The sequence below is a fragment of the Vibrio sp. S234-5 genome, from assembly GCF_000960595.1.
Taxonomy (GTDB): Bacteria; Pseudomonadota; Gammaproteobacteria; order Enterobacterales; family Vibrionaceae; genus Vibrio.
Genome location: NZ_JZAM01000228.1, coordinates 115,344 through 167,439, shown reverse-complemented (window position 1 = coordinate 167,439; position 52,096 = coordinate 115,344). Strand labels below are relative to the sequence as shown.

At 47.0% G+C, this 52,096-nt stretch carries 53 protein-coding genes (1 of these 53 running past the window's edge); 27 read left to right on the top strand and 26 right to left on the bottom strand.

Going from position 1 to position 52,096, the window contains the following annotated elements; translation table 11 throughout:
* Positions 1-139 (top strand): flagellin (locus UF06_RS24530; RefSeq protein ID WP_264299427.1); only part of this gene is annotated, 139 nt, incomplete at its 5' end.
* 121 nt (positions 140-260) lie between these two features.
* Positions 261-1,388 carry a flagellin gene (locus tag UF06_RS14375; protein WP_045571050.1) on the top strand — a complete coding sequence of 376 codons (1,128 nt, stop codon included), beginning with the start codon at positions 261-263 and terminating at the stop codon, positions 1,386-1,388.
* Positions 1,389-1,444: 56 nt separating this feature from the next.
* On the opposite strand, the gene crr is transcribed toward UF06_RS14375, so the two are convergent.
* The 5 genes from crr to cysZ all read right to left on the bottom strand — a co-directional run bounded on the left by crr (position 1,445) and on the right by cysZ (position 6,331).
* Entirely contained in the window at positions 1,445-1,954 is a 510-nt protein-coding gene (gene crr, locus UF06_RS14370; protein WP_039424649.1) for a PTS glucose transporter subunit IIA, read from the bottom strand.
* A gap of 119 nt (positions 1,955-2,073) precedes the next feature.
* Positions 2,074-3,798, bottom strand: a complete 1,725-nt coding sequence (ptsI, locus tag UF06_RS14365) for a phosphoenolpyruvate-protein phosphotransferase PtsI (RefSeq protein ID WP_045571049.1) — start codon at positions 3,796-3,798, stop codon at positions 2,074-2,076.
* Between the two features lie 137 nt (positions 3,799-3,935).
* The gene (locus UF06_RS14360; protein WP_045571048.1) at positions 3,936-4,193 is read right to left on the bottom strand and encodes an HPr family phosphocarrier protein; all 258 of its coding nucleotides are present in this window, start codon (positions 4,191-4,193) and stop codon (positions 3,936-3,938) included.
* 276 nt (positions 4,194-4,469) lie between these two features.
* Positions 4,470-5,438 carry a cysteine synthase A gene (cysK, locus tag UF06_RS14355; protein WP_045571047.1) on the bottom strand — a complete coding sequence of 323 codons (969 nt, stop codon included), beginning with the start codon at positions 5,436-5,438 and terminating at the stop codon, positions 4,470-4,472.
* Positions 5,439-5,593: 155 nt separating this feature from the next.
* Entirely contained in the window at positions 5,594-6,331 is a 738-nt protein-coding gene (cysZ, locus tag UF06_RS14350) for a sulfate transporter CysZ (protein WP_045571046.1), read from the bottom strand.
* 221 nt (positions 6,332-6,552) lie between these two features.
* Between cysZ and zipA the strand changes: the two genes are divergently transcribed.
* The 4 genes from zipA (at position 6,553) to UF06_RS14330 (ending at position 11,777) form a co-directional block, all read left to right on the top strand.
* Positions 6,553-7,452, top strand: a complete 900-nt coding sequence (gene zipA, locus UF06_RS14345; RefSeq protein WP_045571045.1) for a cell division protein ZipA — start codon at positions 6,553-6,555, stop codon at positions 7,450-7,452.
* Positions 7,453-7,516: 64 nt separating this feature from the next.
* Positions 7,517-9,526: an NAD-dependent DNA ligase LigA gene (ligA, locus tag UF06_RS14340; RefSeq protein ID WP_045571044.1), complete on the top strand. Its 2,010-nt coding sequence runs from the start codon at positions 7,517-7,519 to the stop codon at positions 9,524-9,526.
* Between the two features lie 488 nt (positions 9,527-10,014).
* Positions 10,015-11,055 (top strand): porin, encoded by a 1,041-nt coding sequence (locus UF06_RS14335; RefSeq protein WP_045571043.1) that lies wholly within the window; start codon positions 10,015-10,017, stop codon positions 11,053-11,055.
* Between the two features lie 80 nt (positions 11,056-11,135).
* Complete coding sequence (locus UF06_RS14330; protein ID WP_052702564.1) at positions 11,136-11,777, top strand: DUF2057 domain-containing protein; 642 nt, start codon at positions 11,136-11,138, stop codon at positions 11,775-11,777.
* Between the two features lie 65 nt (positions 11,778-11,842).
* On the opposite strand, the gene UF06_RS14325 is transcribed toward UF06_RS14330, so the two are convergent.
* The 5 genes from UF06_RS14325 to UF06_RS14305 form a co-directional block, all read right to left on the bottom strand.
* On the bottom strand, positions 11,843-12,295 hold the full coding sequence (locus tag UF06_RS14325; RefSeq protein WP_045571042.1) for an NfeD family protein: 453 nt from the start codon (positions 12,293-12,295) through the stop codon (positions 11,843-11,845).
* Between the two features lie 9 nt (positions 12,296-12,304).
* The gene (locus tag UF06_RS14320) at positions 12,305-13,210 is read right to left on the bottom strand and encodes an SPFH domain-containing protein (protein ID WP_171816734.1); all 906 of its coding nucleotides are present in this window, start codon (positions 13,208-13,210) and stop codon (positions 12,305-12,307) included.
* Positions 13,211-13,391: 181 nt separating this feature from the next.
* Positions 13,392-14,246, bottom strand: a complete 855-nt coding sequence (locus tag UF06_RS14315) for a co-chaperone YbbN (RefSeq protein WP_045571040.1) — start codon at positions 14,244-14,246, stop codon at positions 13,392-13,394.
* Positions 14,247-14,540: 294 nt separating this feature from the next.
* Positions 14,541-15,368, bottom strand: coding sequence for an SDR family oxidoreductase (locus UF06_RS14310; RefSeq protein ID WP_045571039.1), 828 nt, complete (start codon positions 15,366-15,368; stop codon positions 14,541-14,543).
* 24 nt (positions 15,369-15,392) lie between these two features.
* Entirely contained in the window at positions 15,393-16,307 is a 915-nt protein-coding gene (locus tag UF06_RS14305; RefSeq protein WP_045571038.1) for a TIGR01777 family oxidoreductase, read from the bottom strand.
* Positions 16,308-16,521: 214 nt separating this feature from the next.
* Between UF06_RS14305 and UF06_RS14300 the strand changes: the two genes are divergently transcribed.
* Genes UF06_RS14300 through yfcE form a run of 5 tightly spaced genes read left to right on the top strand, consistent with a single transcriptional unit; the run spans position 16,522 to position 19,381 of the window.
* A complete protein-coding gene (locus tag UF06_RS14300; RefSeq protein WP_045571037.1) occupies positions 16,522-17,256 on the top strand; it encodes a DUF1538 domain-containing protein in 735 nt (244 codons plus the stop codon).
* Complete coding sequence (locus UF06_RS14295) at positions 17,253-18,047, top strand: DUF1538 domain-containing protein (RefSeq protein WP_045571036.1); 795 nt, start codon at positions 17,253-17,255, stop codon at positions 18,045-18,047. Before UF06_RS14300 ends, UF06_RS14295 begins: the two co-directional genes overlap by 4 nt.
* Entirely contained in the window at positions 18,037-18,387 is a 351-nt protein-coding gene (locus UF06_RS14290; RefSeq protein ID WP_045571035.1) for a P-II family nitrogen regulator, read from the top strand. The genes UF06_RS14295 and UF06_RS14290 overlap by 11 nt, the downstream gene beginning before the upstream one ends.
* The gene (locus UF06_RS14285) at positions 18,384-18,800 is read left to right on the top strand and encodes a CBS domain-containing protein (RefSeq protein ID WP_039433957.1); all 417 of its coding nucleotides are present in this window, start codon (positions 18,384-18,386) and stop codon (positions 18,798-18,800) included. The genes UF06_RS14290 and UF06_RS14285 overlap by 4 nt, the downstream gene beginning before the upstream one ends.
* A 35-nt stretch (positions 18,801-18,835) precedes the next feature.
* Positions 18,836-19,381 (top strand): phosphodiesterase, encoded by a 546-nt coding sequence (gene yfcE / locus UF06_RS14280; protein ID WP_045571034.1) that lies wholly within the window; start codon positions 18,836-18,838, stop codon positions 19,379-19,381.
* A gap of 28 nt (positions 19,382-19,409) precedes the next feature.
* Here yfcE and UF06_RS14275 read toward each other — a convergent pair whose 3' ends face one another.
* From UF06_RS14275 to UF06_RS14260, 4 genes are read right to left on the bottom strand one after another with little or no spacing between them, the layout of a single operon-like run.
* On the bottom strand, positions 19,410-19,688 hold the full coding sequence (locus UF06_RS14275) for a SelT/SelW/SelH family protein (RefSeq protein WP_045571033.1): 279 nt from the start codon (positions 19,686-19,688) through the stop codon (positions 19,410-19,412).
* A gap of 9 nt (positions 19,689-19,697) precedes the next feature.
* Positions 19,698-20,453, bottom strand: a complete 756-nt coding sequence (locus tag UF06_RS14270; RefSeq protein ID WP_045571032.1) for a sulfite exporter TauE/SafE family protein — start codon at positions 20,451-20,453, stop codon at positions 19,698-19,700.
* A gap of 39 nt (positions 20,454-20,492) precedes the next feature.
* Positions 20,493-21,011, bottom strand: coding sequence for a regulatory protein ToxS (locus UF06_RS14265; protein ID WP_045571031.1), 519 nt, complete (start codon positions 21,009-21,011; stop codon positions 20,493-20,495).
* 11 nt (positions 21,012-21,022) lie between these two features.
* Complete coding sequence (locus UF06_RS14260; protein WP_045571030.1) at positions 21,023-21,877, bottom strand: transcriptional regulator; 855 nt, start codon at positions 21,875-21,877, stop codon at positions 21,023-21,025.
* A gap of 254 nt (positions 21,878-22,131) precedes the next feature.
* Between UF06_RS14260 and htpG the strand changes: the two genes are divergently transcribed.
* From htpG to hemH, 3 genes are all read left to right on the top strand, one after another.
* Positions 22,132-24,039 (top strand): molecular chaperone HtpG, encoded by a 1,908-nt coding sequence (htpG, locus tag UF06_RS14255; RefSeq protein ID WP_045571029.1) that lies wholly within the window; start codon positions 22,132-22,134, stop codon positions 24,037-24,039.
* Between the two features lie 379 nt (positions 24,040-24,418).
* Entirely contained in the window at positions 24,419-25,063 is a 645-nt protein-coding gene (gene adk / locus UF06_RS14250) for an adenylate kinase (RefSeq protein ID WP_045571028.1), read from the top strand.
* Positions 25,064-25,262: 199 nt separating this feature from the next.
* Positions 25,263-26,234 (top strand): ferrochelatase, encoded by a 972-nt coding sequence (gene hemH, locus UF06_RS14245; protein WP_045571027.1) that lies wholly within the window; start codon positions 25,263-25,265, stop codon positions 26,232-26,234.
* Positions 26,235-26,288: 54 nt separating this feature from the next.
* Here hemH and UF06_RS14240 read toward each other — a convergent pair whose 3' ends face one another.
* Positions 26,289-27,677 (bottom strand): peptide MFS transporter, encoded by a 1,389-nt coding sequence (locus UF06_RS14240; RefSeq protein WP_045571026.1) that lies wholly within the window; start codon positions 27,675-27,677, stop codon positions 26,289-26,291.
* A gap of 304 nt (positions 27,678-27,981) precedes the next feature.
* Between UF06_RS14240 and rfaH the strand changes: the two genes are divergently transcribed.
* Entirely contained in the window at positions 27,982-28,485 is a 504-nt protein-coding gene (gene rfaH / locus UF06_RS14235) for a transcription/translation regulatory transformer protein RfaH (RefSeq protein ID WP_045571025.1), read from the top strand.
* 74 nt (positions 28,486-28,559) lie between these two features.
* On the opposite strand, the gene asnB is transcribed toward rfaH, so the two are convergent.
* The 4 genes from asnB to nagA form a co-directional block, all read right to left on the bottom strand.
* Complete coding sequence (gene asnB / locus UF06_RS14230) at positions 28,560-30,230, bottom strand: asparagine synthase B (RefSeq protein WP_045571024.1); 1,671 nt, start codon at positions 30,228-30,230, stop codon at positions 28,560-28,562.
* A 215-nt stretch (positions 30,231-30,445) separates the two neighbouring features.
* A complete protein-coding gene (locus UF06_RS14225) occupies positions 30,446-32,035 on the bottom strand; it encodes a cation:proton antiporter family protein (RefSeq protein WP_045571023.1) in 1,590 nt (529 codons plus the stop codon).
* Between the two features lie 89 nt (positions 32,036-32,124).
* Positions 32,125-33,339 carry an ROK family protein gene (locus tag UF06_RS14220; RefSeq protein ID WP_039464385.1) on the bottom strand — a complete coding sequence of 405 codons (1,215 nt, stop codon included), beginning with the start codon at positions 33,337-33,339 and terminating at the stop codon, positions 32,125-32,127.
* 2 nt (positions 33,340-33,341) lie between these two features.
* A complete protein-coding gene (gene nagA, locus UF06_RS14215; protein WP_045571022.1) occupies positions 33,342-34,478 on the bottom strand; it encodes an N-acetylglucosamine-6-phosphate deacetylase in 1,137 nt (378 codons plus the stop codon).
* Positions 34,479-34,970: 492 nt separating this feature from the next.
* Between nagA and nagE the strand changes: the two genes are divergently transcribed.
* Positions 34,971-36,467, top strand: coding sequence for an N-acetylglucosamine-specific PTS transporter subunit IIBC (gene nagE, locus UF06_RS14210; RefSeq protein WP_045571021.1), 1,497 nt, complete (start codon positions 34,971-34,973; stop codon positions 36,465-36,467).
* A 224-nt stretch (positions 36,468-36,691) separates the two neighbouring features.
* A complete protein-coding gene (glnS, locus tag UF06_RS14205) occupies positions 36,692-38,362 on the top strand; it encodes a glutamine--tRNA ligase (RefSeq protein WP_045571020.1) in 1,671 nt (556 codons plus the stop codon).
* Positions 38,363-38,469: 107 nt separating this feature from the next.
* Here the strand turns inward: glnS and fcrX are convergent, their stop codons facing one another.
* Entirely contained in the window at positions 38,470-38,919 is a 450-nt protein-coding gene (gene fcrX, locus UF06_RS14200) for a ferric iron uptake transcriptional regulator FcrX (protein WP_045571019.1), read from the bottom strand.
* Between the two features lie 194 nt (positions 38,920-39,113).
* On the opposite strand from fcrX, the gene UF06_RS14195 reads away from it, so the two are divergent.
* Positions 39,114-39,617: a DUF4442 domain-containing protein gene (locus tag UF06_RS14195; RefSeq protein ID WP_045571018.1), complete on the top strand. Its 504-nt coding sequence runs from the start codon at positions 39,114-39,116 to the stop codon at positions 39,615-39,617.
* Here the strand turns inward: UF06_RS14195 and UF06_RS14190 are convergent.
* Positions 39,614-40,504 (bottom strand): LysR family transcriptional regulator, encoded by an 891-nt coding sequence (locus UF06_RS14190; protein WP_045571017.1) that lies wholly within the window; start codon positions 40,502-40,504, stop codon positions 39,614-39,616. The two genes, UF06_RS14195 and UF06_RS14190, sit on opposite strands and share 4 nt — an antisense overlap.
* Before the next feature lie 121 nt (positions 40,505-40,625).
* Between UF06_RS14190 and UF06_RS14185 the strand changes: the two genes are divergently transcribed.
* Together UF06_RS14185 and UF06_RS14180 are read left to right on the top strand one after the other, a co-directional pair.
* The gene (locus UF06_RS14185) at positions 40,626-41,042 is read left to right on the top strand and encodes a CidA/LrgA family protein (protein WP_045571056.1); all 417 of its coding nucleotides are present in this window, start codon (positions 40,626-40,628) and stop codon (positions 41,040-41,042) included.
* A 13-nt stretch (positions 41,043-41,055) separates the two neighbouring features.
* Positions 41,056-41,745, top strand: coding sequence for an LrgB family protein (locus UF06_RS14180; protein WP_139046363.1), 690 nt, complete (start codon positions 41,056-41,058; stop codon positions 41,743-41,745).
* Positions 41,746-41,788: 43 nt separating this feature from the next.
* On the opposite strand, the gene fldA is transcribed toward UF06_RS14180, so the two are convergent.
* The 3 genes from fldA to UF06_RS14165 form a co-directional block, all read right to left on the bottom strand.
* Complete coding sequence (gene fldA, locus UF06_RS14175) at positions 41,789-42,322, bottom strand: flavodoxin FldA (protein WP_039424787.1); 534 nt, start codon at positions 42,320-42,322, stop codon at positions 41,789-41,791.
* A 48-nt stretch (positions 42,323-42,370) separates the two neighbouring features.
* The gene (locus tag UF06_RS14170; RefSeq protein WP_045571015.1) at positions 42,371-42,592 is read right to left on the bottom strand and encodes a DUF2788 domain-containing protein; all 222 of its coding nucleotides are present in this window, start codon (positions 42,590-42,592) and stop codon (positions 42,371-42,373) included.
* A gap of 112 nt (positions 42,593-42,704) precedes the next feature.
* Positions 42,705-43,472, bottom strand: coding sequence for an alpha/beta fold hydrolase (locus UF06_RS14165; protein ID WP_045571014.1), 768 nt, complete (start codon positions 43,470-43,472; stop codon positions 42,705-42,707).
* 92 nt (positions 43,473-43,564) lie between these two features.
* Between UF06_RS14165 and seqA the strand changes: the two genes are divergently transcribed.
* Positions 43,565-44,098: a replication initiation negative regulator SeqA gene (gene seqA, locus UF06_RS14160; RefSeq protein ID WP_045571013.1), complete on the top strand. Its 534-nt coding sequence runs from the start codon at positions 43,565-43,567 to the stop codon at positions 44,096-44,098.
* Between the two features lie 90 nt (positions 44,099-44,188).
* The gene (gene pgm, locus UF06_RS14155; RefSeq protein ID WP_045571012.1) at positions 44,189-45,835 is read left to right on the top strand and encodes a phosphoglucomutase (alpha-D-glucose-1,6-bisphosphate-dependent); all 1,647 of its coding nucleotides are present in this window, start codon (positions 44,189-44,191) and stop codon (positions 45,833-45,835) included.
* 107 nt (positions 45,836-45,942) lie between these two features.
* On the opposite strand, the gene UF06_RS14150 is transcribed toward pgm, so the two are convergent.
* Complete coding sequence (locus UF06_RS14150; RefSeq protein WP_045571011.1) at positions 45,943-46,701, bottom strand: DUF1853 family protein; 759 nt, start codon at positions 46,699-46,701, stop codon at positions 45,943-45,945.
* Positions 46,702-46,793: 92 nt separating this feature from the next.
* On the opposite strand from UF06_RS14150, the gene UF06_RS14145 reads away from it, so the two are divergent.
* Positions 46,794-47,549: a Nif3-like dinuclear metal center hexameric protein gene (locus UF06_RS14145; RefSeq protein WP_045571010.1), complete on the top strand. Its 756-nt coding sequence runs from the start codon at positions 46,794-46,796 to the stop codon at positions 47,547-47,549.
* Positions 47,550-47,618: 69 nt separating this feature from the next.
* On the opposite strand, the gene UF06_RS14140 is transcribed toward UF06_RS14145, so the two are convergent.
* On the bottom strand, positions 47,619-48,908 hold the full coding sequence (locus UF06_RS14140) for a citrate synthase (protein ID WP_039424809.1): 1,290 nt from the start codon (positions 48,906-48,908) through the stop codon (positions 47,619-47,621).
* A 395-nt stretch (positions 48,909-49,303) separates the two neighbouring features.
* Between UF06_RS14140 and sdhC the strand changes: the two genes are divergently transcribed.
* The 4 genes in view from sdhC to UF06_RS14120 are tightly spaced (at most 14 nt apart) and all read left to right on the top strand, a layout consistent with a single transcriptional unit that may run on beyond the window.
* Positions 49,304-49,696 carry a succinate dehydrogenase cytochrome b556 subunit gene (sdhC, locus tag UF06_RS14135; RefSeq protein WP_045571009.1) on the top strand — a complete coding sequence of 131 codons (393 nt, stop codon included), beginning with the start codon at positions 49,304-49,306 and terminating at the stop codon, positions 49,694-49,696.
* Positions 49,690-50,034: a succinate dehydrogenase, hydrophobic membrane anchor protein gene (gene sdhD, locus UF06_RS14130; RefSeq protein ID WP_039433926.1), complete on the top strand. Its 345-nt coding sequence runs from the start codon at positions 49,690-49,692 to the stop codon at positions 50,032-50,034. The genes sdhC and sdhD overlap by 7 nt, the downstream gene beginning before the upstream one ends.
* A complete protein-coding gene (sdhA, locus tag UF06_RS14125; RefSeq protein WP_045571008.1) occupies positions 50,035-51,801 on the top strand; it encodes a succinate dehydrogenase flavoprotein subunit in 1,767 nt (588 codons plus the stop codon).
* Between the two features lie 14 nt (positions 51,802-51,815).
* Positions 51,816-52,096: the 5' portion of a succinate dehydrogenase iron-sulfur subunit gene (locus tag UF06_RS14120; protein ID WP_045571007.1), read on the top strand. The gene runs 430 nt beyond the window's last position; the window shows 281 of its 711 coding nt (coding positions 1-281); it begins with the start codon at positions 51,816-51,818; its stop codon lies off the right edge, out of view.

Sequence of the window (52,096 nt, the reverse complement as noted above, 5' to 3'; positions counted from 1 at the left end):
GAAGAGCCGTATCAAAGATACTGACTTCGCCAAAGAGACGACTCAATTGACCAAAACACAAATTCTGTCGCAAGCATCCAGTTCGATTCTTGCTCAGGCGAAACAAGCGCCAAACTCAGCGCTTAGCTTACTGGGTTAGTAGAGATTGAGAAAAAGCTAAGTAAGTGGTTACTTAGCTTTTTCTCCTTAACTGGCAACGATTTCGACATCACGTATATGTCTGGTTTGGCACAAGATGAAAGGAGAGGAATATCGCATAAATGGTTTCAATAAATACCAACGTGTCTGCGATGGTCTCCCAGCGATATCTGGGTAACGCAGCAGGTCAGGTGGCTGAAACCCAAAAAAATCTGAGTTCCGGATCAAGAATCAATAGTGCAAGTGATGATGCTGCAGGCATGCAAATCGCCAATACCTTACATGTGCAAATACGAGGTTTGGATATGGCGCTGACCAATGCAAATAACGCCTATTCAGTGGCACAAACCGCTGAAGGGGCATTGCAGGAAAGCAGTGCGATACTGCAGAGATTACGGTCGCTCTCTTTGCAATCCGCTAACGGCTCGAATACCGACGATGATCGTCAGAGTATGCAGCAGGAAACGGTGATGCTAAAAGATGAAATGGATAGAATCGCTAGAACCACAACCTTTGCCGGTGCTGAATTGTTTAACGGCAAATTTGGTTCTAAAAGTTTTCATCTTGGCGCGAATGCAAACTCCATCACACTGACATTAAACAACATGCGTACCCAGACACCTGAAATGGGCGGGCGTCACTATCTAGCAGATGTGAGTCTCTCCCCTGATTGGCAGGTCGCAAAAGATTCTCGGCAACTCAATTTTACTTATCAGGATGCGGGTGGTGAGGAGCAGAAGATACAGCTTTCCTTAAAACCTGGAGATAATCTTGAAGAAGTTGCGACTTATATCAACGCACACCAAGATGTCGTGAACTCATCGGTAACCCAAGATGGCAGATTGCAGTTGTATGTCTCAAATCGTGACGCGCCAGATGGAGTAGAGATAAGCGGCAGTTTTAACAGTGAAGTAGATATTGAGGAGCATAACGAGATTACTCTCGATGATCTTGATATTAGTACAGTGGGTAACGCTCAACTGGCAGTCGCAGTGTTAGATAGTGCAATTAAATACGTTGATTCTCATCGGAGTGAAATTGGTGGTTTTCAAAACCGAGTATCGGGAACAATGGACAATTTGCAAAATATTCATCGCAATGTCACTGCATCAAAAGGAAGGATAGAGGACGTCGACTTTGCTAGAGAGTCAACTGCTTTAGTAAAATCGCAGTTCCGCCAGCAAGCCACCTCTGCTTTATTGGCTCAGGCCAAACAATCACCAAGCGGCGCGATAGGATTACTGGCATAAACAAAAAACGCTGCAATTTGCAGCGTTTTTTTGTGTTCAGCTCTAAGTAAAAATAATTACTTAGTCACGCGTAGAACTGGCGTTTCACCGACAACCACAGAACCAGAAAGTTTGTTCAACTCTTTGATTTCATCCATGTTAGAGATAACAACAGGAGTTAGGGTTGATTTTGCTTTCTCTTCAAGGAGCGCTAGGTCGAACTCAATCACAGTGTCGCCTGCTTTTACAGTTTGACCTTCTTCTGCGATACGCTTGAAGCCTTCACCTTTCAGCTCAACGGTATCGATCCCGAAGTGAACGAAAAGCTCAACACCATCGTCAGACTCGATAGAGAACGCGTGGTTGGTTTCGAAGATCTTACCGATAGTACCGTTTACAGGAGCAACCATCTTGTTGCCTGCTGGTTTGATAGCGATACCATCGCCGACGATTTTCTCAGCAAAAACAACATCTGGCACATCTTCAATGTTTACGATTTCACCAGACAAAGGTGCGATGATCTCGATTGCACCAGCATCAGCGCTGTCATCAGATACAAGCTTCTTAAGTTTATCAAACAGACCCATTGTGTCATGCTCCTAAGGTTTAGTTTTATTCTGTCGAATTATAGTATACCAATCCGAGTTGTTAGACGACTTTTTTTAGTCGCCTAACGTACTCTATAAACTCGAATTTTGGCTGCAGATTACTTCGCGTGCACTGCGATGAATTTTTCTACACACGCTTCAATTTCTGCAGCGGTTGGCAAGGTAAGAGCTTCTTCTGCCATTGCTTTTACTGCTGCAAAGTTTGCGTTGCGGATTACTTTTTTCACTTTTGGAATTGAGATACCGCTCATAGAGAACTCATCTAGCCCCATCCCTAATAGTAGTAGAGTTGCGCGCTCATCACCCGCTAATTCGCCACACATACCAGTCCATTTGCCTTCAGCATGAGATGCATCAATAACTTGTTTGATAACTGTCAGTACTGCTGGTGAAAGTGGGTTGTAAAGATGAGAAATCATCTCATTACCACGATCAACCGCGAGTGTATACTGGGTCAGATCGTTGGTACCGATTGAGAAGAATGACACTTCTTTGGCTAAGTGATGTGCAATCGCTGCTGCTGCTGGTGTCTCAACCATGACACCGATTTCGATGTTCTCGTCAAAAGCCAAACCTTCAGCACGCAGTTCTGCTTTGTACTCTTCGATAGCCTCTTTCAGTGCGCGAATTTCTTCAACAGAGATGATCATTGGGAACATGATACGCAGTTTACCGTGTGCTGATGCACGCAGAATACCACGTACCTGGTCACGTAGAATTTCACGACGATCCAAGCTAATACGTACAGCGCGCCAGCCAAGGAACGGGTTCATCTCTTTTGGTAGCTCCATGTATGGCAGATCTTTGTCGCCACCGATGTCCATAGTACGGATAATCACCGCTTGACCTTCCATTGCTTGTGCAACTTCTTTGTATGCTTGGTACTGCTCTTCTTCAGTCGGCAGAGCGTCGCGGTCCATGAACAAAAACTCGGTACGATACAGACCAACACCTTCACCGCCGTTGCGGATGATGCCGTCACAGTCTTTCACTGTACCGATATTGCCGCAAACTTCTACACGATGGCCGTCTAGAGTTTCTGCGTGTAGATCTTTCAGTTTCGCCAGCTCTTCTTTCTCAGCAAGGAAAGCTGCTTTGACCGCTTTGGCTTCTTCGAGCTGAGTTTCTGAAGGGTTAACGATAATTTTGTTATTCATCGCGTCAAGAATCAGCATGTCGCCATTTTTAACACGTTTGGTAATGTCGTTTGTACCAACAATGGCTGGCAACTCAAGTGAGCGTGCCATGATCGAAGTATGCGATGTACGACCGCCAATATCACAAGCAAAGCCTAACACGTAGTCTAGGTTGATTTGCGCCGTTTCAGACGGTGTCAGGTCGTAAGCGACCAAGATAACTTGTTCATTGATATCGCTGAGCGAAACAATGTTGATACCAAGGGCGTTTTTGACAAAACGAGAACCGATATCACGGATGTCCGTGGCGCGTTCCTTCAGGTACTCATCATCAAGAGACTCAAGAGCCGTTGCTTGCTCTTCGATAACGGTATGAATTGCGTTATCCGCTGTCATCTTGTCATTCTTGATGAGCGCTAGGATCTCTTCTTCTAGCTCTTCATCTTCAAGAAGCATGATGTGACCTTCGAAGATCGCTTCCTTCTCTTCACCAAACGTTTCTAATGCTTTCTGCTTGATGGTTTCTAGCTGAGCAGAAGATTTGGAACGGGCATCGTAGAAACGCTTAACTTCAGCGTCTACTTGCTCTGCGGTGATAGTGTTAGTGTTTAGGACAATTTCATCTTCTTGAAGTAGTAGTGCTTTACCAATTGCAATACCAGGAGATGCCAGGATGCCTGAAATCATAGCCTTACCTTAAGTTGGTCAAACGTAAACGGGAATGTGTGACTAAATCGCTAACGAAAACTGTAGCCGACTAATCGGATTTTATCTTCAAACAAAGCCATTTAGTTGGCTAAATGGCTTTGTTGAGGAGAACAGGATTAGTGAAGTTGAGCCATAAGAGCAACTAGGTGGTCAACTGCTTGTTTAGCCTGTGGGCCTTCAGCAGAAATTGTAACTACAGTGCCTTTCACTAGGCCAAGAGTTTGCAGTTTGAACAGACTTTTGGCGCTTGCGCTTTTGCCGTTAGAAGTCACAGTGATATCCGCATCAAAAGCTTTTGCTTCTTTTACGAACTGCGCAGCTGGACGAGTGTGAAGACCGTTTTCTGCTGTGATTTCTACTTGCTTCTCGTACATGTGATATACCCCAATTGATTGTATTTTTGTTGATAGTGACAAGTTTTAGCTTAACTGCTTTATTCGATGCCCGCTAGCGACGGGGTACGGTAAGCATGTTGAAGCTGACGCGAGTCAAAATTTTCTGCAACTCGTTACCTAAGAGGTTACATAGTTGTTATAAATTATTTTGAAGCTTAAAATAAAACATCCCGATATTACCAAAGGTGAGGCAGGGATCAACAAAAAAGCCCCTGAATGGGGCTTTTTTAAACGAAAAATTGATTTGGATTCGTATTACTGTTGGTTCTCTTTCTCGGTGAAAATCCCTGCAAAAAGTGCCGTGCTCAGATAACGTTCACCTGAGCTTGGTAGCACAGTTACAATGGTTTTTCCTTCAAATTCAGGCAGTTCAGCAAGGCGGTTTGCCGCAACGACAGCTGCGCCTGACGAAATTCCCGCCAGAATGCCTTCTTCTTCCATCAGGCGACGAGCCATCTCAATCGCTTCGTCTGATGTAACGGTTTCGACGCGGTCAATCATCTCTAAATCTAGGTTGCCAGGAATGAAACCTGCGCCGATACCTTGAATTTTGTGTGGCGCTGGTTTGATTTCCTCACCCGCAAGCGCTTGGCTAATGACAGGAGATTCCGCTGGTTCAACGGCAACAGAGATGATCGCTTTGCCTTTCTCGCCTTTGATGTAACGGCTAGTACCCGTTAATGTACCACCAGTACCCACACCAGCAACGAATACGTCTACCTGGCCATCGGTGGCTTCCCAAATTTCAGGGCCTGTCGTTTTTTCGTGGATCTGTGGGTTAGCTGGGTTATTAAACTGTTGTAGTAGCAGATATTTTTCTGGGTTGCTGGCTACGATCTCTTCGGCTTTGGCGATTGCCCCTTTCATGCCTTTCGCCGCTTCGGTCAGTTCGAGGTTTGCCCCCAGCGCTTTGAGAAGTTTACGACGCTCAAGGCTCATTGATTCTGGCATTGTCAGCGTTAATTTGTAGCCACGAGCAGCGGCGACGAATGCCAACGCAACACCGGTATTTCCGCTGGTTGGCTCGACGAGCTCGACACCAGATTTAAGCGTTCCTGCCTTCTCGGCTTCCCAAATCATATTTGCACCGATTCGGCATTTAACGCTGAAGCTTGGGTTGCGTGATTCAATCTTGGCTAGCACTTTACCCTTGCTAACTTTGTTTAGGCGTACCAAGGGCGTATTGCCAATGGTCAGAGAGTTGTCTTCGTAGATTTTGCTCATGGTGATGTTCCTTCATTACACGTTTAGTGAATATGGCAAAAGAATATGCTGGTTATAAACAACGGAAAAGGATTAAAAAGTTATATCTTATGAGGGTGGACGTTGTTGGAACGAAATGTTGCCAGACGAGACAAACTCGCTCATCTGGCACAAGTTCAACGTTTAAATTCATTTACCCACATGGCCGTTGCACCGCATACCGCAATGGGCATGACGAACAGATTCAAAATCGGGATGGAGGTGAATATCGAAACCACGGCACCAAAGGTGTAGGCTTTGGTTTGATTTTGTTTCAAAGTATTTCTCATGTGGTTAAAAGGCACTTTGTGGTTATCAAACGGATAGTCACAATATTGAATGGCAAGCATCCAAGCCGTGAAGATAAACCACAGCACGGGGCCGAGCGTTTGCCCGAGTGCAGGAATCAGCAGCAGTAGAAATAAGCCAATCACTTTCGGTAGAACATAAAGAAGCTTACGCCACTCACGGGCGAGCACGCGAGGAACGTCTTTGATCACCGCCGCAATGCCCTCGTCATTCAGCGATTGACCAGTGAGCGCCTCTTCCACCTTTTCGGCCAATAAACCGTTGAATGGCGCGGCGATAAAATTCGCTAAGGTGCTAAAGAAATAGGAAAACGTTGCAATGATGGTGAGAGCCAACAAAGGCCACAACACGTAACTTAGCCAAGACAAAAACTCGGGCAACTGACCAATCCAATTGTCAATCCAACCATTTAGGTGTGAGAAGAGGTAGTAAAGTGCACCGCCGACCAGCAGCAGATTCGCTAACAGTGGCAAAATAATGAAGCGTCGGATACGTGGCGCAAAGGCCAGTTCGAGGCCGTAGAAAAAGTAGCCAAACCCACTGCGTTGATTGTACTCAGTATTCATCTCGTTGTTCTGCAAAAGAAATAGAACGTTTATTGTACTCAACTTGCGAGAGAAAAAAAGCGTGGAAGAAATCACACCAATTACGGAACTTATGACATTAATTTGTTCTAACTCTCTTGTTATCTTTGGTAAAGTAACACGATAATGATGTTTTAACTGACCCGTAGAGACCTTTCAACGTTTTTGTCACTGGTGTGTCTTGGGGAATATGAGAGTAAAAAATGCAGGAATTGCGATTCGTACTCATTGTTGTCGGTGCTCTGGCAATTGCAGCGTTGCTGTGTCACGGATTATGGACGAGCAAAAAAGAGGGAAAAGCCAAGTTCGGTGATAAGCCACTGAGTAAACTGGATTTGAGTGAGAACGAAACGCAGGAAAATACACTTAGCGTCGCGCCTGAAGATGATTTTGAAATTATCCGCAAAGAGCGTAAAGAGCCTGCGTTTGAAGAGAACATGCCTTTCTCACCAGATCCTTTAATTGGTGATCCATTGATCGACGATCTCGATACCCAAGATAGAAAGTTCGCAGAGCCTGCACAAGCTGTACAAAATGATGAGGTTGAGGTTGAGGTTACGCCAAGTTTTTCTGCATCAGAGGTCAGTGAGTCTTATGGCGAAGAACCGATTTTTCCCTCCGAACAAGCTGGGCCAAAACAGAGTGTAGCTCAGGCAGAAGAAACTCAGTCAGACCCTGAACCTGAGATGGAAGTGATCGTTTTAAATGTTCACTGTGCAGGAGAGGATCCTTTTGTTGGTACTCGACTGTTTGACAGCATGCAGCAAAATGGCCTGATTTACGGCGAAATGGACATTTTCCATCGCCATGCAGATTTATCTGGGAACGGAAAGGTACTCTTTAGTGTTGCCAATATGATGCACCCAGGCACATTAAAACACGATGATCCGGCGACTTTTTCCACCAAAGGTATTTCGTTTTTCATGACGCTGCCTTGCTATGGTGATGCCGAGCAGAATTTCAAGCTGATGCTGAAAACTGCCCAGCAGATTGCTGACGACTTGGGGGGCAATGTGCTTGACGACCGTCGCAATCTCATGACTCCCGACAGATTGGCCGCATATAGACGCCAAATTGTTGAGTTCAAGACCACAAAGTCTTAAGCTTCCTTACTAACCGTCAGGGCTCCCAAGGGAGCCCTTTTTTACAGTGCTCAAGGACTGGAAGATGTCTGAATCGATATTGAATAGACTAGAAGAACTCAAACAACAACTCCATTACCATGCATTTCGCTATTATGTCGAAGATAACCCGGAAATTCCCGACGCAGAATATGACCGAATGATGCGCGAGTTGATCGACATTGAAACTGCCCATCCCGATTTAGTGACCCTAGATTCACCAAGCCGCCGAGTCGGTGGTATGCCGCTTGAGAGCTTTGATCAAGTTACACATGAAATCCCAATGTTGTCTCTAGACAACGCGTTTAGCGATGAAGAGCTGGCCGCTTTCCACAAACGCGCTCAGGACAGATTAGCGGGTTCGTCTATTGACGTGTTTTGCTGCGAGCCAAAACTGGACGGTTTAGCCGTGAGTCTACTCTATGAAAATGGCATCTTAGTTCAGGCTGCGACTCGCGGGGACGGAACAACAGGGGAGAACATCTCTGAAAATGTTCGTACCATCCCGTCTGTGCCATTAAAGCTGAATGGTCAAGGCTGGCCAGCTCGCCTTGAAGTTCGCGGAGAGGTCTTTATGCCGAAAGCCGGTTTTGAGCAGCTCAACGAAAAAGCGCGTAAAAAAGGCGAGAAGGTGTTCGTTAACCCGCGCAATGCAGCTGCGGGCAGTTTGCGTCAACTGGATTCACGTATCACCGCATCACGGCCGTTGGCATTTTACGCATACAGTGTTGGTTTAGTTGCGGGGACAGAACTCTCTTCTAGTCATTACCAGCGCTTTTTGCAGCTTAAGGAGTGGGGGCTGCCAATGTGCCCCCAGACCCAAAAGGTGTCAGGGCTGGATGAAGTGCGCGCCTACTATGCTGATATTCTTGCTCATCGCGACGCACTGCCTTACGAGATAGACGGTGTAGTGATCAAAATCGACGATATCGCCGTTCAAGAACAACTTGGGTTTGTGGCGCGTGCACCACGTTGGGCGATTGCCTACAAGTTTCCCGCGCAAGAAGAGATCACTATCTTAAATGATGTGGAGTTTCAGGTCGGTCGTACAGGCGCTATTACACCCGTTGCAAAGCTGGAGCCTATTTTTGTCGGCGGTGTTACGGTGAGTAACGCCACCTTGCACAATGCCGATGAGATAGCCCGTCTTGGTGTGATGATTGGTGATAGTGTGGTGATTCGCCGTGCTGGGGACGTGATCCCGCAGGTTGTTTCTGTCGTTCGTGATCGCCGCACGGGCAGAGAACAGCCAATAGAGTTTCCTAATAATTGCCCAGTCTGCCACTCTCATGTTGAGAGAGTAGAAGGGGAAGCTGTCTCCCGATGCACTGGGGGGCTGGTATGCCAGGCGCAGCGTAAAGAAGCGCTGAAACATTTTGTCTCCCGCAAGGCTCTTGATGTTGATGGTTTAGGCGAAAAAGTGATTGAACAATTGGTCGACCGAGAAATGGTCGAGACGCCAGCGGATCTCTTCCGATTGTCGGCTGGAGTACTGACGGTGTTGGATCGTATGGGGCCTAAATCGGCACAAAATGTGGTAAACGCTCTAAATAAAGCGAAACACACCACATTACCACGCTTTCTCTACTCACTCGGTATCCGAGAAGTCGGAGAGGCGACGGCTGCGAATCTCGCTCGACATTTTAAAACGTTGGACAAGTTGCAAGTCGCGACCCATGAAGAGCTGATTGAGGTGCAAGATATTGGTGATGTCGTGGCTAGCCATATCACGGCATTTTTCTCGGAAGAAAAGAACCAAGCGGTGGTGCAAGATCTGCTTGCTCAGGGAGTCCACTGGCCTGATATTGTCGAGCCAAGTACTCAAATACAGCAGCCTTTGGCAGGGAAAGTCGTTGTTTTAACCGGAACGCTGACTCAACTTAATCGTGATGAAGCTAAAGCGGCACTTGAATCTCTGGGAGCCAAAGTGACAGGGAGTGTCTCCAAAAAAACAGATATACTCTTTGCTGGCGAAGCGGCAGGATCCAAGTTAGTTAAAGCGCAAGAACTTGGGATTGAGATAAGAAGCGAACAAGATCTCCTCGCTTTACTATAAAGAACAAAACCCAGAGAAATCTAAAACCCTCTAAAGGAAACTTTAGAGGGTTATTTTTTTATCAAAAATAATCCCGTCCACAATAGGAGAACAACCCTTGCAGATTCTGCTGTGAGCAACCTCTCCACTTGATTTCATTTTGTTTTTCACTCTCAAAAATGCGACGCACTTCAACGTGTTTGTTTTATTTTGTTGTTTTAAAAGGGGTTTTCTGGTTTTTGCTGTGTCGGATGAAAATTAGATCTTGATCAATCTAGAGCAGAGAAATTTGGGGTTGCTCATATTTTTTTAGAAAAAAAATAAGTTCTGATTGGATGTTTTACGCCGCGAAGTTAGTCTATGGACATGGATACACACGGTGTATGCAGGAAATAACAAAAACCAAAATTAGCAATAATGCGGTTTTCACAGGAAATGATTTCTCCCCTTCGGCGGCCAACTAAAGGTGAGAAAGACAATACAGCTATATCCATTTTTAGGAGTTTTCCATGGACAAAATGTTTAAACGTACTCTTCTAGGCGCAGCCGTTGCAGCAGCTGCAATCTCTGGTTCTGCGAATGCTGCTGTTGAATTAAACGGTAAAGCAGTTCAGTTCTACGGCCAAGCAGCAGGCTTCGTTACAATCGCTTCTCCAGACAAAGGTGACAACTCAGTTACCGCAACAATTGAGTCACGCATTGGTTTCCGTGGCGTGGTTGAGTTTGAAGATTTCGGACCGAACCTACTATGGCAAATCGAAGGTGGTAACGCTAACCACGGCGGGTTTGATTCAGCTACACCATGGACACACAATGACAACGGCCAACTGGGTGCTCGTGACACTTATCTAGGTCTAGGTTTTGACGGTGTTGGTTCAATTAAGTACGGTCGTCAACTTGTTGCTGCGTACAACTACGTAGACTGGCCACACTCAAACCCTGGTTTAGGTAACGTGTTTGACTGGAACAACGATATCGGCGCAGGCTATCAAGATCGCGCGGACAATGTTATCCGCTTTGATTCAGAAACGTTTGGTGGCTTCAACTATCAAGTCACGCTCAGTGGCATGGAAAAAACTACAGATGCGCTTGTTGTGAGTATTGGTGCTTCTTATCAAGCAGGCCCAGTTAATATTCACGGTGGTTACTATACTCAAGCAGAATACACAGAGAAAGTGAATAATGTAGACACCAAAAAAGGTGACATCAACTACGCAATTATTGGTGCAAGCGCAGGCTTTGATTCATTGACTATTACGGGCGCTGTTAAACTCATGAACAACGAGTTGGCAGACAAAGAGCAGATGGCATACTCTGCGACTGCGCAGTACGTCAACAACTCTTGGGTTTACAAGCTGGGCCTAGCAGGTACAACCGATTCTGAAACGAAAGGCAAAGCAGACAAAGATACCGCAGACCTTGCAGTATCAGCACGTCTAGGTTACTTGCTACCAAGCACTTACCTGTTTATGGATCTACGTAACTACAAGATGAACAATGCTGACGGTTTCGACAGCAACCTACTTATCGGTGCGGAATACTACTTCTAAGAAGTAGATGAGTTCCTGTTAGCAATGTAGTACTGTTTTCGAGCACCTTTATCGGTGCTCGATTTTTTTGGAGAATTAACATGAATTTTCGAACTTCGGCCTTGTTGCTAGTGAGCACAGTGTGTTCTGGTGCCGCACTTGCTGGCGTGCAAGTGAATTTATCTAAAGACGTTGAACTACTGGCGGTGAATGGGGAAGAAATAGGTTTACGTCTATTTAGTAAAAGTGAACTGCAGTTAGAAGATGGTCTCAATCAAATTGTTGTGCGTGCTTCTAAGTTAGTGCATCAGGCAAACGGCGAATTTGAAAAGTTCAATTCAGACCCAGTTATCATTACATTTGACGGTAAAGATCAGAAAATTCAGCTATCTCCACAAGGCAATATTGCAACGACGACAGATGCAGACCATTTTAATCAACAGCCTTATTTTACCCTGAGTTCTTCTTCTCCTGATGTTCAAGTAGAGCAAGAACTGTTGCCACGCGGCCCGGGCATAACGCGTGATTATGAAAAAGAGATCGCTCGTTTCAACGCTCAGCGCAATATCCCAATTGATAAAGCATCGATGGAAAGCCAGTTTTCTGAAAAACAGAAGCAGGCTACTGAAGAAGTAATGCCTGCGAACGTAAAGTCTAACAGCTTAAAAATGGTTAAAGCTCAGTACCTTGCTTTGACGGAAGAGGAAAGAAAACAGTTTCTTTCCTGGGCGGTCGCGCAGTAATCGCGTGTTAGACGGATGTGATGGTTATAGAAACAGGCTGGGGGAGTATCGCCCCAGCCAGCAGATTATTGAGTTTTCTCAAGCACGAGAATAATTCCTTCCATCGCGACAATTTTCACTTTACTGCCGGATGGTATATGAGTTGTCGACTTCGCAGACCAAGTTGTATCGGCAATCCGAATTCGGTTCATTCCTACCTGAATATCTTCTTCGAGAATCAATTCTTGGCCAACGAGCTGCTTCTGCTTTTGGTTGAGATCTCGGCAGGCGTCGCTTTGCTTATCATGCTTTAATTGGCGTCGCCACCAAATCCACGTTGTCGCCAGTGAAAAGGCGGCGAAGGCGCTCCATTGCACTGGCCAACCTAATGGCATTAATGAAAGTAGCAGACCAACGGCGAGCGCAGAAATACCGAACCAGAGAAAATAACCTGCCGTACCGAGTAGTTCGACGGCCAATAAGGCCAGCCCGAAAGCCAGCCAATGCCAGTGATTCATGCCTTCGAGTAATTCGACCAAGTTGCCTCCTTAGTGGTTGTCTTTGCTGTGTTTAAACATTTCAGCAATGCCAGCGATTGACCCCATCAAACCCGTTGCTTCAAGTGGCAACATGATGACTTTGCCGTTTTCCGCTTGGCCAATCGCCTTTAACGCGTCGGTATACCCTTGGGCAATAAAGTAGTTAACGGCTTGCATATCCCCTTTGGCGATCGCTTCTGAAACCATAGTTGTTGCTTTGGCTTCTGCCTCGGCGGCACGTTCACGCGCTTCTGCTTTTAAAATGGCGGCTTGCTTTTCCCCTTCGGCTTTTAAAATTTCCGACTGTTTTTGACCTTCGGCGCGTAGAATCTGTGCTTGGCGAACCCCTTCTGCTTCAAGTACTTCTGCGCGTTTATTCCGTTCTGCTTTCATTTGTGCGTTCATCGCGGCCGTTAGGTCGGCTGGTGGTTGAACGTCCTTGATTTCGATACGAGTGACTTTGATCCCCCAAGGATTGGTTGCTTGGTCAACAATTGAGAGCAACTTGGTGTTAATCATGTCACGTTGGCTGAGCATTTCATCCAGCTCCATAGAGCCGAGTACGGTACGCATGTTGGTCAGGGTTAAGTTGCGGATTGCGTGTTCAAGATCGTTGACTTCATAGGCTGCGCGAGCAGCATCTATGACCTGAATAAAGCACACGGCATCGATGGTGACATTCGCGTTGTCTTTTGAGATGACTTCTTGAGCAGGAATATCGAGCACTCGCTCCATCATATTGATTTTATGGCCGACCGAATCAATAAAAGGAATAATTAAGTTAAGTCCTGGCTTGAGAGTTTGTGTGTAGCGGCCAAAACGCTCCACTGTCCAGTTATTCCCTTGTGGGACCGTTTTGACGCCAGCAGCAATAAAAACGATAACAACGAAAACAAGTATGGCTATGGTGATCATAGAGTCTATAGGCATGAGAAAGTCCTTGGTGATAAATAATTTATGCAATTGGTTTATTTTTGCTTATTTTGTAAACAAAAACAACGTGATAAATGCGAACTTACCCCCGTTTCAGATAAAATAAAAGCCGGTAAATTCCGGCTGTAAATTATTGATTTAATTTAAGTAAGTAGGAGCTAATTTAGTAGAGGATCGAGTAGAGCTGGCGACGATAGCGACTGGCGATCGCATTGCCTTGCCCAAGCGCTGAGAGGATGTCCATAAACGTCTTCTTCACCTCGCCATCACCGATATTGAGGTTAGTTTTCAACTGGCTCCATAGCATCTCCAACGCTTCTTCCTCACGTCCTACGTGTTGGTATTGCACCGCTAGCTCACAGGCAAGCGTGTGGTTTGTTGGATCATTTTGATAGTCAAGCTCGAGTTTTTGAATTTCAGGGCTATTGGCAGCTTGCTTTTGTAACTCCAATTTTGCTTGTAGGCCTTTGAAATAGTTGTCTTGGTACTCAAGCGGAATGGATGACAGCAGTCGTTCGGCTGCTTCTGCCTGATTCGCTTCCAGCAGGCAGTCTGCCATGGCCAGTTTAACGTCACCACGTTGTTGTAGTTCAACTGGCAAAGTACGCAAAGTACTTAGCGCTTGTGGATACAAACCGTTTTGCATCTCTTCGATAGCTTGCTGCAGTGCGAGTTCTTCGGTGGAGGGAAGATGCTTGCCAAGCATAGCTTGAATCGCCTCAATAGATTGAGCACCGCCAAGACCATCGACCGCTTGGCCATTAACAAACAGAGCGATAGTGGGGAGTACCTGCACACCGAATTGAGCTGCGATCGGACCTTGGGTTTGGCAGTCCAGCAGCGCTAAGGTAAAAGCACCTTGATATTGTTGGGCCAACTGGCGCAGAGCGGGCAGTATCTCGGTACTCTCTGGATAAGCATTCGCCCAGAAATGAATCAAAATCGGTGTCTGCGCTGAGCGCTCTAGGATTTCACGAAAATTTTGTTCGTTGATATCAACAATAAAAGGGGAGTGCATGTCAGGATCCTTGTTGAATGTATAACGGCTTTACAAGATATGGGGGAGCTAGTCCGCATTTTCAAGCATAAAAAAACGCTGCATAGAGCAGCGTTTAGTGGCGTGGCAAGCGAAAGTGCCTAAATAAGAAGAAATATTGTCAGCACCACACCTACACTCAACCAGTTGAGTTGATTTAGTGTCATATTGAAACATGTCTTGTATGCGTAGATTAGGTGAAAGTTGACTTTGGTTTTGTCACATTGAACAAGATATCACCACATTGTTACGGAAAGATTACAAATATTGCATGGATTATGCGGCGCGTCTCAAAATCTCATCCATCCAGCGAGCAGGAAGTAGTCGTTTAAGATAGGCAAATAGCACGGTTGGCGTGGTGACTCGGTAGCGAATTTTTGGCTTTGGGCTTGTGAGCGCGTGCAACACTGGCGCAACGCAGGATTGTGCTGGCAAGACAAATCGGTTGCTTGAGGTCTCATTTTCTAAGCGACTGCGCTGGGCAAGATAGTGTTCTTTGTGCGGACTGCTCTCAATATCAATCCATTTCATAAAAGCGGTGAGTGCATTTTGTCGAAAGCGAGTCTCGATCGGACCTGGTTCAAGCAAAGCAATGTGTATATTGCTGCCGTATAGCTCTAGGCGTAAGGTGTCTGTCCAACCTTCAATAGCAAACTTGGATGCGTTATAGGCTCCGCGGTATTTCATTGCGGCAAAGCCGAGCACGGAACTGTTTTGGATGATTCGCCCCTCATTTTGCTGTCTCATAATCGGCAAGACTTCTCGTACCAGTTGATGCCAGCCAAAAAAATTGCTCTCAAATTGTTCACGTAGTGCGTCGGTGGGGAGATCTTCCAGTGCGCCGGGTTGTCCATAGGCACCGTTGTTAAATAGCCCGTACAACTCGCCATTAGTGAGCGCTAAGGTTTGTTCTACCCCACGGGTAATGCTTTGGCTATCAGCAAGATCCAACTGAATACAGGTCAAACCTTCTTGGCGTAGCCTGATGACATCCTCTTCTTTTCGGCAGGAGGCTATCACCCTAAAGCCCTGTGCTTGCAGGGCGTGGGCACAAACATAGCCAATACCACTGGAGCAGCCAGTGATTAATACCGATTTGGTCATTTTGTTTCCTTGTTTTTGTCTTAGTTAGTTTTCGCTATGTAATAGACATTTTAGCGCCAGTTCAACGCGTGAATAATGGAAGGTAAATCCAAGTTCCGTCAGTTTTTTCGGTTTAGCGCGGATACTATCGAGTAGCAGACAGGCGGACTCTCCCATCAGGAGATTGATTGCCCATTTCGGTGTCATCAACAGATGGGGGCGACCTAGCGTTCTGGCGAGAGTTTCGCTGAAAACCTTGTTGGTCACCGGATGAGGTGCGCTGAGGTTATATGCGCCCTGCGCATGAGGGGTCTCAAGTAAATAGACCATCGCTCGGACCATGTCTTGCAGGTGAATCCATGGCAGATATTGCTGGCCATTGCCTATCGGCCCACCTAAACCTAGACGGTATGGTAGCAACATTTTAGCCAGTGCACCGCCGCCTAAGCCAAGCACCACGCCCGTGCGTAACAGACAAACGCGAGTTTGTTCCGATTGGGCTCGCTTGGCAATCTGTTCCCAACGCTCACATACAGTATGGGTGAAACTCTGGCTATGTACGTGCAAACTCTCGTCGAAAGGATGGGCTTGTTGGTCACCATAATAGCCCACGGCAGAACCACTGATGAACACGGCGGGCGGTTTGGTACTGGCGTGAATGAGCGCCACCAATTTTTCGGTTAGTTGCCAGCGGCTTTGACAAATGAGCTGCTTTTGTGACTTGGTCCAGCGTTTATCCGCGATCGGTTCTCCCGCTAGGTTAATCACGGCATCAACGTCGTTCAGATCGTGCAGCTCATCTAAATGAGGCAAGTAAGTGATGTTGCCTCGGTCAGCGAAATGCAGCCGCTGCTTGGCGGCCTTCGTGTCTCTGGTCAACAATACGATTTGATGCTCACTCAATATCTTGAGTAGCTCGCAGCCGATAAAACCCGTTCCACCAGTCAGTAATATCTTCATGTGCCCCTCCATGCTGTTGTTAGTATATGGCAGAGTTAAATACGCAGCCAACTCCAAGACAGGTCATTGATTCATTTCATTTTCGTTCATAGCTCAGTCACAGTTTTAATAAAAGGTAACAAAATGTGACATTGCTCGAAGGCCAAGTCACATCACCAAGCGAAATTATCTGCAATTATTACAAATAACTGCATACCCAAGGGAAGTCAGCTTAATGACAGCCATTCTTGCTCTTTTTCGAGCCTTTGCCGCCAGTGCCCGAGATCTGTTGCCGATTGTTGTGGTGATTGTCTTCTTTCAGTTGGTGGTGTTGCAGCAACCGTTACCAAACTTGATGTCCATCGTTTCTGGTTTAGTGTTGGTAATCCTCGGTTTAACCTTCTTTGTTTTTGGTTTAGAAATGGGGCTCTTTCCCATCGGCGAGTCGATGGCACAGGCTTTTGCACGTAAAGGCAGTCTGTTTTGGCTGTTCGTCTTCTCTTTTTGTTTGGGATTCGGCACGACTATCGCGGAGCCTGCGTTGACTGCGGTGGCGGACGAGGCCGCTCAAGTTGCGGCGGAAGGGGGAGTGATAGAGGAGAACCAATACGCTATGGATCGTTACGCTAATGGATTGAGAGTCACCGTGGCCTTATCGGTGGGGGTGGCGATTGTATTGGGCGTGCTGAGAATCCTTAAAGGTTGGCCGATCCACTATATGATTATCGGTGGTTACGTCATTGTGGTGATTCTGACGGGCTTTGCGCCAGAAAACATCGTTGGGATTGCCTATGACTCTGGCGGCGTAACGACTTCGACCATTACCGTGCCACTCGTAACGGCGCTGGGAGTGGGTTTAGCTTCGGCGATTAAAGGGCGCAATCCGATGTTAGACGGATTTGGCTTGATCGCTTTCGCCTCTTTGCTACCGATGATCTTCGTCATGATTTACGGCATGGTGGTGACATGATGGAGTTGAGCCATTTTTTCGATATCTTGCTAAGTACTTTGGTCGATGTGATGCCGATTGCGGCCATTTTGTTTGGTTTTCAGTTTGCTGTGTTGCGCAAGCCGATCCACAATCCGCTGAAAGTGTTGCTCGGCTTTCTCTACGTTATCTTGGGGTTAGCGCTTTTTCTTATGGGCCTTGAACTCGCGCTTTTTCCGCTGGGAGAAACCATGGCAAGTCAGCTCACTGCGCCGCACTTTTTGACTCAAGTGCGTATTAGCTTAGGCAGTCAGTTGGAATGGATCGACTATTACTGGGTTTATCTGTTCGCCTTTTTTATTGGTTTTAGTACCACGGTCGCTGAGCCCTCGTTGATTGCTGTGGCGATCAAAGCCAATCAAGTATCGGGTGGCAGTATCGGCGTCACTGGTCTGAGGGTGGCCGTAGCACTTGGGGTTGCTGTGGGCATTGCGCTTGGCAGTTACCGCATTGTCGTCGGCGATCCCATTCATTATTACATCATTGTCGGCTACATATTGGTCGTCATTCAAACTTACTTTGCTCCGCGATTAATTGTCCCTCTGGCTTATGATTCCGGAGGGGTCACTACCTCGACTGTCACGGTTCCGCTGGTGACGGCGCTGGGGCTTGGGCTTGCCTCCACCGTTCCTGGTCGCAATCCGCTCATCGACGGTTTTGGCTTGATTGCTTTTGCCAGCTTATTTCCCATTATCTCAGTGATGGGGTACGCGCAAATCACTCAATGGCTGAGTCGTCGGCAAGTATCAAAGGAGAATGAAAATGCGCTTTAAACTGATTGTGGCGTTTGTTGAAGACAGTAAAACAGACATTGTTTTAGATGCTGCGCGTGAGGCAGGCGCGACGGGCGCTACTGTGATTAATAATGCGCGCGGTCAAGGGTTAAATCAAAAACGGACCTTCTTTGGCTTGACGTTAGAAGTACAAAAGGACGTGTTACTTTTTGTGGTGGAAGAGCATCTGTCTCGCCATATTCTCGAAACCATTAACGACGTCGGCGAGTTTGATGTGGAGTCGGGGCAGGGCATAGCCATCCAAATTGACATTGAGGATGCGGTAGGCGTTGCGCATCAGGTGGCCAAGTTAACCAAAGTGGTAGAGGACGAACTATGAACAGTCATGACAGAATTCAAGTGCGGGATGTGATGGCCAACATGTATGTGATGGTCGACGGCCTGACCACAGTGCATGAAGGCATCACACTGGCAAGGAAACATCAGGTGAAAGCGTTAGTGGTCGACAAACGCCACGAAGATGATGAGTATGGGATTGTTTTGATGAACGACATTGCGAAAAAAGTGTTGGCAAAAAATCGCTCGCCACATCGAACCAATATCTATGAGATCATGACCAAACCTGCGTTGTGCGTCTCGCCTGATATGAACGTTAAATACTGCGCGCGATTGTTTGAGCGTTTTGGCATCAGCCGCGCCCCTGTGATTGAAAATGGCAAACTGATTGGCATGGTCAGTTATAACAACATCGTCATGAATGGCATGGCTCGGGATGACGAGCAAGAATCTTAAACGTACAATACCCTGGTAAAACAAGGGGAAATGTTGTGAAACTGTTTATTGCTTCTGATCTGCATGGCTGCCTTGAGGCCACCAAAGCGATGTTGACATGCTTTGAAAACTCCGGTGCCGAGCATTTGATATTGTTGGGCGATCTATTAAATCATGGGCCGAGAAATCCGATTCCGCGCGCCTACAATCCGCCAGAAGTGGCACGATTGCTCAATGAGTACGCCGATAAGATTATTGCCGTGCGTGGAAATTGCGATAGCGAAGTCGATCAAATGTTGCTGTCGTTTCCGATGATGATGGATTACGCCTGGGTTTTGCTTGAACCGGGGCGTAAGGTATTCCTCACTCACGGCCATAAATACCATGCCAAACAAAACCCAGGGTTGCGCGCCGGGGATGTATTGGTGCATGGCCACACGCATATTCCCGTAGCACAACGGGAAGACGGGAATCTTATATTTAATCCCGGCTCGGTGACTTTCCCAAGAGAGGGCAAACCGGCCAGTTATGGGGTGTACGACTCTGGCACTTGGTCAGTGATCGCACTGAGCGGTGAAACCCTGCTTGCAACCACGCTGTAAGAAAATGAAAAAGGCAGCTTGGCTGCCTTTAGTTTCTGTCTGAGTGGCCCAAATCTCTTTCTGGATCAATTCTATCTCGGACTTTTTGTTTCAGTACTTTGGCCTCAGGAAATCCACCATCGGCTTTGCGCTCCCAAATAAGCACTTCATTACAGAAAATTTCAAACCGGCCACCAGTATCTGGGTGAAGGCTGACTGTCTCAATTTCTTCACTGAAGGTGTGCAGCAGTTCTTGCGCCAACCAGGTGGAGCGGAGCATCCAATTGCACTGACGGCAGTAATAGATGGCGATTTTCGCTTTTGTCATACTTTTCCTTTAAAACAACAATTTTAAACCAACGGCGAACGTGAGCACTTCAAAGGCGATTTTGACCACGTTGTTGCTAAGTCTCTGGCTTATCCAAGCGCCCAAACCGCCCCCGAGGAAGGAGCTCAATAACAGCGCAGGCAGCCAAGGCCAGTGAACGGGAGCACCAGCTTCTACCACGGCCAAACCTCCGATACCGTTCCAGAATAAACCGACGCAAATCATTGTCAATGCGACGGCTTGTTTGTAGCTGTACCCAAACCAGCGCACCAAAAAGAGCGTCACCAATAATCCTGACCCTGCTGTTAAGGAGCCGTTAATGACGCCAATCAAAACCATCACTGTGCCGCCAATCAGCCATCCATGAATATCTCTATGATTGGCTTGTTCACTCTGGCCAAGTTGCTTTTTAGCACGCGAATAGATCCCTAAGGCCAATATCATCAAACCAAGCAGCATCTGGGCGGCTTTCTCTGGGATCAGCATGACCAAGTTCGCGCCCGTGACTACGCCAATACTGCCCGTTAAAACCAGATAAACGATAACCTTGCCATTGAGTGAACCTGAACGAAAGTGAGTAAAGGCTGCGCCTAAACCGAGCGCGACGCTGGCAAGTTTGTGGGTAGCGAGAGCCATCGCAAAGGGAAGCCCCATGAAAATAAGGAGGGGAAATTGCAGTAAGCCAGCGCCGCCTCCAGAAACAGAAGCGAGGGTGTTGGCCACTAGCGAACCCAAAAACAGCAAAGCGGTGTTAATCCAATCCATTGAATTCACTAAAAAGGGAGTGTTACCTCCCTTGGTTGATTAGTTCGAAAAAAGCACCGTTGAGCCGTGATTCAGGCTGGTTAAAAGCAGCGTTTTTTCGTTGACGATGTCAATACGACGGCTTTGCTGTGCGTCCATTTTGAACACTTTGGTGATCACTTTCAGTTGTGCATCTGAGAAGTCTTGGTTTTTGGACGAGGAGACATCTTTAAACTCCTTCGGCGTGACCAGCAAGTAATTATCGCTCACATCCCATTGGCCCGATTCGGAAATATTGATGGTGACTTCTTGAGATGATTCATGTGAAAACAGCTTGAGCATCGCAACGCGAATGTAGTTGCCGTTTGGCAAATATTTCACATTTGACGTTACGTTCACCTTACGTAAAGGGCCAACCGTGCCATCGGGGTTGAGCTCATCATTGATCACTGTAACCATATTGGACTGCCACTCATTCGCGGAGAGGATCTGTTCGACCTTCAGATCACTTCCCCAGTAAAGCCAAGCACTAAAGAGCGTTGAAGCCACCAAAAGTAAAGAGGCGATTTTAGTTTTCATGCATGTCCTAATCATTTACAAATGGAACCAAGGTCATTTTGTTCGGCCACGATTCTCAACGTAACGTTTTCACTAGAATGGTTGAGGCTATGAATGTAATTCAGTGTCAGTTGATTGTTTTGTCCACCTGTTGCAATGACTTTCACTGGCGTCGATTCGCCAAGGTGAACTTCTGCATATTTATTCACGCATTGTTCAATGGACGGTAGCCAAGCCTGCAAAGGAGGATGGTTAATCGGGGTCAGTACTTGAATGTCACCCACGTTTGCCAATACCCGAAATTTAGACTCAGCTGGATTGGTAAACAACATCACACTTATCGGCAGCAAGATGGAAAGCAACCACATAGCGATGATATACCAACGCGTTTTTGGCGCAATGATTGTCTCTTGGGTATTGAGTGTTTCGACTTCGATTAAATCACTTGCGTAGCCGTCTTGCGTAATTTCAACCTCTTCGAGGCTAAGGGAATCGGCATCCGGTGCTTCCTCAATGCTATTCGATTTATCTGACAGCAAAGGAGTGATTCTCTCTACCGAACAGATGAGCTGATAGCCGCGCTTTGGCACAGTTTTCACATATTCAGGCGATTTAGTGGAGTCTTTGAGCATTTTACGCAAGGTAGAAATAGCTTGGGTCAAGCTAGAATCATCCACTTCGAAACCCTGCTCGCGCCAGACAAACTCATGCAATTCGTTGCGACTTAAAACTTCATTTGGTCTTTCTGCCAATATCAGCAGAATACGGCTTTCATTACTGCCCAGCCGTACGATTTCGTTGCTGAAATCTTGATCAAGTAATGTATTGCTGTTCGGATCAAAAATGAACCGTTGTGCGATAACAAACTTAGTGCCGATATGACTCATGACATTCTTCTTATATTATGTTTTTTATTTTTCAATAGCTTATGCTTATTTTGTGCGCTAATGGTTGCATTGGCAATGTTAATGTTTCCGTATGCATGCGGATAGGATAATTAAATTTATGCAAAAAAACAGCGTTTTCCCCACAATTGACCTTGAATTTACATTTGTCAGCCACATCTTAAGAGCAGAACATCCAAGATGTACAATCAACCTATTTAGTCTTTAATACTGTTTAAAGTTACATTGGAGTGAAAATGAGCGAGACAAACGTAGCAAACAACAAAGAAACTCGTGGCTTTCAGTCAGAAGTAAAACAGCTTCTTCACCTAATGATCCACTCTCTGTATTCCAACAAAGAGATCTTTTTACGCGAGTTAATCTCAAACGCGTCAGATGCGGCTGATAAGTTGCGCTTTCAGGCGCTCTCTGCTCCCGATCTTTATCAAGGTGACGCTGACCTCGGTGTGAAGCTCTCTTTTAATGCTGAAAACAACACACTTACCATCTCTGACAACGGGATTGGTATGAGCCGTGATGAGGTGATCTCTCATCTCGGAACCATTGCGAAATCAGGTACAGCGGAATTTTTCTCTGAGCTCTCACAAGAGCAATCAAAAGAGTCGCAATTGATCGGCCAATTCGGCGTTGGTTTCTACTCGGCGTTTATCGTCGCTGACGCGGTGACGGTGCGTACCCGTGCGGTGGGGCTGTCTGCTGATCAAGCGGTAATGTGGCACTCTGCGGGAGAAGGTGAGTACACCATCGAAGACATCCACAAAGAATCGCGCGGCACGGACGTCGTTCTGCACATGCGCGAAGATGGCAAAGAGTTCTTGAACGAGTGGCGTCTACGTGATGTGGTGAGCAAATATTCCGATCATATTGGCATCCCGGTTTCGATTCAAACCAAGGTTCGCGATGACGAAGGGAACGAAACCGACCAAATTCAATGGGAACAGATCAACAAGGCACAAGCGCTTTGGACGCGTAACAAAGCCGACATTACTGATGAAGAGTACCAAGAGTTTTACAAACACGTCTCTCACGATTTTACCGATCCGATGCTTTGGAGCCATAACCGCGTCGAAGGTAAAAACGACTACACCAGCTTGCTTTATATTCCAGCCAAAGCTCCTTGGGATATGATGAACCGTGACCATAAGTCCGGTTTGAAATTGTATGTCCAGCGAGTGTTTATCATGGATGACGCAGAACAGTTCATGCCGTCATACCTACGTTTTGTGCGTGGCTTGATTGATTCAAACGATCTGCCGCTCAACGTGTCGCGCGAAATTTTGCAAGACAACAAAGTCACCCAATCACTGCGCAACGCTTGTACCAAGCGAGTGCTCACCATGCTAGAACGTATGGCGAAAAATGATGCCGATAAGTATCAGCGTTTTTGGAAAGAGTTTGGCTTGGTGATGAAAGAAGGCCCAGCAGAAGACTTTGCCAACAAAGAGAAAATTGCCGCGCTATTGCGTTTTGCCTCGACCGAAGTTGACTCTGCTGAGCAAAGCGTCTCGCTTGAATCTTACGTTGCCCGCATGAAAGAAGGCCAAGATAAGATTTACTACCTAACAGCGGATAGCTACGCGGCGGCGAAAAACAGCCCACACTTGGAGCAGTTTAAAGCCAAAGGTATTGAAGTCATTCTGATGTTTGATCGCATCGATGAGTGGTTGATGAACTATCTAACCGAGTTTGATGGCAAGCAGTTCCAATCAATCACCAAAGCGGGTCTTGATCTGAGCAAGTTCGAAGACGAACAAGAGAAGGAAAAGCAGAAAGAGACGGAAGAAGAGTTCAAGTCGGTGGTTGAGCGAACTAAAAACTACTTGGGTGATCGCGTCAAAGAGGTACGTACGACCTTCAAGTTAGCCAACACGCCTGCGGTCGTTGTTACCGACGACTACGAAATGGGTACGCAAATGGCGAAGTTACTCGCTGCTGCCGGTCAAGCGGTGCCTGAAGTGAAGTACATCTTTGAACTGAACCCAAATCATGCCCTAGTGCAGCGCATGGCCGATGAAGCGGATGAAGAGGCGTTTGGTCGCTGGGTTGAAGTCCTGCTGGGGCAGGCAATGCTTGCTGAGCGTGGCTCGATGGAAGATCCAAGCCAGTTCTTGGGGGCGATCAACACGCTTTTGACTAAGGGCTAATAACGTTTGCCGCGAAAAGTCGCTACTTATGCTCTTTTTGCGCGCATTTGCATTCATTTTGCAACAATTTGTTGAACGATAGTGTGAAGTGTGAGTGCTTGAGCATTCTTTAGTCTTAATTCGCGCTTGAGAACAATATTGTGTGGTAGAATGCAAACTTGAAACGAAACAAACAGGCGTGTAAGGTGCACGCCTGTTTTGTTGTTAACTATAAAAGCAATTATACCGAAACTTACCGTGAGCTTGTGGTATCGGGCTGTTTAGGGATTTCAACGAGTCAAGCTAGACTCGTTTTTACTCTTTATTGCTTCGCTCGTCGACCACGTCACTGACATAGTGAGCTTCGGTATAAATCATCATAATCGAAAGAGGATTCAACATGCGCATCATTCTTCTAGGTGCTCCAGGTGCAGGTAAAGGCACGCAGGCTCAATTCATCATGGAGAAGTATGGTATTCCACAAATCTCTACTGGTGACATGCTACGTGCCGCTATCAAAGCAGGTACTGAGCTTGGTAAACAAGCAAAAGCTGTGATCGACGCTGGTCAACTAGTTTCTGATGAAATCATTCTAGGCCTGATTAAAGAGCGCATTGCTGCGGAAGATTGTGCGAAAGGCTTTTTGCTAGATGGTTTCCCACGCACAATTCCTCAAGCTGATGGCTTAAAAGAGATGGGTATCGCGGTTGATTACGTGATCGAATTTGATGTTGCGGATGAAGTGATCGTGGAACGTATGGCGGGTCGTCGTGCTCACCTACCTTCTGGCCGCACCTACCATGCGGTTTACAACCCACCAAAAGTGGAAGGCAAAGACGACATCACAGGTGAAGATCTTGTGGTCCGTGATGACGACAAAGAAGAAACGGTCCGCGCACGTCTAGGCGTGTACCATTCGCAAACAGCACCACTGATTGCTTACTACGGCAAAGAAGCGGAAGCGGGCAACACCAAGTACCTCAAGTTTGACGGAACGAAGCAAGTTGCCGAAGTGAGTGCTGATATCGAGAAGGCATTGGCATAATAGGTCGTACCTATTACCAATAATCGCAAAATGTTTGTTATAGTGAAAGCGGCCCTAGGGTCGCTTTTTTATTATGTTTCATCAGCCAGTTAGCCGATTTTAACCGAGAGGTTTGCGAATGACCCTTATAGGGAGTTCGCTTTGATCGATGAATTCATATTGCCGTATAAAACTCCTCAGCCATTATCGTAGAGACGCTATGAACAACACAAAAAAACACGGAGTGCTTTTAGTTAACCTTGGAACTCCAGAGCACGCGACCGCACCCGCCGTGAAACGCTTTTTGAGTCAATTCTTGCATGATAAACGTGTCGTTGATATGAGCCGTTGGCTGTGGTGTCCGATTCTCCATGGCATCATTTTGCCCATCCGTTCACCTAAAGTGGCCAAGTTATATCAATCGGTCTGGATGGAAGAGGGCTCACCCTTAATGGTTTACTCGCAGCAGCAAAAACAAGTATTGCAAGCGCGCACTGGTTTGCCAGTTGAACTGGGCATGAGTTATGGCAACCCTAGTGTATCCACAGGTATAACCCGGCTGATGGAACAAGGTGTGGAGCTGATCACGGTGCTACCTCTGTACCCGCAATATTCTGCGACCACCACAGCAGCGGCTTTCGATGCGCTCAGTAAAGCGCTCGCTAAAATGGCGCTGCTACCCAGCATTCATTTTGTGCGGGACTATCACAATCACCCCAGTTACATCCGAGCTCTCGCTCAGTCGGTGCGCCAATCTTGGCAGGAAAATGGTCGCGGAGACTACTTGCTCTGCTCTTATCACGGCATTCCGAAACGCTACGCCGACAATGGCGATATTTACCCGCAGCACTGTGAAATGACGACAGAGCTTCTGCGCTTGGAGTTGGGGTTGACCAAAGAGCAGATAGGTTTGACGTATCAATCCCGTTTTGGTCGAGAAGAGTGGTTGCAACCCTATACGGATAAAACCTTAGAGGCGCTTCCAGGGAGAGGGGTTAAAACGTTGGATGTCTTGACTCCGGCTTTTTCCGTAGACTGCTTGGAAACTTTAGAAGAGATTTCAGAACAAGGAAAAGAGAGCTTCCTTCACGCGGGCGGTGAGCGCTTTACCTATATTCCTTGCCTAAATGCAGCAGATGAACATATTGAGATGATGGTAGAGCTGCTCCATCTACCCAATTCGCAAGCATAGCGGACAAACCAATAAGGCCACGGAATGTGGCCTTAGTTTTAGCAGGAGAAGCGATTACGCAACAGAAACTTGTTGCTCTTCAAGCTGTTCAGCGACACTGCTGGTGACTTCAGCACCATGCATCCAACGAACCAGCGTATTTGAAAACAGCAGCAGAATGGTACCAGAGATCGTCGCTGTCACAGCGATGCCGCTGAAAATCGCCATCGCTCCAAATTCTCCAACGTGTGAGCCTACGTAGCCTGCGACGTAGTTGGCAATCGCGTTACAACCAAACCATGCACCCATCATTAAAGAAGCGAGGCGCAGAGGTGCCAGTTTGGTGACCAAAGACAGACCAATCGGTGACAGACAAAGCTCGCCCAATGTATGGAAAAAGAAAGCACCCACCAGCCAGAGCATCGACGTTTTCACGCTGGTATCGCCCCCTTGTTCAATCACCGCGCCGACCATACATAAAAAGCCTAACGCGAGGAAGAACATTGCTAAGGCAAATTTCTTCGGTGAATTCGGCTCTCGTTTACCCATTTTTACCCACAATACAGCCAAGACTGGAGCCAAGGTAATGATGAAAAATGGGTTCAGTGACTGGAACCAAGCCGCGGGCACTTCAAAGCTGCCGATCATACGGTCAGTATATTGCTGGGTATAAATGTTCATCAGGCCACCGGCTTGTTCAAAGCCGACCCAAAAGACAATAGTAAAGAGGCTCATTACGAGGATCACTTTAATCCGATCCGCCTCTTCTTTGGTCAAAGGCTCTTTACGTGCCGACTGCTTGTTCTCAAGATCGCGCTTTGCAGCAGGTTCACGACCAATATCGCCTAACCAAGATTGGGCAAACGTCATTTGCATCGCTAAGCTAATCAGCATACCAATGCCCGCAGCGACAAATCCCGCTTTCCAGCCATAAGATTCGGTGACAGAACCAGACACCACGCCTGCAATCAAGGCACCAAGGTTGATGCCCATGTAGAAAATAGTGAACGCTCCATCACGGCGGTTATCCCCTTCACGATAAAGATAACCGACCATCGTTGAGATATTCGGTTTGAATAAACCGTTACCTGAAATCAGCAAACCCAAACCAAGGTAAAACGTATGCAGATCGCTAAAACCGAGCACATCTGCCGGAAGGGCCAAAGTAAATTGGCCAATCGCCATCAGCGCTCCACCGATTAAAATCGAGCGTCGTTGCCCCAAGAAATTGTCAGCCAAATAGCCACCAATCAGAGGTGTGATGTACACCAGTCCGGTGTAGATGCCGTACAGATCCAGCGCGTCTTTCGTGCTCCAACCCATACCGCCGTTGATGGTTGCATCAGTGAGATAAAGTACCAGAATGGCACGCATCGCGTAGTAAGAGAAGCGTTCCCACAGCTCGGTGCCGAAAAGTAAAAATAGACCACGAGGATGGCCGAAATATTGGTGTTGTGTTGACATAAACTAAGCTATTTCAAGTCATTAAAATTTTTATTGGGGATTACGTATACCTCCAGTTAACTTTTTATACAAATGCTAAAAAATGAACAAAAGCAAAAGATCTTTTGGCAATTGACTGTAAATAAAGAGGATTGTTGTTTTCTGCTGCGGCAATTTATGTGTTACAAACTAAAGTTTCATTTTTGAGAGGAAAATATTTACATTTGTTGGACGACGTACACGGATTGGGGAGTGATAAGCTGGCTCTTTCCGTTTATGAAAGCGATAATGGTAAGAGACGAAAAGATATAGATGGCTAGTTAGAATGAAACGTTGGTACTTACTCTACTGTAAGCGCGGAGAACAACTGCGCGCTAAGCAGCATTTGGAAAATCAGGGAGTGGAGTGTTTCTACCCTACAATAATGGTCGAGAAAATTTTGCGTGGCAAAAGGCAGAAAAGAAGTGAACCTCTTTTTCCGTCTTATATTTTTGTCCGATTTGATTTTGAGCTTGGTCCTACCTTCACGACGGTTCGTTCAACCCGCGGGGTGGTGGATTTTGTCCGATTTGGCGCACAGCCGAAAGAGTTGCAGGGTGACCTCATCTTTGAACTTAAAGAGCATCAGAAAGAGAATGACGTGTGCGTTGAAGCAAAATCGTTACCACGTCCTGGCGTGTCGATTCGCGTTAAGAAAGGTCAGTTTGCTGGTATTGATGCGATTTTCCAAGAACAAGACGGCGAAACGCGGTCAATCATGCTGGTGAAAATGATCTCCCAAGTGGTGCCAGTGAGCATCAGTAACAGTGATCTTGAGCTGGGCGGTTAACCCTAAATGACGACCTGCAAGCTAAAAATAGGCAAACTAAAAAAACAAGGCACCGCGAGGGTGCCTTGTTGGTATTAGCCTTTGTAGGCGTCGTTGTGTACGGTTTTCACGGCACGCCCCGATGGGTCAACGCAGTTTTTAAACGACTCATCCCACTCAATTGCTTTAGCTGAAGAACAAGCAACCGATGGGCCACCAGGAACACATTCTGCCGCTGAAGCCAGCGGGAACAGCTCCTCAAAGATTTCGCGATACACGTAACCTTCTTTGGTGGTCGGCGTGTTGTATGGGAAGCGGAACTTCGCCGTTTCCATCTGCTGATCAGTGATTTTGGCTTCCGCTGTCTCTTTCAGTGTGTCGATCCAGCTGTAGCCCACGCCGTCAGAGAACTGCTCTTTTTGACGCCATGCGATTGAATCGGGTAGATAGTGTTGGAAGCACTCACGCAAAATGTGCTTCTCCATCTTACCGTTGCCACACATTTTATCTGCTGGGTTGAGACGCATCGCCACATCAATGAACTCTTTGTCCAAGAATGGAACGCGGCCTTCGACACCCCATGCCGCCAGCGATTTGTTGGCGCGAGCACAGTCAAACATGTTAAGCGCTAACAGTTTACGGACGGTCTCTTCATGAAACTCTTTGGCGTTTGGTGCTTTATGGAAGTAGAGATAGCCACCAAAGATCTCGTCAGCCCCTTCGCCAGAAAGAACCATTTTGATCCCCATCGCTTTAATTTTTCTGCCCATCAAAAACATGGGCGTTGAAGCACGAATGGTGGTCACGTCGTAGGTTTCAATGTGGTAAATCACATCACGGATTGCGTCCAAACCCTCTTGGATGGTGTAAGTCATCTCATGGTGTACGGTACCAATCTTGTTGGCGACTTCTCGTGCGGCTTTAAGATCAGGTGCACCTTCTAAGCCAATAGCAAACGAGTGCAATTGCGGCCACCAAGCTTCGGATTGTTCGTCATCTTCAATTCGCATTGCCGCAAATCGCTTAGCGATTGCTGAGGTGACTGATGAGTCCAAGCCACCAGACAGAAGTACTCCATAAGGCACGTCGGTCATGAGTTGACGTTTAACAGCCGCTTCCAGTGCTTCTGTCAACTCTTCTTTGCTGCTCACATTGTTTTCAACCGCTGCGTATTCGTTCCAGTCACGAATGTAGTAGCGTTGTGGGCCAGAATCAGTTGAGCTGTAGTAGCTACCAGGAGGGAACTCGCTCAAAGTTTTACATACAGGGACCAGCGCTTTCATCTCTGAGGCGACGTAGTAGTTGCCATGTTCGTCATACCCTTGATACAAAGGGATGATGCCAATATGGTCACGGCCAATCATATATTGATCTTTCTCTTCGTCGTAAAGCACAAAGGCAAAGATGCCATTCAGCTCTTCCAGTAGATCTGCACCCATGTCTTGGTACAAGGCCAAAATCACTTCACAGTCTGAGTCGGTTTGGAACTCGTACTTACCTTCGTAGCGAGCGCGGATCTCTTTGTGGTTGTAAATTTCACCGTTAACCGCAAGGATGAGTTTTTTGTCTGGGCTGTAAAGTGGTTGGGCGCCGCTGTTGAGGCCGACGATGGCTAAGCGCTCGTGCGCTAAAATAGCGCGCTCAGACGCGTAAATACCAGACCAATCTGGGCCACGGTGGCGAAGTTTTTTCGACATCTCTAGCGCGATCGGGCGAAGTGCGGCTGCATCACTTTTTATATCTAAAATGCCAAATACTGAACACATACAACATCCTTTTTAAACTGAATATTTTTTAACGGTATGAGGTCAATTTGCCATCCTAATCAAAAAAAGCAACTCTTCTTGATGAAAAAGATAATCAAAAAGCGATTGTGGTAAATAATTTTTAATAAAAACCCTCTAATGGTGAATGAGATCCTGGTTTTGCTTAAAATCTCAACAAAAAGCCCTCGTCAAGAGGGCTAATCGAGAGGTCACAATTACTTGTTGGCGGTGAACTGAGGTTTAAGTTGCTGGCAAACATGGCGCGCAAAACCACTACCGGCTTCGTTGTAGATGTTAAAAGCGGCATCGACCCCACTTTCCTCAAGCACTTGCAGTTGGTCGCTATATTCTGCGATTGCCGCGATTTGCCCAGAGTAGCGGCGACGTTTGAGTTGGGCGAGTGCAGTCTGGTTACCTTGGTGGTGTGGCATCGCCAGTAACACCAATTTTACATTGGTGGTATCGAGTATCCTTTCCCAGAAATCGGGGTCGGTGGCATCCCCTGCGATGACATTGCGTCCCTCTTCACGGTGCCGCTCGGCGGCGTCATCGCGAACTTCAACCCCAAGACAGATCTTGCCATAGCGTGCGTGTAGTTCGTCGTAGGCTCCTGTACCGATACGTCCCATCCCCAAGATCAGAACTTGTGCGTGACCCGGGTTGATCAGTTGGTCACGCTGATTCAGCTTCTCTGCCGCATGCTCTTGCAACCATTTACCCGAGTGAAGGTAGATTTGGTGGCCCATTTTGCTAAGCGGCGCGGCTAAAATGAATGAGAGTGAGACGGCGACAGCCAAGGCGACCAGAATATCGCTCGACATCCAGCCCATTTTATACGCTAGGCCGCCAACAATCAGACCAAATTCGCTGTAGTTAAACAGCGCCAGTGAGGCGAGCAGGGATGTGCGCACGCGGAACTTGAAATAGTTGATGGTCAGGAAATAGAGCAGCCCTTTGAGTGGCAAAAGCAGCAGTATCAGTAGAGCCAGTGAGACGCCGGAGAGACTGATAGACGCCGATAAGCCGATGTTGAGAAAGAAACAGACCAGGAACAGCTCTTTCATATTGAATAGTGATTTGGATAGTTCGGATGCTTTGGTATGACCAGCAAGTAACATCCCAAGGATCAGAGCGCCTAAATCCGGTTTCATGCCGACAAATTCGAACAGCCCAGCGCCTGCAACGAGTGCGAAGAATACACCAAACAGCACCAGCATTTCACCGTGACCAACCCAGTCAAGTATTTTGTAGAATATCGGGCGAAGCAGAGGGAGAGCAAACAAGGCAATGGCATACCAATGGGGCAGTTTACCCGTCGAAGCGGTGAGAAAAATCACCGCAAAAATGTCCTGCATGACCAAAATACCGATGGCTAAGGTGCCATAGGTCGCATTCATTTCCCCTTTCTCTTGCAGCGACTTCACCGCAAAAACGGTACTTGAGAAAGAAAGCGCAAAGGCGAGCAGCACAATATGCTCTGTTGTCATGCCAGCGAGTGAAGTAACACCGAGTAACTTTAAGGCAAGAAAAGCGAGAGAAAATAGCGCAGTCGATAAAAGATTGTGTACGGTTGCGCCAGCCCAGATCTCTCGTGAGAGCAAGGTTTTAATTTCCAGTTTGAGGCCGATAGTGAACAGCAACAACGTTACGCCAAGATCGGCTAAGGTGCTAATGGTGTCATTACTCTCAAAACCAAAAAAATGCAGAGCGAAGCCAGCGAGTAGAAAGCCAACTAGCGGCGGAAGTTTGCACTTAAGGGCGAGGAACCCGGCAAAGAAAGCGGTGGTGATCAGTATCAGTTCCATAGGGTTCGTACTTGTTCCTGAAAAATAAAAGGGCCGTGTAACCACAGCCCAGTATTGTAACCTATGTGACTAATTGAATCACAGCGAGATCAATCACCTAACAATTTTTGTAACAAAACACCATTGAGCATAGCGCGTTTGATCATGGCAAAGGCGCCCATGGTGGGTTGCTTATCAATGAGAGAGGCCACGATGGGTAAGCCACTGTGGAACGTTTTCAGCGATTGATTTTCTACATTGCGCTGAATGGCGGGGAAAAGGATTTCTTGTGCCGCGGTAATGTCGCCAGCGATAACAATTTTCTGCGGGTTAAACAGGTTGACAGTGATGGCGATCGCCTTACCAAGCTGATTGCCTACGCGAACCAGACTCTGTTTTGCCAGTTCATCTCCCTGTAACGCATGTGTGCAGACGTCTTGAATCGTGATCTGCTCTAATTCTGATAGGGAGGATTCATAGCCTTGTGCGAGCAGTTTTTTCACTCGCTGCACAATCGCGGGGTTGGCTGCAACGGTTTCCAAGCAGCCAAAGTTACCACATTGACACTGTTCGCCCAGTGGATCGATCTGGATATGGCCGATTTCACCGACGTTGCGGTTAAAGCCTAAAAATACCTGACCGTTGACGATAATGCCTGAACCTGTTCCTCGGTGGACACTGACCAAAATGGAATCCTGACAATCTTGACTGGCGCCGAAATAATGTTCAGCCAGCGCCATGCCGCGCACGTCGTTGCCAACAAAGCACTCGATGCCAAATTTTTCACGTACAATTTCACCCAGCGCGAGGTTGTCGATATCGGTATTGGGCATGTACTCCACCACGCCTGTGGTTGGGTTAACCAAGCCGGGCAAAGTAATACCAATGGCGATCAGTTGGTCGATTCTGTCTTGGCAACTGTTGATGAAATCTTTGAGTAGGGCAATGAGTCCCTCAATCAGGTCCGATTGGTTTTTGTAGCGTAAATCATGCTGATCTTTCGCAAGCTCTGTTCCGCCTAAATCGTACAAACAGAACTGTACGTAATCTCGACCAAGACGAACAGCAACAGAGTGGAATGGTTTCACTTCCGTGGTGAGGGAGATGGCTCTTCTTCCCCCGGTTGAAGCTTGTTGAGCGACCTCTTTGATGAGGCCGCGCTCAAGCAGTTGGCGGGTGATTTTGGTGACGCTCGCTGGGGCAAGTTGGCTTACGTCTGCCACCTGTATCCTAGAGATAGGTCCTTGTTGATCAATCAATCGATATACAGCAGCGCTGTTCAACTGCTTTACTAAATCTACGTTACCTATCTGTCCGCCATTCATGCCTAATTTTGCTCGTATTGTCCGTTAACAACCGTCGCTTTAACCTTGAAGTCTCTATCAAAAATCGCCAAGTTAGCGATCATGCCTTTCTTAATACGACCTAGGCGATCATCTACACCAATTGCTTTTGCCGGATAGAGGGTTGCCATGCGCAGAGCTTCATCTAAAGCGATTCCAACGTGTTCAACCGTATTTTGTACCGCTTCGATCATGGTTAAAGCTGAACCGCCGAGTGTGCCATTTTCATCAACACACTTACCATCTCGGTAATATACTTTCTTGCCGACAAAAATAAAGTAATCCATGTCAGCGCCTGCTGGAGCTGTGGCATCGGTCACTAATACTAGTTTTTCACCTTTGATCTTGTGCGCAATTCGGATGTTGGCGTAATCGACGTGAAAGCCATCTGCGATGATACCTGCATACACATCTGGGGTGTCGTAGATCGCGCCGACTACGCCGGGTTCTCGTCCAACCATCGGGGTCATGGCATTGAATAAGTGGGTGGCGAAGGTTATCCCAGCTTCAAAGCCCTTACGTGCTTCTGTGTAAGTGGCATTGGTGTGACCAATTGATACCACGATCCCTGCTTGGGTCAGCTTTTCGATGTGCTCAGGATCGTTGAGCTCTGGCGCTAATGTGACTTTGGCGACAACGTCTGCGTTAGTACAGATAAAGTCGATCATATCGTTGTCTGACGATCGGATGTAATCGACGCTGTGAATGCCCTTTTTCATGACATTCAAATAAGGCCCTTCAAGGTGCAAACCCAGCGACTGGTTTTGGTACTGAGCGTGGTAGGAGCGAGCGGCCGTAATTGCTGCTCGCATGTCCGCATCAGAAGAGGTGATCAGCGTCGGTAGGAAGCTGGTGCAGCCAGATTTCAGATTGGCTTTATGCATAATTTGCATGGTGTCCGCAGTGATTTCATCATTGAGCATCACACCGCCACAGCCGTTTAGTTGCAGGTCGATAAAACCCGGGCTGACGTTCGCGCCTGCGAGATCTTTCTGTTCGATCTCTTTGGGCAATTCACAGTTCGGTAAAACTGCTTTGATTAAACCGTTGTCGATGATGAGTGCATGTTCAGACAGAACATCACTTCCTGTATAAATTTTACAGTTTGTTAGCGCATACATGGTCAGCTAATCCTTATCAAATTGAGATTGAAATTCGGTCACTACTGGCATCTTTCTTTTAGGTGTACACCGATAATCAGAGACTTACTTTGTATCGCTGAATTAGCCAGTAATGTTGCAACAGCAAGCTGGTCTCGAGCAAATGGATAAAGTGATAACGGGTTATAAAGCTAGGATGTGCATGGTTATATTGGTTGTTTTTCTACACGAAGTTACTATTTATATCTAGTACTTTTCCTATTTGAATCCGTTGGTTTCACATGAGACGCAGCAGAATTTTACCGCGTAATTGCCATTTTTTTGAATGATAAAATAAGTTTTATGATCTCGCTAGCAAAATCCTTTTTGAAGGGCAAAAACTGGTGATTATGATCACAAACAATGAGGTTTTAATTTGCGGAGCAAAATTAATATCATAAACTGAACAGGACTAAATTGGATGACTAAAAAAAGTCGACCGAAAAAATGAAAATCCTATAGGGGGAACTTAAGGTGAATATTCTTGGATACTTTCAAAAAGTAGGCAAGGCGTTGATGGTACCTGTTGCCACATTGCCCGCCGCTGCAATATTAATGGGTATAGGTTACTGGCTGGACCCAACGGGTTGGGGCGCAAACAGTGCTGTTGCTGCATTTATGATCAAAGCGGGCGCCGCGATCATTGATAACATGTCGGTGCTGTTTGCCATCGGTGTTGCTTATGGTATGTCAAAAGATAAAGACGGTGCTGCCGCACTGGCTGGTTTTGTCGGTTATACCGTTATTACCACTCTTCTCAGCCCTGGAGCCGTTGAAGCGATTGGTTTGGTGGCAATTGATGATGCAGAAACCAAGCTGGCTTTTGCTAAAGTAGGTAACCAATTTATCGGTATTCTTTCTGGTATTGTTGCGGCAGAACTTTATAACCGTTACTACCAAGTTGAGCTGCCTAAAGCACTGGCCTTTTTCTCAGGTAAGCGCTTGGTCCCAATCTTGACCTCTTTTGCGGGTATTCTGCTCTCTTTCGTTCTAATGTACCTATGGCCAGTGATTTTCTCCGGTCTGATCCACTTTGGCGAAAGTATCACGGGGTTAGGCGAAGTCGGTTCTGGTCTTTATGGCTTCTTTAACCGTCTACTGATCCCTGTTGGTCTTCACCACGCACTGAACTCGGTATTCTGGTTCGATATGGCAGGTATCAATGACTTGGGTAACTGGTGGACACCAAACGCAATTGAAAAAGGTGTCGGTGTGGTCGGTGAAACAGGCCGCTACATGGCTGGCTTCTTCCCAGTGATGATGTTCGGTTTGCCTGGTGCTGCTCTAGCTATCTACCACACGGCGAAACCAGAAAACAAAGCAAAAGTGGCTTCTATCATGATCGCTGCAGGCTTTGCATCATTCTTCACAGGCGTGACAGAGCCGCTAGAGTTCTCGTTCATGTTCCTGGCACCAGTGCTTTACGTGGTACACGCAGCACTAACCGGTATCTCTCTTTATATCGCAGATCTGATGAACTGGACCGCTGGTTTTGGTTTCTCTGCTGGTCTTGTGGATATGGTGTTGTCAGCGCAAAACCCACTCGCGAACAAGTGGTACATGCTGATTGTTCAAGGCTTCGTGTTCTTTGCTCTGTACTATGTCATTTTCCGCACTGCGATCGTGAAATTTGGCCTGAAAACACCGGGTCGTGAAGATGATGAAGGTTCATCTGCTTCAAAAGTGACTGGTGCGAAAGAGTCTCACGTGTTGGCAAAACAGTACCTGAAAGCACTAGGTGGTCATGAGAACCTCACAAACATCGATGCATGTATCACTCGTCTACGCTTATCAGTAAAAGACATGAGTATTATTGATGAGAAGACACTAAAAGCATTGGGTGCAATGGGTGTGGTCAAACTGGGTACCAATAACCTGCAAGTTATCCTTGGCCCTCTGGCAGAAATTGTTGCTGGTGAGATGAAAAACATCGGCGTGAACGAAGATCTTTCAGAAGTCGTTCTACCTTAGTTCTACCGCTAACGTGTCATTTTAAGCCTCCTTCGGGAGGCTTTTTCTATTGTTCGCAGCTTTCTCCGCCAGTTGATGGCAAATAATCGCAATTAAGCGCGAGAACTTATTGTCTATTCGTGCAGAATTGTGGATCATTGACAGCAGTTTGCTCTGAATATATCTCCTTAATTCAGAGCTAAGTTTTCTCTGAACAATACTAAAACAAACTTGAGGTGCTTTAGATGAGTGAAGCTGATGCTCGTCCATCAAACTTTATTCGTCAGATCATTGATAAAGATCTGGCGGATGGCAAACATACGAGTGTGCATACACGATTCCCGCCGGAGCCAAACGGCTACTTGCACATCGGCCATGCAAAATCTATCTGTTTGAATTTTGGTATTGCTCAGGACTATCAGGGTAAGTGTAATCTTCGTTTTGATGATACGAACCCTGAGAAAGAAGACATCGAATACGTTGAGTCAATCAAGAATGATGTTAGCTGGTTGGGCTTCGAATGGGATGGTGAGATCTGCTATTCATCAAACTACTTCGACAAGCTTTACCAATATGCAGTGGAACTGATTAACAAAGGCTTAGCGTATGTTGATGAGCTAAGTCCTGAGCAGATCCGCGAATACCGTGGAACGCTGACTGAGCCTGGTAAACCAAGTCCTTACCGCGATCGTTCGGTGGAAGAAAACCTCGCGCTGTTTGAAAAAATGCGTGCTGGTGGTTTTGAAGAAGGTAAGGCATGTTTGCGTGCCAAGATCGATATGGGCTCTTCCTTTATGGTGATGCGCGATCCGGTTTTGTATCGAGTACGTTTTGCTTCTCACCATCAAACGGGTGACAAGTGGTGTATCTATCCGATGTACGACTTTACCCACTGTATTTCGGATGCGTTGGAAGGGATCACCCACTCTATTTGTACGCTTGAGTTTATGGACAACCGTCGCTTGTACGACTGGGTACTGGAGAACATCACGATTGACTGTCGCCCACATCAGTATGAGTTCAGTCGTCTGAATCTCGAATACACAGTGATGTCTAAGCGTAAACTCAATCAGTTGGTGACTGAGAAGTTGGTTAATGGTTGGGATGACCCACGTATGCCGACTATCTCTGGTTTACGTCGTCGCGGCTTTACCCCAGCGTCAATTCGCGAGTTTTGCAAACGCATCGGTGTCACAAAGCAAGAGAACATGATCGAGTTCAGTTCACTGGAATCTTGTATCCGTGATGATTTGAACGAAAATGCGCCACGTGCGATGGCGGTATTGGATCCGGTGAAACTGGTGATCGAAAACTTCCCTGAAGGCGAAGTGGAAAATCTGCTGATTGCGAACCATCCAAACAAAGCCGAAATGGGCGAGCGTGAAGTACCATTCACACGTGAACTTTGGATTGAACGTGAAGACTTTCGTGAAGAAGCGAACAAAAAGTACAAGCGTTTGGTACTAGGTAAAGAAGTTCGTTTGCGTGGTGCCTACGTGATTCAAGCTGAGCGTGTTGAGAAAGACGCAGAGGGTAACATCACTACTATTTTCTGTACTTACGATGCAGATACGTTGGGTAAAAACCCTGCAGATGGTCGTAAAGTGAAAGGTGTGATTCACTGGGTGTCGGCAGACAAAGGCCTTCCTGCCGAGATTCGTCTATACGATCGCCTCTTCACTGTACCAAATCCTGCCGCGGCAGATGATTTTGCTGCAACCATCAATCCAGAGTCACTGACGGTCTTGAATGGTTTTGTCGAACCAAGCTTAGTCGAAGCGCAAGCTGAGAAGGGCTACCAGTTCGAGCGCATGGGTTATTTCTGTGCAGATGGTAAAGATTCTTCTAAAGAACACTTAGTCTTTAACCGCACGGTTGGGTTACGTGATACTTGGGCAAAGATTGACGCTGAATAAGTTCGTTATCCGGCAAGCATAATAAAAGACCAGCACAATGCTGGTCTTTTAGCTTTAGTCTCAATTTGTCCTATAAAAAAGCCGACTTTTATCGGCCGGCTTTTTTATCAATTCTTGAGTTTATGCGCGTCAGGGTCCGTTTTACATGAGCCGTCTGCGCATTTACCGTACAAGTATAAACTGTGGTTAGTCAGTTTGACGTTGTACGCGGCGGCAATTTCTTTCTGACGTTCTTCGATGAGATCATCAGAAAACTCAATCACTTCCCCACAATCGAGACAAACAAGATGGTCGTGATGATGTTGGGTGGAAAGTTCGAAAACCGATTTACCACCTTCAAAGTGATGGCGAGTGACAATACCGGCATCATCGAATTGGTTCAACACACGATATACTGTCGCAAGACCTATTTCTTCGCCAAGATCAATCAGCTTTTTATAAAGGTCTTCAGCACTGATATGTTGGCAATCTGGTTGCTGTAGTACTTCTAAAATTTTTAGCCTTGGAAGGGTAACTTTAAGCCCTGCATCCTTAAGCGCTTGGTTGTTGTCTGACATATACTTTCCCGTCGATGATCTGCCGCAGAGTACAGAATTCAATATTCAAATCATTATAGGTGAAGCAGCCTTAACAATAAACCACGAACTTCAAAGGGTTACTAGAATCTTTTTGTAAATTGTGGCTGGCTCGCTTATATTGCTCATCAGACCAGTTACAAAGTGTTAACAATAGAACTAAAGCAAGGACAGCGATGAACAAGCAACTCGCCAGGATCTATAAGCCGGGGATCGTCAAGTTTGCCCTCAATATTTGGCCGCCATTTTGGGGCGCAGGTATCCGTATTTTGCGTATTAGCGACGATTTTCGCACCGTCGATATGAAACTTAAACTGCGCTGGTGGAATAAAAATGCCAACCGCACCCAATATGGTGGCAGTATTTTCTCTCTCACTGACCCTGTTTACTCACTGATGTTGATGGGTATCTTAGGCGAGGAGTACTATGTGTGGGACAAAGAAGCGAGCATCAATTTTATCAAGCCGGGGCAGAGTGATCTTTTTGCCCAGTTCGAAATAACCCAGGCGATGCTGGACGAGATTTATGCCATGACTCGTTTTGGTGATAAGTGCTTTCCCGAGTTTATCATTCATGTCAAAGATGTTAAGGGCACGGTTGTGTCCGAAGTTCATCGTAAACTGTATGTACGAAAAAAGCCGAAATATCGTGAGCGACTTGAAGAGCAACAACAAAGTTAGTGGCCATTCGTCAGTGCGTAGTCACGGCACAGTTGCAGCCAAGCTTCACTGGTTTTTGATAGGTAGCGGTTACGATGCCAAATAGCACCCAAGCGCCAGTCAATCCCGGGGTTGATTGGCAAAACCAATACCCCCTCGGTATGGTTTCGTTTACACAGCGGTGCTGGTAAAAAGCACACACCAGTGCCACTTTTCACCAATGCGACAAGAAAATCCCACTGGCTACTGCGTGCAGCAACCTGAGGTTCGAATCCTGCCTCATGACAGCGCGAAAAAATGTGCTCACTGAGAGTGAACTCTGATGTGTAAAGGTACAAGGGTTCATTATAGAGTTCGACCCATCGAACGCTCTGCCGTGTCTTCCAGTTGATATTCTCTGGTACAACGGCGTGAATGGGGTAGTTGTCCAATTCTATGCTTTGCAGCTCATTGTTAATCTGTGGCGATAACATAGTCATGGCCACATCGATTTCTCCATTGAGCAAAGCTTGCTCAATTTTACGCCCTCCATACTCAACGACAGTCAGCTCAATGTTTGGGTAGCGTTGTCGGTATTGGCGAAACAGCCCGGCATAGAGGTGGCCAACCATAGGGGGGATCCCTAAGCGCAAATGGCCACGTCGTAACTGATCCAGATCCATCAACTCGGCTTCCAGTTCATTCATCTGAGTGAGCACGATTTGGGCTCGCTGATAGACGATCTCACCAGCCTCAGTCAGCCAAAATCGCCGTCCTTCGCGATGCAATAGTGGTTGGCCAAGTTCGCTCTCTAAATTGCGAATCATCTTACTGATGGTTGGTTGGGTAACGAACATTCGCTCGGAAGCCTTAGTAAAGCTTTGCTGTCGCACCAGTTCCACAAAATAGCGCAAACCTCTAACGTCCATATCTCCTCGCACAAAACAAAGTATGCCAATTTGGCATGGAAATAATAATTTAAAGTCATTTTATGCAGGTTTTGAGCTTGAATACAATGTGATTAATCTCTTTATTTTCAAAGTGAATCACATGGTGAAACTCAAAAATGGCTTAAAAATTTGGCTGCAGGTAGCGATGCTGTCGCTGATCTGGTTTGCGGCGGATGCGCTTGTGCGTCTGTTTAACTTGCCACTGCCTGCCAATCTCACTGGCATGCTGCTTTTGCTTCTTTTACTGTTTAGTCGGATGGTCAAGATTGAGTGGCTGCGTCTTGGTGCCAGCTGGCTCTTGGCGGAAATGTTGCTGTTTTTTGTCCCTGCGGTTGTGGTGGTGGTCAACTATCAAGAGATGATGAAGCAAGAGGGAGTGAAAATTGCCTTGGTACTGGTCATCAGCACGTCTCTGGTGATTGCAGTCACCGCTTGGGTGGTGGATAAAACCCATCGCCTAGAGCGCCTTTTAGCCCTACGCAGGCGCCGTGCATCCTATGTTACAAGAGGGCACTAATATGGAATTGACTATTTCTACTCCCGCGTTGAGTGCAATCTGTTTTGTTTTGACACTCTTGCTCTATTACGCAAGCAAATACCTTTATCGCAGAAGGCCTAGCTTGCTGTTAATGCCCCTCTTGTTGGCCCCGCTTCTTTTGGTGGTGATGGTGACGGGGTTGCATATTCCTTATCAAACCTATATGGCTGATTCACAGTGGCTACTTTGGTTACTTGGGCCTGCGACGGTTGCTTTTGCCATCCCTGTGTACGACAACCGAGTCTTGATTAAGCAGCATTGGCTGTCGCTGACAGTGGGTGTGTTGGTGTCGGTGGTTGTCGCGGTTGGCAGTACGGTTGCGTTGGCGCGTTTATTGTCTCTCCCTGAGTTGCTGCAACGCAGTTTAGCAATGCGATCCATTACCACGCCGTTTGCCGTTGAAGCGACCAAAGTCATCGGTGGGCAAAGTGAGCTTGCTGCACTGTTTGTCGTCTTGACTGGCGTGATCGGGATGGCTATGGGAGAGATCATTCTAACAAGTTTGGCCATTCGTTCTCGGCTGAGCAAAGGGGCAAGTTTAGGAGCCTCAGCCCATGGTGCAGGTACCGCGAAAGCGTATCAGCTAGGAAGTTCGGAGGGGGTGGTATCCAGTGTGGTCATGATGTTGTCTGGCATGGTGACTGTACTGCTCGCCCCTTGGATCGGTCACTTACTTTGGTAAAACGCAAAGCAAAAAAATCCCCTGTCGAAACAGGGGACTGATATCAATCTTCTAGCTCTGCGAGGCACATCTCTTCATAGATCTGTTCAACCCAGTTTTTCACGCGAGACTCGGTCAGTTCTGGCTGACGATCTTCGTCGATGCAAAGGCCAATGAACTTGCTATTGTCGCCTTCAACCAGTGCTTTCGATGCTTCGAACTCATAGCTTTCAGTAGAAGTATGGCCCAAAATCGTGCCACCTTTTGACTCAACGATATCGCGTACGGTACCCATGGCGTCACAGAAGTACTCTGCGTAGTCTTCTTGATCGCCACAACCGAAAATCGCCACCAGCTTGGTTGAGAAGTCGATTTGCTCTAATTCCGGGAAAAAATCATCCCAGTCACATTGAGCTTCGCCGTAGTACCACGTAGGAATGCCAAGAAGCAGCAGATCGAAATTATCGATGTCTTCTTTGCTGCTCTTTGCAATGTCTTGTACGTGAACGAGTTTTTTACCTAGTTGCTTTTGAATCATCTTAGCAACGGCTTCAGTATTACCTGTGTCGCTACCGAAGAAGATACCTACACTTGCCATAGAGTTTATACCTTTGATTATGTCTGTTGTGGCACGAACCTGACGGATTTAACCCAAACCAGTGCCTTCCCAGCTAAGCTGAATGAGCCCTTTTGCGATAAAACCAGCACAGCCAAGGAAAAGTACCAACCATACAATACGACGACCAAAAACGGGAACATTACCTTGCTGCAACACATCTTTAATGGCCATACCAATAAGAAAGAAGATAGACGCAAAAAGAAGGTCGAGTCCAATCGATTCCAGCATGTTCATGTAGTCGTAAAGCATGATGTCCCTTAGTGCCAATTTAGCTTGCGCGCACTATATCACTGTTGGACAACAAAGTTAATGCACGCAGCACCTGCGAAGGCCAATAAAATGACGTCACTTTTCTGATTTGTTAACTGACAATAAATTTTCGGATCGCACGTAACACTTCTGCTGGTTTTTCAGCATGCAGCCAGTGCCCCGTATTGGCAATCACATGCGCTTTTGCCTGTGTGAACTGCTGCACAACGGCGGCCTGATGTTCATTCTGCAGATAGGGAGAATCCCCCCCTTTGACAAATAGCGTTGGGATATCTGTCTGTGGGATAGGCTCCCAGCCTAGAATGGCGTCGTAGTTGTTGATCAATGAGTCAACATTGAAGCGCCAAGCGAGATGGCCGTCTTGATTATAAAGTGATTTGGCAAGAAATTGCCTTACGCCATCCAAAGCAATGTGCTTGGCAAGTAAATCAAGTGCTTGGCTGCGGCTGGTCGGCTTATGCTGAATCACGGAATGTAATCCTTGGAACACATCGTCATGGCGTCTGACTTGATAGGCTACTGGTGCCATGTCCAAAACGATGAGCTGTGAGACGATTTGTGGTGCAATGGCGGCCAATTTCATCGCTACCTTGGCTCCCATCGAGTGGCCAATCACGACAGCATGGTCAATCGAAAGCGCCTCCATAGTGGTTAGCACGTCTTGAGCCATGAGTTGGTAATCATGTTGCTGGCTGTGGAAGGAGAGGCCGTGGTTACGTAGATCCAAACTAAGGACTCGGTGATCAGAAACCAGCTCTCGGGCAAGCAGGCCAAGGTTACTTAAACTGCCAAATAAGCCGTGAAGTAAAACAATGGTTTGTCCTTCACCTTCAAGTTTGTAGTTGAGCAATGATGACATTTTATCTTATTCGTGATGGGTTTAACGTGGAGTATCCGAAAGGATCTCGTTATAATCTCCCAGAGTTTAAACATTGAGATTGTGAAAAGCGAATGAAAACAATTGAGGTTGATGAGGATCTGTACCGTTTTATTGCAAGTCAAACCCAACACATTGGTGAAAGTGCGTCAGACATTCTACGCCGCTTGTTAAATGTGGACGGTAAACCGGTCATCATTACACAAGTTGCTGAACCCAAAGGCATTGTAGTTAGCAAAGATGCAGGCAAAGCCTCCCAGATTGACGGTGTGAAAGAGATGCGCTCGCTGTTGATATCCGACGAGTTTGCTTCATTAAAGAAAGCGATTGATCGCTTTATGTTGGTTCTAACGACTTTGCATCGTATCAACCCTGAAAGTTTTGCTCAGGCAACCAAAGTGAAAGGTCGTAAGCGTTTCTACTTTGCGGATAACGAAGCGACGCTGCTGGAAAACGGCAATACCACCAAACCCAAAGCGATTCCACATACGGGCTTTTGGGTCATCACCAACAGCAATACCAGTCGTAAACGACAGATGGTGGAACAGGTGATGACGCATATGGAATTTCAGCCCGATTTAATTGAAAAAGTAACAGGGTCGATATAAGAAACCTGATAGAAGCCTCATAATGCGCACAGTGATGCCGATATTATGAGGCTTTTTTGTTTGATTAATTTTTAAGAAAGGATGTCAATAATGGCTATGCACCCTCGGGCAGGGCAAAAAGCTCTGCAAGAAGATCTTCACAATATTCCTGCTTTAGTCGCTAACTATTTTTTGATGCAACCGGATGCATATAACCCTGCGCATAAAGTTGAGTTCGGTACCTCGGGCCATCGTGGCTGCGCAGATAAATGCACTTTTAATGAACACCATATTTTAGCCATTGCGCAAGCGGTCGCTGAAGTGCGTGTTGAGCAGGGAACCAAAGGCCCACTGTTTATCGGTAAAGACACTCATGCGCTCTCTGAGCCCGCCTTTGCAACGGTTGTGGAAGTGCTGGTGGCCAATGGAGTGCAAGTGATTGTTCAGGCAGAAAATGGCTATACACCGACGCCAGGCATCTCACACGCCATTTTGACCTACAACCAGAAACATGCAGACAAAGCCGATGGCATTGTGATTACGCCATCGCACAATCCGCCGCAAGATGGCGGCATCAAGTACAACCCGGTTCACGGCGGCCCAGCCGAAGGCGAGCTCACTCAGGCGATTGAAAATCGTGCCAATCAGTTGATCGCTGAAGGCCTACAAGGTGTGAAGCGTATGCCTTTGCTCGAAGCGAAAGCATCAACACTGTTTGTAGAGCAAGATCTGGTTAAGCCCTACGTGGATGATTTGGTCAATGTGATTGATATGGAAGCGATCCAAAACGCCAATCTCAAGATCGGTGTGGATCCGCTCGGTGGCAGTGGCATTGACTATTGGCGCCAAATTGCTAAAGCGTACAATCTCAATCTCACCTTGGTGAGCGAAGCGATAGATCCTTCCTTCCAGTTCATGTCTCTCGACAAAGATGGCGTGGTGCGTATGGACTGCTCTTCACCTTACGCGATGGCTGGGTTACTGGCGTTGAAAGACGACTACGATCTGGCGTTTGGTAATGACCCAGACTACGATCGTCATGGTATTGTCACGCCAAAAGGCTTGATGAATCCTAACCACTTCTTAGCGGTGTGTATTGACTATTTATACCGCCATCGTCAAGGTTGGGCGGCGGATGTCGCTGTCGGCAAAACACTCGTTTCCAGTGCGATGATTGACCGCGTGGTGGCTGATCTTGGCCGTGAGCTGTGTGAAGTGCCCGTGGGCTTTAAGTGGTTTGTTGACGGTCTATATACTGGCAAGTTCGGATTTGGTGGTGAAGAGAGCGCTGGTGCTTCTTTCCTACGTAAAGATGGTACGCCTTGGTCAACCGACAAAGATGGCATCATTTTGTGTTTATTGGCGGCTGAAATCACGGCTGTGACGGGCAAGAACCCGCAGCAGTACTATGAAGAGCTCGCAGCCAAGCATGGTGAATCACAGTATAGCCGTATTCAAGCAGTGGCAAATGGCCCGCAGAAAGACGTTCTCAAGAAACTGTCTGCTGAAATGGTTAGTGCAACAACGTTGGCTGGTGATGAGATTACCGCGCGATTAACTCATGCGCCAGGTAATGGTGCGGCCATCGGTGGCCTAAAAGTGACCACCGCGAATGGCTGGTTTGCCGCTCGCCCATCAGGCACAGAAGACATCTACAAGATTTACTGTGAAAGCTTTAAAGGCGCAGAGCACCTGAAGCAAATCGAAGCTGAAGCGCAGCAGATCGTCAATCAAGTCTTTGCCGACGCGGGTTTATAAGCTGCAACCTACTTGCCTCAATATCAACCCCAGAGCTCAGCTCTGGGGTTTTTGTTACCAGCACATCAGCATAGAGAATCTCCACTCGGTGGAATCAATCCGCATGTTTATCCATGCGGCCAGTTGTCTGGCACGATAAACCAGAACTGACCATTTCGGCTTTGGGCGTGGATAAAGCGTTTTTGCGGCTTTTCGACTGCGGGCGCGTCAGCCGCTGCCATGCCGCCGGCCGCCCAATCCGCTTTCGATAACTCATACAGTGGTTGGTTGATTTGCGGCCATTGGTGGGCGAAACACCAATAACCGGCGATAGTGTTTGGGTTGATTGGATAGCCAAGACAATGGGTCGGTATGTCTTGTGGCAAAAAAGGGTTGATGTACAAACGGCCTTGCATGAGTAAGCGTGGTTGGCTGTCTTGATACTGTCCGTATTGTTGCAAAAAAGCCGTCGAAGAGCTCATCTTAAGCTGATGATTGAGCATGTGATCGAGTTTTTTGTCCAAGCGATCTTGGGCGTTGGGGCCATACCATTTGCCGTCTAGCAGCAGATAAAACTTAATCGCCACTTCCCAGTGCTCAAATTGACCACTTTCTCGGTTAAGCAAAAGAAAATCTAACGCACCAAGCGTCTTCCCATTGCTTTGAAGTTGCACTTCTTCGAGCTCAATCTGGTACTGGGTCGACTGTCGCAACAGTTTTGAGCACAGGTACTGATAGAGAAAACCAAGCCGAGCATTTCCTTGATAAGGTTCGATATCGTTTGGCACCGTGGCGTTTAAGTGGGAGACGCTGACAAAAGGTAAACGGGTCTCAAATAACGAGGGTGAGGAGGTAATCCATTGATAAAATCGCGTAACAGAGCTCATCGTTGATCCACAATGTCGATATTGAGCCACCATTGTATTGCTTATTGGCTTGAGTATACACTTTGCGGTGAAGACAAAATCTGGATGTGAAGATGAACAACTTAGAACTGGAAAAAATTCTTAACGATAAGCTTTCCGCATCGCTAATAAAAGATTACTGCCCAAATGGTTTACAGGTGGAAGGGAAAGCGGAAATCCGCAAAGTGATTACTGGCGTAACGGCTTCTCAAGCTTTGATAGAGCAAGCGGTCGAGAAAGGCGCCGATGCCGTGTTAGTCCATCACGGCTATTTTTGGAAAGGCGAGCCAGAGCCCATTCGAGGCATGAAAGGAAATCGCATTCGCACCCTGATGCGGCACGACATCAATCTATTGGCGTATCACTTACCACTCGATATCCATCCACAACTAGGCAACAATGCACAACTGGCCAATCTACTCGATATCGAAGTCGAAGGTGGATTGGAAGGGCACGCCCAATCCGTGGCTATGTTTGGCCGTTTGCGACAAGCGATGAGGGCCGAGGCGTTTGCAGACAAGATCACTCGAACTCTATCGCGTCAGCCACTGCATATCGCGTCAGAACGTGGACAACGCATTGAAACGATTGGTTGGTGTACTGGCGGTGGGCAAGATTTTATTGAACTGGCCGCTCAACGGGGGTTGGATGCTTATCTCTCTGGAGAAATTTCAGAGCGCACGACCTACAGCGCGCGTGAAATGGGGATTCACTACTTTTCGGCTGGGCATCATGCTACCGAACGTTATGGCATCAAAGCTCTAGGCGAATGGTTAACGCAAGAGCACGGTTTAGACGTTGAATTCATCGATATCGACAATCCAGTATAAAGCGCTGGAACGGTCAAAAAGAGAAAGGGCTGAGACTTGCATCTCAACCCTTTATTTTTATTCAACCTGTTATTGGCGCTCGTGCATAGGTTTGAAATCGCGCTGCTCTTCACCAGTATAGAGCTGGCGAGGACGGCCAATGCGATTGAGTGGATCGCTGTGCATTTCGTTCCAATGCGCAATCCAGCCGATAGTGCGCGAGATGGCGAAGATAACGGTAAACATTGAGACAGGAATACCGATCGCTTTGAGGATAATACCTGAGTAGAAGTCTACGTTCGGGTACAGCTTCTTAGAGACAAAGTATTCGTCTGACAGGGCAATGCGCTCAAGCTCCATCGCGACATCCAAGAGCGGATCTTTGATGTTGAGCTCTTTTAGCACTTCGTGACAGGTTTCACGCATCACGGTTGCACGTGGGTCGTAATTCTTATACACGCGGTGACCAAAGCCCATCAGACGGAATGGATCGTCCTTGTCCTTCGCGCGTTCCACGTACATTGGGATGTTATCGACCGAGCCGATCTCTTCCAACATCTTCAGACACGCCTCATTGGCACCACCGTGAGCAGGACCCCATAGAGAAGCAATACCTGCGGCAATACACGCAAACGGGTTTGCCCCCGAAGAGCCAGCGAGACGCACGGTGGAAGTTGAAGCGTTTTGTTCGTGATCTGCATGCAGAGTAAAGATTTTATCCATTGCACGCGCGACGACTGGGTTCACTTCGTATTCTTCACATGGGTTTGCAAACATCATGTGCAGGAAGTTTTCAGCGTAAGTCAGGTCATTGCGTGGATAGATAAAAGGCTGACCAATCGAATATTTGTAACACATGGCCGCCAGCGTTGGCATTTTAGACAGCAGACGATAAGCGGTGATTTCTCGGTGCAAATCGTTATTGATGTCTAAAGAGTCATGATAGAAGGCTGCCAGAGCGCCGACCACGCCACACATCACCGCCATTGGGTGAGCGTCACGACGGAAGCCATGGAAGAAGCTGGCAATCTGTTCGTGCACCATAGTGTGACGTGTCACGGTTGTTCTGAATTTCTCGTATTCCTCACGTGTAGGGGCTTCACCGTAAAGTAGAATATAACAAACCTCTAAGTAATCAGCGTTGTTGGCTAACTGATCAATAGGGAACCCGCGGTGCAAAAGAATACCTTTGCCGCCGTCGATGTATGTTATTTGCGATTCACAAGATGCAGTGGCAAGAAAACCGGGGTCAAATGTGAAATAGCCGTTTGCTCCCAGTGTACGAACATCAATTACAGGGGTACCTAGTGCACCTTCCATAATTGGCAGTTCGATTGGCGCTTTGCCTTCGATGTGAAGGGTAGCTTTCTTATCTGCCATAACAATCTCCTTTGTTTATTATTTAATCCGTCCAGGATGTTTGTGTGCCATTTTTGTACTGGTGTTAAAGATTAAAGTCAATTGTTCTGCCTTTTTGTGTGCACTCAATATGATTTTTTACATAAAAATCGTTAAAAATCTGTTCTGTGTAGCATAATTTGTTACATCAATTGTATTAGAATGTTGCCAGCCGTATAGTGGCGCAGAAATTTTTGGTTAAATCCTTATAAATTCGGGGCTAGAAACAAAGGTGAGGTGTTTTTTTTAGTCTCGTTGTTAACAAGAGTTTTACATTTAAATCGATTATATGTCGTGGAAGGTGTTAAATAAATGTTAACTTTTGTGGGGTTGAGGGCCAAAATTCGTTAATAACAATAAATGCTCAATGGAGCTGAGTGAGCAAGCCCGTGAAAGAAAGAAAGTCAAGACCTGTTAATTTAGATTTGCAGACCATTCGCTTTCCTATCACCGCAATCGCATCCATCCTGCATCGTGTATCTGGGGTGATTACGTTTGTCGCGATAGGCATACTGCTATGGCTACTATCCATTTCCCTGTCATCCCCTGTCGGATTCATGCAAGCGAGCGACATCGTCGATAGCTTTGTCGTGAAATTCGTGTTGTGGGGCATCCTAACTGCATTGGCCTACCACATTGCTGGCGGTATTCGTCATCTCATGATGGATCTTGGTCATTTTGAAGAGCTTGAATCTGGCGCCATGAGTGCCAAGGTTGCATTCGGCGCGACAGCCGTGCTTTCAGTTTTGGCGGGGATCTTAGTATGGTAAAACACGTTTCCTCATTTGGTCGTAACGGGGTACACGATTTCCTCCTGATCCGTGCTACGGCCATCATAATGACACTCTACACAATTTATCTGGTGAGCTTTTGTGCTTTCACGGATATTTCCTACGCATCCTGGACCCAATTTTTCGGTGGCACCTTTACTAAGGTTTTCACCATGCTGGCATTGGTCTGTGTGCTGATTCATGCCTGGATTGGTTTATGGCAGGTTCTGACTGACTACATCAAATGCGCTAAGTTGCGTGGTGGCCTTCAGTTAGCCGTTATTGCCGTGCTGTTCGGATATTTCTTCTCTGGTCTATTTGTGTTGTGGGGTGCGTAAGTGTCTATTCCAGTTCGTGAGTTTGACGCCGTTGTGATCGGCGCAGGTGGTGCAGGTATGCGCGCTGCACTACAAATTTCAGAGCAAGGCCTAACTTGTGCATTGCTATCAAAAGTGTTTCCTACTCGTTCTCATACCGTTTCAGCTCAGGGTGGTATTACGGTTGCACTAGGAAACTCACACAAAGACGATTGGCAGTGGCACATGTATGACACGGTCAAAGGTTCCGACTACATCGGTGACCAAAATGCCATTGAGTACATGTGTAAGAACGGCCCTGAGTCGGTGATTGAGCTAGAGAAGATGGGGTTGCCATTCTCTCGCTTTGAAAACGGATCAATCTATCAGCGTCCTTTTGGTGGCCAGTCAAAAGAGTTCGGTGGTGAGCAAGCGGCTCGTACTGCTGCTGCTGCTGACCGTACTGGTCACGCTCTGCTGCATACGCTTTATCAGCAAAACGTAAAACATAAGACCACTATTTTTTCAGAATGGTATGCGCTTGATCTAGTGAAAAACCAAGATGGCGCTATCTTAGGCTGTACAGCATTGTGCATGGAAACGGGCGAAATTTGTTATTTCAAAGCCAAAGCGACCGTATTAGCAACAGGCGGTGCAGGCCGTATTTATGCATCAACCACTAACGCACACATCAACACGGGCGATGGCGTGGGTATGGCACTGCGTGCTGGTGTTCCGATGCAAGATATGGAAATGTGGCAATTCCACCCAACGGGCATCGCTGGTGCAGGTGTTTTGGTGACGGAAGGTTGCCGTGGCGAGGGTGGTTACCTTCTCAATAAAGATGGTGAGCGTTTCATGGAACGTTATGCACCAAATGCCAAAGATTTGGCTGGCCGTGATGTGGTTGCTCGCTCAATGATGATCGAAATCCGTGAAGGTCGTGGTTGTGACGGCCCTTGGGGTCCACATATCAAGTTGAAGCTCGATCACTTGGGCAAAGATGTACTTGAATCGCGTCTGCCTGGTATCTGTGAGCTTTCTCGTACTTTCGCTCACGTCGATCCAGTGAAAGAGCCGATTCCGGTTATCCCAACCTGTCACTACATGATGGGTGGTGTACCAACTCAAGTTTCTGGTCAGGCGATTAAACAGCTGGCGGACGGCACTGACGTAGAGGTTCAGGGCTTGTTCGCGTGTGGTGAAATCGCTTCTGTATCGGTACACGGAGCGAACCGTTTAGGCGGTAACTCGCTACTCGATCTGGTGGTCTTTGGCCGTGCAACGGGTCTTCACTTAGGTGAAACGCTGGCAGCACAAGCAGAAGCACGCTCAGCGACCGCTTCTGACGTCGAAGCGTCACTTTCTCGCTACATGCGCTGGGAAAACAGCACGGGTGGCGAAGATCCGGTGCAAATCCGTAAAGACCTACAACGTTGCATGCAAAATAGCTTCTCGGTGTTCCGTGAAGGTGAAGCCATGGCGCAAGGTTTAGAAGAACTGAAAGTGATTCGCGAACGTTTGAAAAATGCCCATCTGTCAGACAAGTCTACCGAGTTCAACACGCAGCGTATTGAGTGCTTAGAACTGGATAACTTGATGGAAACGGCATTCTCAACGGCAGTGGCAGCAAACTACCGTACGGAAAGTCGTGGGGCTCACGCTCGTTTCGACTACCCAGATCGTGACGATGAAAACTGGCTATACCACTCTATCTATAATCCGGAAACTGAACAGATGACCAAACGCGACGTAAACATGTCTCCAGTTCATCGTGATGCTTTCCCACCGAAAGTACGTACATACTAAGGGAGGACTAAAAAATGAAATTGAACTTCTCTGTGTATCGTTACAATCCGGATATCGATAGCAAGCCGTACATGAAAGAGTACACGCTGGATGTGGAAGATGGCTCTGACATGATGGTGTTAGATGCGCTGATCCTATTGAAAGAGCAAGATCCAACGCTGGCATTTCGCCGCTCCTGCCGCGAAGGCGTGTGTGGTTCTGACGGTTTGAATATGAACGGCAAAAACGGCTTGGCGTGTATCACTCCGCTGTCGGCTTTGGGCAGTGGTAAGCTGATTATTCGACCACTACCGGG

Coding starts and splice junctions, on each gene's coding strand:
- UF06_RS14270 (WP_045571032.1), bottom strand. CDS start 20,453: ATGGATTGGATTAACACCGCTTTGCTGTTTTTGGGTTCGCTAGTGGCC.
- UF06_RS14185 (WP_045571056.1), top strand. CDS start 40,626: ATGGTGAAACTCAAAAATGGCTTAAAAATTTGGCTGCAGGTAGCGATG.
- adk (WP_045571028.1), top strand. CDS start 24,419: ATGCGCATCATTCTTCTAGGTGCTCCAGGTGCAGGTAAAGGCACGCAG.
- UF06_RS14170 (WP_045571015.1), bottom strand. CDS start 42,592: ATGCTTTACGACTACATGAACATGCTGGAATCGATTGGACTCGACCTT.
- fcrX (WP_045571019.1), bottom strand. CDS start 38,919: ATGTCAGACAACAACCAAGCGCTTAAGGATGCAGGGCTTAAAGTTACC.
- seqA (WP_045571013.1), top strand. CDS start 43,565: ATGAAAACAATTGAGGTTGATGAGGATCTGTACCGTTTTATTGCAAGT.
- UF06_RS14375 (WP_045571050.1), top strand. CDS start 261: ATGGTTTCAATAAATACCAACGTGTCTGCGATGGTCTCCCAGCGATAT.
- UF06_RS14360 (WP_045571048.1), bottom strand. CDS start 4,193: ATGTACGAGAAGCAAGTAGAAATCACAGCAGAAAACGGTCTTCACACT.
- UF06_RS14260 (WP_045571030.1), bottom strand. CDS start 21,877: ATGAGTCATATCGGCACTAAGTTTGTTATCGCACAACGGTTCATTTTT.
- zipA (WP_045571045.1), top strand. CDS start 6,553: ATGCAGGAATTGCGATTCGTACTCATTGTTGTCGGTGCTCTGGCAATT.
- UF06_RS14265 (WP_045571031.1), bottom strand. CDS start 21,011: ATGAAAACTAAAATCGCCTCTTTACTTTTGGTGGCTTCAACGCTCTTT.
- pgm (WP_045571012.1), top strand. CDS start 44,189: ATGGCTATGCACCCTCGGGCAGGGCAAAAAGCTCTGCAAGAAGATCTT.
- UF06_RS14300 (WP_045571037.1), top strand. CDS start 16,522: ATGACAGCCATTCTTGCTCTTTTTCGAGCCTTTGCCGCCAGTGCCCGA.
- UF06_RS14310 (WP_045571039.1), bottom strand. CDS start 15,368: ATGACCAAATCGGTATTAATCACTGGCTGCTCCAGTGGTATTGGCTAT.
- UF06_RS14320 (WP_171816734.1), bottom strand. CDS start 13,210: ATGATCACCATAGCCATACTTGTTTTCGTTGTTATCGTTTTTATTGCT.
- fldA (WP_039424787.1), bottom strand. CDS start 42,322: ATGGCAAGTGTAGGTATCTTCTTCGGTAGCGACACAGGTAATACTGAA.
- UF06_RS14315 (WP_045571040.1), bottom strand. CDS start 14,246: ATGCACTCCCCTTTTATTGTTGATATCAACGAACAAAATTTTCGTGAA.
- htpG (WP_045571029.1), top strand. CDS start 22,132: ATGAGCGAGACAAACGTAGCAAACAACAAAGAAACTCGTGGCTTTCAG.
- UF06_RS14195 (WP_045571018.1), top strand. CDS start 39,114: ATGAACAAGCAACTCGCCAGGATCTATAAGCCGGGGATCGTCAAGTTT.
- ptsI (WP_045571049.1), bottom strand. CDS start 3,798: ATGATTTCAGGCATCCTGGCATCTCCTGGTATTGCAATTGGTAAAGCA.
- rfaH (WP_045571025.1), top strand. CDS start 27,982: ATGAAACGTTGGTACTTACTCTACTGTAAGCGCGGAGAACAACTGCGC.
- hemH (WP_045571027.1), top strand. CDS start 25,263: ATGAACAACACAAAAAAACACGGAGTGCTTTTAGTTAACCTTGGAACT.
- UF06_RS14290 (WP_045571035.1), top strand. CDS start 18,037: ATGCGCTTTAAACTGATTGTGGCGTTTGTTGAAGACAGTAAAACAGAC.
- UF06_RS14240 (WP_045571026.1), bottom strand. CDS start 27,677: ATGTCAACACAACACCAATATTTCGGCCATCCTCGTGGTCTATTTTTA.
- UF06_RS14145 (WP_045571010.1), top strand. CDS start 46,794: ATGAACAACTTAGAACTGGAAAAAATTCTTAACGATAAGCTTTCCGCA.
- UF06_RS14295 (WP_045571036.1), top strand. CDS start 17,253: ATGATGGAGTTGAGCCATTTTTTCGATATCTTGCTAAGTACTTTGGTC.
- UF06_RS14140 (WP_039424809.1), bottom strand. CDS start 48,908: ATGGCAGATAAGAAAGCTACCCTTCACATCGAAGGCAAAGCGCCAATC.
- cysK (WP_045571047.1), bottom strand. CDS start 5,438: ATGAGCAAAATCTACGAAGACAACTCTCTGACCATTGGCAATACGCCC.
- UF06_RS14305 (WP_045571038.1), bottom strand. CDS start 16,307: ATGAAGATATTACTGACTGGTGGAACGGGTTTTATCGGCTGCGAGCTA.
- glnS (WP_045571020.1), top strand. CDS start 36,692: ATGAGTGAAGCTGATGCTCGTCCATCAAACTTTATTCGTCAGATCATT.
- ligA (WP_045571044.1), top strand. CDS start 7,517: ATGTCTGAATCGATATTGAATAGACTAGAAGAACTCAAACAACAACTC.
- UF06_RS14190 (WP_045571017.1), bottom strand. CDS start 40,504: ATGGACGTTAGAGGTTTGCGCTATTTTGTGGAACTGGTGCGACAGCAA.
- sdhD (WP_039433926.1), top strand. CDS start 49,690: ATGGTAAAACACGTTTCCTCATTTGGTCGTAACGGGGTACACGATTTC.
- crr (WP_039424649.1), bottom strand. CDS start 1,954: ATGGGTCTGTTTGATAAACTTAAGAAGCTTGTATCTGATGACAGCGCT.
- UF06_RS14165 (WP_045571014.1), bottom strand. CDS start 43,472: ATGTCATCATTGCTCAACTACAAACTTGAAGGTGAAGGACAAACCATT.
- UF06_RS14330 (WP_052702564.1), top strand. CDS start 11,136: ATGAATTTTCGAACTTCGGCCTTGTTGCTAGTGAGCACAGTGTGTTCT.
- UF06_RS14150 (WP_045571011.1), bottom strand. CDS start 46,701: ATGAGCTCTGTTACGCGATTTTATCAATGGATTACCTCCTCACCCTCG.
- UF06_RS14225 (WP_045571023.1), bottom strand. CDS start 32,035: ATGGAACTGATACTGATCACCACCGCTTTCTTTGCCGGGTTCCTCGCC.
- cysZ (WP_045571046.1), bottom strand. CDS start 6,331: ATGAATACTGAGTACAATCAACGCAGTGGGTTTGGCTACTTTTTCTAC.
- asnB (WP_045571024.1), bottom strand. CDS start 30,230: ATGTGTTCAGTATTTGGCATTTTAGATATAAAAAGTGATGCAGCCGCA.
- UF06_RS14275 (WP_045571033.1), bottom strand. CDS start 19,688: ATGACAAAAGCGAAAATCGCCATCTATTACTGCCGTCAGTGCAATTGG.
- UF06_RS14335 (WP_045571043.1), top strand. CDS start 10,015: ATGGACAAAATGTTTAAACGTACTCTTCTAGGCGCAGCCGTTGCAGCA.
- UF06_RS14220 (WP_039464385.1), bottom strand. CDS start 33,339: ATGAATGGCGGACAGATAGGTAACGTAGATTTAGTAAAGCAGTTGAAC.
- UF06_RS14285 (WP_039433957.1), top strand. CDS start 18,384: ATGAACAGTCATGACAGAATTCAAGTGCGGGATGTGATGGCCAACATG.
- nagA (WP_045571022.1), bottom strand. CDS start 34,478: ATGTATGCGCTAACAAACTGTAAAATTTATACAGGAAGTGATGTTCTG.